This window comes from Cognatundibacterium crateris, from assembly GCF_010078235.1.
Classification (GTDB): domain Bacteria; phylum Pseudomonadota; class Gammaproteobacteria; order Burkholderiales; family Burkholderiaceae_D; genus Undibacterium; species Undibacterium crateris.
The window spans coordinates 1-57,671 of sequence record NZ_JAABOS010000006.1; the positions used below are offsets into that span (position 1 = coordinate 1).

Annotated in this window: 51 protein-coding genes and 1 riboswitch (1 of these 52 running past the window's edge); of the genes, 28 read left to right on the forward strand and 23 right to left on the reverse strand. The window is 52.6% G+C overall.

Features of this window, described 5'->3' with window-relative positions; all coding sequences use genetic code 11:
• Positions 1–110: 110 nt before the first annotated feature.
• The 8 genes from EYB48_RS12045 to EYB48_RS12080 form a co-directional block, all read right to left on the reverse strand.
• Positions 111–1,214, reverse strand: a complete 1,104-nt coding sequence (locus EYB48_RS12045; RefSeq protein WP_162020612.1) for an enoyl-CoA hydratase/isomerase family protein — start codon at positions 1,212–1,214, stop codon at positions 111–113.
• A 135-nt stretch (positions 1,215–1,349) separates the two neighbouring features.
• Positions 1,350–1,694 carry a ribosome hibernation-promoting factor, HPF/YfiA family gene (gene hpf, locus EYB48_RS12050; RefSeq protein ID WP_162020613.1) on the reverse strand — a complete coding sequence of 115 codons (345 nt, stop codon included), beginning with the start codon at positions 1,692–1,694 and terminating at the stop codon, positions 1,350–1,352.
• A gap of 119 nt (positions 1,695–1,813) precedes the next feature.
• A complete protein-coding gene (locus EYB48_RS12055) occupies positions 1,814–3,286 on the reverse strand; it encodes an RNA polymerase factor sigma-54 (RefSeq protein WP_162020614.1) in 1,473 nt (490 codons plus the stop codon).
• A gap of 11 nt (positions 3,287–3,297) precedes the next feature.
• Positions 3,298–4,050, reverse strand: a complete 753-nt coding sequence (gene lptB, locus EYB48_RS12060) for an LPS export ABC transporter ATP-binding protein (protein ID WP_162020827.1) — start codon at positions 4,048–4,050, stop codon at positions 3,298–3,300.
• 1 nt (position 4,051) lies between these two features.
• Positions 4,052–4,624 (reverse strand): lipopolysaccharide transport periplasmic protein LptA, encoded by a 573-nt coding sequence (gene lptA / locus EYB48_RS12065; RefSeq protein WP_162020615.1) that lies wholly within the window; start codon positions 4,622–4,624, stop codon positions 4,052–4,054.
• A 4-nt stretch (positions 4,625–4,628) separates the two neighbouring features.
• Complete coding sequence (gene lptC, locus EYB48_RS12070) at positions 4,629–5,288, reverse strand: LPS export ABC transporter periplasmic protein LptC (protein WP_162020616.1); 660 nt, start codon at positions 5,286–5,288, stop codon at positions 4,629–4,631.
• The gene (locus EYB48_RS12075) at positions 5,285–5,809 is read right to left on the reverse strand and encodes a KdsC family phosphatase (protein ID WP_162020617.1); all 525 of its coding nucleotides are present in this window, start codon (positions 5,807–5,809) and stop codon (positions 5,285–5,287) included. Before EYB48_RS12075 ends, lptC begins: the two co-directional genes overlap by 4 nt.
• Entirely contained in the window at positions 5,809–6,771 is a 963-nt protein-coding gene (locus EYB48_RS12080; RefSeq protein ID WP_235935116.1) for a KpsF/GutQ family sugar-phosphate isomerase, read from the reverse strand. The genes EYB48_RS12075 and EYB48_RS12080 overlap by 1 nt, the downstream gene beginning before the upstream one ends.
• 298 nt (positions 6,772–7,069) lie before the next feature.
• On the opposite strand from EYB48_RS12080, the gene EYB48_RS12085 reads away from it, so the two are divergent.
• The 8 genes from EYB48_RS12085 (at position 7,070) to EYB48_RS12120 (ending at position 15,612) form a co-directional block, all read left to right on the forward strand.
• Positions 7,070–9,052: a monovalent cation:proton antiporter family protein gene (locus EYB48_RS12085; RefSeq protein WP_162020619.1), complete on the forward strand. Its 1,983-nt coding sequence runs from the start codon at positions 7,070–7,072 to the stop codon at positions 9,050–9,052.
• Between the two features lie 34 nt (positions 9,053–9,086).
• The gene (locus EYB48_RS12090; RefSeq protein ID WP_162020620.1) at positions 9,087–9,629 is read left to right on the forward strand and encodes an adenine phosphoribosyltransferase; all 543 of its coding nucleotides are present in this window, start codon (positions 9,087–9,089) and stop codon (positions 9,627–9,629) included.
• Between the two features lie 205 nt (positions 9,630–9,834).
• A riboswitch (S-adenosyl-L-homocysteine riboswitch) is annotated at positions 9,835–9,979 on the forward strand.
• 39 nt (positions 9,980–10,018) lie between these two features.
• On the forward strand, positions 10,019–11,428 hold the full coding sequence (gene ahcY, locus EYB48_RS12095; protein WP_162020621.1) for an adenosylhomocysteinase: 1,410 nt from the start codon (positions 10,019–10,021) through the stop codon (positions 11,426–11,428).
• Positions 11,429–11,488: 60 nt separating this feature from the next.
• Positions 11,489–11,833 carry a phage holin family protein gene (locus EYB48_RS12100; protein WP_162020622.1) on the forward strand — a complete coding sequence of 115 codons (345 nt, stop codon included), beginning with the start codon at positions 11,489–11,491 and terminating at the stop codon, positions 11,831–11,833.
• The gene (gene metF, locus EYB48_RS12105) at positions 11,830–12,657 is read left to right on the forward strand and encodes a methylenetetrahydrofolate reductase [NAD(P)H] (protein ID WP_162020623.1); all 828 of its coding nucleotides are present in this window, start codon (positions 11,830–11,832) and stop codon (positions 12,655–12,657) included. Before EYB48_RS12100 ends, metF begins: the two co-directional genes overlap by 4 nt.
• 283 nt (positions 12,658–12,940) lie before the next feature.
• Positions 12,941–13,351 carry a type 2 periplasmic-binding domain-containing protein gene (locus EYB48_RS12110; RefSeq protein WP_162020624.1) on the forward strand — a complete coding sequence of 137 codons (411 nt, stop codon included), beginning with the start codon at positions 12,941–12,943 and terminating at the stop codon, positions 13,349–13,351.
• 35 nt (positions 13,352–13,386) lie between these two features.
• Positions 13,387–14,547, forward strand: a complete 1,161-nt coding sequence (locus tag EYB48_RS12115) for a porin (protein WP_162020625.1) — start codon at positions 13,387–13,389, stop codon at positions 14,545–14,547.
• Between the two features lie 279 nt (positions 14,548–14,826).
• A complete protein-coding gene (locus EYB48_RS12120; RefSeq protein ID WP_162020626.1) occupies positions 14,827–15,612 on the forward strand; it encodes an oxygen-binding di-iron domain-containing protein in 786 nt (261 codons plus the stop codon).
• Positions 15,613–15,623: 11 nt separating this feature from the next.
• Here EYB48_RS12120 and EYB48_RS12125 read toward each other — a convergent pair whose 3' ends face one another.
• Positions 15,624–16,106 carry an Lrp/AsnC family transcriptional regulator gene (locus EYB48_RS12125; RefSeq protein WP_162020627.1) on the reverse strand — a complete coding sequence of 161 codons (483 nt, stop codon included), beginning with the start codon at positions 16,104–16,106 and terminating at the stop codon, positions 15,624–15,626.
• 147 nt (positions 16,107–16,253) lie between these two features.
• Here EYB48_RS12125 and metC point away from each other — a divergent pair, with 147 nt between their 5' ends.
• The gene (metC, locus tag EYB48_RS12130; protein WP_162020628.1) at positions 16,254–17,468 is read left to right on the forward strand and encodes a cystathionine beta-lyase; all 1,215 of its coding nucleotides are present in this window, start codon (positions 16,254–16,256) and stop codon (positions 17,466–17,468) included.
• A 166-nt stretch (positions 17,469–17,634) separates the two neighbouring features.
• On the opposite strand, the gene EYB48_RS12135 is transcribed toward metC, so the two are convergent.
• The 4 genes from EYB48_RS12135 to EYB48_RS12150 form a co-directional block, all read right to left on the reverse strand.
• Complete coding sequence (locus tag EYB48_RS12135; protein ID WP_162020629.1) at positions 17,635–19,902, reverse strand: penicillin-binding protein 1A; 2,268 nt, start codon at positions 19,900–19,902, stop codon at positions 17,635–17,637.
• Between the two features lie 6 nt (positions 19,903–19,908).
• Positions 19,909–21,675 (reverse strand): ABC transporter ATP-binding protein, encoded by a 1,767-nt coding sequence (locus EYB48_RS12140; RefSeq protein ID WP_162020630.1) that lies wholly within the window; start codon positions 21,673–21,675, stop codon positions 19,909–19,911.
• Positions 21,665–23,416, reverse strand: coding sequence for an ABC transporter ATP-binding protein (locus EYB48_RS12145; RefSeq protein WP_162020631.1), 1,752 nt, complete (start codon positions 23,414–23,416; stop codon positions 21,665–21,667). The genes EYB48_RS12140 and EYB48_RS12145 overlap by 11 nt, the downstream gene beginning before the upstream one ends.
• A 486-nt stretch (positions 23,417–23,902) precedes the next feature.
• Positions 23,903–26,014 (reverse strand): prolyl oligopeptidase family serine peptidase, encoded by a 2,112-nt coding sequence (locus tag EYB48_RS12150; RefSeq protein ID WP_162020632.1) that lies wholly within the window; start codon positions 26,012–26,014, stop codon positions 23,903–23,905.
• 372 nt (positions 26,015–26,386) lie between these two features.
• On the opposite strand from EYB48_RS12150, the gene EYB48_RS12155 reads away from it, so the two are divergent.
• Complete coding sequence (locus EYB48_RS12155; protein ID WP_162020633.1) at positions 26,387–27,127, forward strand: DUF481 domain-containing protein; 741 nt, start codon at positions 26,387–26,389, stop codon at positions 27,125–27,127.
• Positions 27,128–27,257: 130 nt separating this feature from the next.
• Here the strand turns inward: EYB48_RS12155 and EYB48_RS12160 are convergent, their stop codons facing one another.
• Complete coding sequence (locus EYB48_RS12160; RefSeq protein ID WP_162020634.1) at positions 27,258–28,832, reverse strand: M28 family metallopeptidase; 1,575 nt, start codon at positions 28,830–28,832, stop codon at positions 27,258–27,260.
• 111 nt (positions 28,833–28,943) lie between these two features.
• Positions 28,944–30,785, reverse strand: coding sequence for a M4 family metallopeptidase (locus tag EYB48_RS12165; protein ID WP_235935100.1), 1,842 nt, complete (start codon positions 30,783–30,785; stop codon positions 28,944–28,946).
• Between the two features lie 189 nt (positions 30,786–30,974).
• On the opposite strand from EYB48_RS12165, the gene EYB48_RS12170 reads away from it, so the two are divergent.
• Complete coding sequence (locus EYB48_RS12170; RefSeq protein WP_162020635.1) at positions 30,975–31,214, forward strand: hypothetical protein; 240 nt, start codon at positions 30,975–30,977, stop codon at positions 31,212–31,214.
• A 190-nt stretch (positions 31,215–31,404) separates the two neighbouring features.
• Here the strand turns inward: EYB48_RS12170 and EYB48_RS12175 are convergent, their stop codons facing one another.
• Positions 31,405–32,334, reverse strand: a complete 930-nt coding sequence (locus tag EYB48_RS12175; RefSeq protein ID WP_235935101.1) for a M14 family zinc carboxypeptidase — start codon at positions 32,332–32,334, stop codon at positions 31,405–31,407.
• Between the two features lie 45 nt (positions 32,335–32,379).
• Positions 32,380–33,561: a methionine adenosyltransferase gene (metK, locus tag EYB48_RS12180; RefSeq protein ID WP_162020637.1), complete on the reverse strand. Its 1,182-nt coding sequence runs from the start codon at positions 33,559–33,561 to the stop codon at positions 32,380–32,382.
• A 222-nt stretch (positions 33,562–33,783) separates the two neighbouring features.
• Between metK and EYB48_RS12185 the strand changes: the two genes are divergently transcribed.
• The 13 genes from EYB48_RS12185 to EYB48_RS12245 all read left to right on the forward strand — a co-directional run bounded on the left by EYB48_RS12185 (position 33,784) and on the right by EYB48_RS12245 (position 47,640).
• On the forward strand, positions 33,784–34,641 hold the full coding sequence (locus EYB48_RS12185) for a lysophospholipid acyltransferase family protein (protein ID WP_162020638.1): 858 nt from the start codon (positions 33,784–33,786) through the stop codon (positions 34,639–34,641).
• Positions 34,638–35,504 (forward strand): LpxL/LpxP family acyltransferase, encoded by an 867-nt coding sequence (locus EYB48_RS12190; RefSeq protein ID WP_162020639.1) that lies wholly within the window; start codon positions 34,638–34,640, stop codon positions 35,502–35,504. Before EYB48_RS12185 ends, EYB48_RS12190 begins: the two co-directional genes overlap by 4 nt.
• A 488-nt stretch (positions 35,505–35,992) precedes the next feature.
• Positions 35,993–36,634, forward strand: coding sequence for an outer membrane beta-barrel protein (locus EYB48_RS12195; RefSeq protein WP_162020640.1), 642 nt, complete (start codon positions 35,993–35,995; stop codon positions 36,632–36,634).
• 82 nt (positions 36,635–36,716) lie between these two features.
• Positions 36,717–37,637: a GNAT family N-acetyltransferase gene (locus tag EYB48_RS12200; protein ID WP_162020641.1), complete on the forward strand. Its 921-nt coding sequence runs from the start codon at positions 36,717–36,719 to the stop codon at positions 37,635–37,637.
• A 2-nt stretch (positions 37,638–37,639) separates the two neighbouring features.
• Positions 37,640–38,512 (forward strand): class I SAM-dependent methyltransferase, encoded by an 873-nt coding sequence (locus tag EYB48_RS12205; RefSeq protein ID WP_162020642.1) that lies wholly within the window; start codon positions 37,640–37,642, stop codon positions 38,510–38,512.
• Complete coding sequence (locus EYB48_RS12210; protein ID WP_162020643.1) at positions 38,502–40,184, forward strand: FAD-binding oxidoreductase; 1,683 nt, start codon at positions 38,502–38,504, stop codon at positions 40,182–40,184. Before EYB48_RS12205 ends, EYB48_RS12210 begins: the two co-directional genes overlap by 11 nt.
• Positions 40,185–40,187: 3 nt before the next feature.
• Positions 40,188–40,994, forward strand: a complete 807-nt coding sequence (locus EYB48_RS12215; protein WP_162020644.1) for a DNA alkylation repair protein — start codon at positions 40,188–40,190, stop codon at positions 40,992–40,994.
• A 59-nt stretch (positions 40,995–41,053) separates the two neighbouring features.
• A complete protein-coding gene (locus EYB48_RS12220) occupies positions 41,054–41,245 on the forward strand; it encodes a hypothetical protein (RefSeq protein ID WP_162020645.1) in 192 nt (63 codons plus the stop codon).
• Positions 41,242–41,706 (forward strand): peroxiredoxin-like family protein, encoded by a 465-nt coding sequence (locus tag EYB48_RS12225; RefSeq protein WP_162020646.1) that lies wholly within the window; start codon positions 41,242–41,244, stop codon positions 41,704–41,706. The genes EYB48_RS12220 and EYB48_RS12225 overlap by 4 nt, the downstream gene beginning before the upstream one ends.
• Before the next feature lie 161 nt (positions 41,707–41,867).
• Entirely contained in the window at positions 41,868–43,634 is a 1,767-nt protein-coding gene (locus tag EYB48_RS12230; RefSeq protein WP_162020647.1) for an NAD(P)/FAD-dependent oxidoreductase, read from the forward strand.
• Positions 43,635–43,636: 2 nt separating this feature from the next.
• Positions 43,637–45,115, forward strand: coding sequence for an amidase (locus tag EYB48_RS12235; protein WP_162020648.1), 1,479 nt, complete (start codon positions 43,637–43,639; stop codon positions 45,113–45,115).
• Positions 45,116–45,173: 58 nt separating this feature from the next.
• Positions 45,174–46,370 (forward strand): cation:proton antiporter, encoded by a 1,197-nt coding sequence (locus tag EYB48_RS12240; protein WP_162020649.1) that lies wholly within the window; start codon positions 45,174–45,176, stop codon positions 46,368–46,370.
• Positions 46,371–46,797: 427 nt separating this feature from the next.
• On the forward strand, positions 46,798–47,640 hold the full coding sequence (locus EYB48_RS12245; RefSeq protein WP_162020650.1) for a DUF2087 domain-containing protein: 843 nt from the start codon (positions 46,798–46,800) through the stop codon (positions 47,638–47,640).
• 68 nt (positions 47,641–47,708) lie between these two features.
• Here the strand turns inward: EYB48_RS12245 and phhA are convergent, their stop codons facing one another.
• Positions 47,709–48,605, reverse strand: coding sequence for a phenylalanine 4-monooxygenase (gene phhA / locus EYB48_RS12250; RefSeq protein WP_162020651.1), 897 nt, complete (start codon positions 48,603–48,605; stop codon positions 47,709–47,711).
• Between the two features lie 79 nt (positions 48,606–48,684).
• Positions 48,685–49,800: a 4-hydroxyphenylpyruvate dioxygenase gene (gene hppD / locus EYB48_RS12255; protein WP_162020652.1), complete on the reverse strand. Its 1,116-nt coding sequence runs from the start codon at positions 49,798–49,800 to the stop codon at positions 48,685–48,687.
• Between the two features lie 240 nt (positions 49,801–50,040).
• Between hppD and EYB48_RS12260 the strand changes: the two genes are divergently transcribed.
• Together EYB48_RS12260 and lhpI are read left to right on the forward strand one after the other, a co-directional pair.
• Positions 50,041–50,538: an Lrp/AsnC family transcriptional regulator gene (locus EYB48_RS12260; protein WP_162020653.1), complete on the forward strand. Its 498-nt coding sequence runs from the start codon at positions 50,041–50,043 to the stop codon at positions 50,536–50,538.
• Between the two features lie 55 nt (positions 50,539–50,593).
• On the forward strand, positions 50,594–51,553 hold the full coding sequence (gene lhpI / locus EYB48_RS12265; RefSeq protein ID WP_162020654.1) for a bifunctional Delta(1)-pyrroline-2-carboxylate/Delta(1)-piperideine-2-carboxylate reductase: 960 nt from the start codon (positions 50,594–50,596) through the stop codon (positions 51,551–51,553).
• A gap of 15 nt (positions 51,554–51,568) precedes the next feature.
• Here lhpI and EYB48_RS12270 read toward each other — a convergent pair whose 3' ends face one another.
• The 4 genes from EYB48_RS12270 to EYB48_RS12285 all read right to left on the reverse strand — a co-directional run bounded on the left by EYB48_RS12270 (position 51,569) and on the right by EYB48_RS12285 (position 56,445).
• Positions 51,569–52,234, reverse strand: coding sequence for a GNAT family N-acetyltransferase (locus tag EYB48_RS12270; protein WP_162020655.1), 666 nt, complete (start codon positions 52,232–52,234; stop codon positions 51,569–51,571).
• Between the two features lie 248 nt (positions 52,235–52,482).
• Entirely contained in the window at positions 52,483–53,754 is a 1,272-nt protein-coding gene (locus tag EYB48_RS12275) for a multifunctional CCA addition/repair protein (protein WP_162020656.1), read from the reverse strand.
• The gene (locus EYB48_RS12280) at positions 53,754–54,473 is read right to left on the reverse strand and encodes a glutathione S-transferase family protein (RefSeq protein ID WP_162020829.1); all 720 of its coding nucleotides are present in this window, start codon (positions 54,471–54,473) and stop codon (positions 53,754–53,756) included. Before EYB48_RS12280 ends, EYB48_RS12275 begins: the two co-directional genes overlap by 1 nt.
• Positions 54,460–56,445, reverse strand: a complete 1,986-nt coding sequence (locus tag EYB48_RS12285; protein WP_162020657.1) for a lytic transglycosylase domain-containing protein — start codon at positions 56,443–56,445, stop codon at positions 54,460–54,462. Before EYB48_RS12285 ends, EYB48_RS12280 begins: the two co-directional genes overlap by 14 nt.
• Positions 56,446–56,477: 32 nt before the next feature.
• On the opposite strand from EYB48_RS12285, the gene EYB48_RS12290 reads away from it, so the two are divergent.
• On the forward strand, positions 56,478–57,059 hold the full coding sequence (locus EYB48_RS12290) for a 5-formyltetrahydrofolate cyclo-ligase (protein WP_162020658.1): 582 nt from the start codon (positions 56,478–56,480) through the stop codon (positions 57,057–57,059).
• Positions 57,060–57,447: 388 nt separating this feature from the next.
• On the forward strand, positions 57,448–57,671 hold the start of the coding sequence (locus tag EYB48_RS12295; protein WP_162020659.1) for a TonB-dependent receptor. Its footprint extends 2,332 nt past the window's final position; 224 of the gene's 2,556 nt are visible here — the first part of the coding sequence; it begins with the start codon at positions 57,448–57,450; the stop codon falls past the right edge of the window.

Below are 57,671 nucleotides of genomic sequence, written 5' to 3' on the forward strand. Positions count from 1 at the left end.
AAACAAAGGGAGAACGCTCGCGCATTCTCCCTTTGTTGTTTCTAGGGTTTACTCAGTTAGTTCCGAATTATTCAAACGAATAGCCAAGCTTAGATGAGTAGCCAAGCTTCTTAGGATGCGAGTTCCTGAAGCTCTCTTAAAGGATGTGCATAGTCTGGCCACACCTGCGCAAAGAAACCGAGAACCTGGTCACGGCTGACTTCTGCCAGACTGGCCGGTGACCACGCTGGCGTATTGTCTTTATCGACTACCAAGGCGCGTACGCCTTCAATCACTTCGCCATGCTTGAAGCAATGTCTGACCATATCGCGCTCCATGCGCAGGCAATCAGACACTGTCATAGAGGCACTGCGTCGGAGTTGTTCTAATGTGACGCACATCATGAGTGGTGAGCGCTTGGCCATGGTGTTCACAGTTTTTTGTGCAAAATCACTGCCTTCTTCACGCAGTGCTTGCATGATGTCGCTGACAGAGTCCGCACTGAAGACCGCATCAATCAGGCTGCGTTGTTGCGCCAGTTGAGAACCTGCAGGGTCAGCCTGGTTGCGGTAGGTTGCTGCAAACTGATGAATCTGCGCGCGCAGATCCGCTGCATCGCTGGTATGTAACAGCTGTATCAATGCGGGTAACTCGGTCGAAGGAATAAATACGTCAGCAAGGCCTGCATATAAGGCATCGGCAGCACCGATCACTTCACCGCTTAAACCCAGATAGCTGCCGCATTGGCCAGGGGTGCGTGACAGAAAATAACCGCCGCCTACATCAGGGAACAGTCCGATATTCACTTCCGGCATGGCCATCTTGGTACGTTCCGTTACTATCCTGACGCAGGATTGGGGACCTGCCTGGGCGATGCCCATGCCACCGCCCATGACCACACCATTCATCAATGCGATGTAAGGTTTAGGATAGAAATGAATCAGATGATTGAGGGCGTATTCTTCGGTGAAGAAGTCTTCCAGTAATGCGCTGTCGCCTTGTGGACTGGTCGTGCCCACATCGTAAAAGAAGCGGATATCACCACCGGCACATAAGGCTTTCTCGCTACTGCTTTGTAATACTACTGCGCGTATTTCGGGATTATCGCGCCATGCCATCAGCGCCGCGGTAATGCCACGTACCATATCAAGCGAGAGTGAATTCAGTGCCTTTGGTCTATCCAGCGTGATGTAGCCTATGTGATTGTGTACGGAGGTAAGAAGATATGCGCTCATAGAGAATCAGAAAATTCATTAAGGTCAGCAATTCTATGCTGTGATCTGCCTGCAGATCAAACTTTGCTTACATTTTATGCCAACAAAAAAGGACGCAAGCTGCGTCCTTTTGAGTGATCCCCTGGGGGAATGGCTTTATGCCGACGCTGGGTCAGGCATGTGTTTGATCGCTTCGTGGTGATGATCCTGGATCTTGTCTTTGTGTTTAATCACCTGACGGTCCAGTTTGTCTATCAGTGCATCGATCGCTGCATACAGATCGTGCGCCAGACTTTCAACATGAATATCTTTTCCGCTGATATGCAGATTGATGTCAGCCTTATGGCGTTTCTCTTTTTCGCGGAGCTTATCGACCGTCAGGATGACGGCAATATCAATGACTTGATCGAAGTGACGCCGGACGCGTTCCAGCTTGGTTTGTACATATTCACGGATTGCAGGAGTTACTTCGACGTGATGTCCACTGATGGTGAGATTCATACTGTGCTCCTATGGTGACGTTAATGCCAGGTACTCGCTATGATGATGCGCTCATCTCATCTGCTTGATACTGAGCTAAATCATATATAGCAATTAAAGCCGTGATTACAAGAACTGAGTTACAAAGTTTTACGCAAACTGACTGGTGGGATTTTCAGGGCTTCGCGGTATTTGGCAACGGTGCGTCGCGCAATGACCATACCCTGTTCGCCCAGCATGTCTGCGATTTTACTGTCAGAGAGTGGGCTCTTCTGGTCTTCTGCTCCTATTAGCTGCTTGATGAGAGCGCGTATTGCGGTGGACGATGCTTCCCCCCCGGTTTCCGTCGCAACGTGGCTGCCGAAAAAGTACTTCAACTCAAACATTCCATGCGGGGTCAGCATGTATTTTTGGGTCGTTACACGAGAAATCGTACTTTCGTGTAAACCTAGTGTATCAGCAATTTCGCGCAAAACAAGGGGGCGCATGGCGACAGCGCCATGGGTGAAAAAATTCTTTTGTCTTTCTACAATCGCTTGTGCAACGCGCAAAATGGTATCGAAGCGTTGTCGCATATTTTTGATCAGCCAGCGCGCTTCCTGCAGCTGGGTGCCAAGACTGCATTCATTTTTATTATCTTTTGCCATTTGTGCATACATGCTGCTGACACGCAGTTTAGGCATCACATCCTGATTCAGTAATACCTGCCATTGCTGACCGCATTTACGCACGATCACATCGGGAACCACATAGTCTGCAGCTTGCTGCGCAAAGGCGGACCCGGGACGTGGGTCGCACAGGCGAATCACAGCCTGTGCTTCACGCAAATCCTCATCGTCACAGGCAAAGATTTTTTTTAACTTCGTGAAATCACGCTGAGCGAATAAGTTTAACTGCTGCTCAATAATCGCCAGTGCCAGTCTGCGCGTGACGACAGGAATTTTCGGGAGACGGCGTAACTGTAATGCCAGGCATTCAGACAGATTGCGCGCTGCTATGCCAGCGGGTTCAAAACTCTGCACCATATTTAAGGCAAACTGTAACTCTTCCGGTTCCACGCATAATTCCAGTGGCAGACTGGAGTGGATATCGTCCAGGCTCTCAGTCAAATAACCATTATCATCGAGCGCATCGATAATCAGCTCACACAAAGCAAGGTCACGAACACCGCGCAAATTGACACGCATCTGTTCCAGCAAATGTTCACGCAGACTGATGCTGGCCGCTTCCAGCTGAGGACGGCCATCGTCGTCGTCCGCCTGACGCGATCCGGATGGAAGTTCGTCAAAGCTCCAGTCTTCCGCGCTCACACTCTCGCTGGCGGCAAAGTCGGCTTCTGCTGGAACGTCGGCCACAGTCTGTTCGTTCTGGCCATTGCTGTCCTTGTCTGCCGTAGCATTCGGGGTATTCTGTGTCATCGCGCCATCGGCCAGCAGGCGGATGGCATGGTCCAGCGGATCATCCACGCGCTCTAACAAAGGATTTTCGATCAGCAGGGATTCCAGCTCCTGATGCAACTCAAGCGTGGAGAGTTGCAACAGGCGGATAGACTGCTGCAGTTGCGGCGTCAGGGCAAGGTGTTGAGAAGTGCGGAGTTGCAGACTTTGTTTCATGATGCGCCCGGTTACATGCGGAAGTGTTCTCCGAGATAGACCCGGCGCACAGATTCGTTTTGAATAATATCATCTGGCTTGCCGCTGGCCAGTACTGCACCCTGATTGATAATGTAGGCATGATCACAGATGCCCAGGGTTTCGCGCACATTATGGTCGGTAATCAGTACCCCGATGCCACGTTCTTTCAGAAAGCGCACGATGCGTTGTATCTCGATGACGGCAATTGGATCGACACCGGCAAATGGTTCATCAAGCAAAACAAACAAGGGATCGGTCGCGAGTGCACGTGCAATTTCCACCCGGCGGCGCTCACCACCAGACAGAGATAAGGCCGGATTTTCACGTATATGTTCTATCTGCAGATCGGCTAATAACTGATTCAGGCGTTGACTGATTTCGTCCTTGCTCAGATATTTTCCCCGCTTGTCTTTTTTTAACTCCAGCACGGCACGTATATTTTCTTCTACCGTCAGCTTGCGAAATACGGAAGCTTCTTGCGGCAGATAGGATAAGCCGAGTACCGCGCGCTGATGGATAGGCAATGCGGAAACATCGACACCGTTAATGCCTATCTCGCCGCTGTCTGATGGAACCAGCCCGACTATCATATAAAACGAAGTCGTCTTACCGGCACCATTCGGCCCCAGCAAGCCCACTACTTCACCGCTTTTCACCATCAGTGATACATCTCTGACCACCTGGCGCGCGCCATAGCTTTTTTGCAGCCCTTTAACCTGCAATGTGTTATCTGTAGCCAGCATCTTATTGTGCCTGTGTTGTACCTGACGCTGATTTGCTGCGCAGGATAAGTTGAGTCCGGGGCTTCGCTGTGTCATGTTCGCCGCTGACGCTATTGGTACCTGTCAGTACTTCATTGCGGCTGTCATAGGAAAGATATTCGCCGAACTGCTCCTGCATTACCTTGTTACCTTCAATATTGCGTACCTTGGCGCGGGTGGTGAAAACGACGATTTCAGTTTTTTCATTGTAGACAGCTTTTTCCGCTTCACCTTCTAACCAACGCTCATTCGGGCCATCCATTTTTTGGCGGAAGCTAATCAGGCCATGATTTTTTCCCAGCAGGGTGACTATCTGGGTACCGTCTTTTTCTTCCTGTATGGTCGCATTATCTGCCTGAATTAGCAGTGTGCCACGAGTGATGGTGACACCGAGTGACAGCACATTCAGATTTTTTTTCAAATCATAGAAGCTCTTACCTGCTTCAATCACCGCATCTTTCAAAGCGTCAGCTTTTTCCGCGTGAGCAAATGGCGACAGGCTGCAGGACAGCAGCAGGCTGGCAACAGTGATGAGGTGTCGTAGAGAGTGGCGCATACAATTATTTCCTGATATCTGGTTGTGAGGGCGGTGCCGCCAGGTCTGGGCGCCGCTTAATACGCATATTGACTTTACTGAGAAAGCTGACTTGCTGAGTCAGATTGTTCGCTTCAATTCCTATCGCAGTGGCATCTACTTTGTAAGTCTGCATACGTACCGCCTGATCCGTCTTGACGATGTCTGAATCAGGCAGCATCAGCAGGTATTGAGTCGTCAATTGAAAAAAGTTTTTGGGTTCAGCCGAGGTCTGCGCTACCACTACGTCGTCATAAAAATGAACTTGATCATAGCTGCGGTTTAACTGTGGATTAGCTGACTTTTGCTCCACCAAAGCGCGTTTGGCCTGTATCGTGACGGGTTGTCTGCGTTCGTCAAAACTATGTATCAGTGGATTGGTGATTTCATACTGATCGGTCTGCGGCAAATGGATCAGCTTATCGCCCTGGACGTGATAATTGGCCTGACCGTTATTGGACAATTTAATGAAATTAAATTTTTCCACATAATAGTCAGGTTCTTTACGATTCTGCAGACGACCGGCAGCTTCATCACCCTGACGGTGTATGACCTGATGGATCCAGATACTGGCCAGCACCACGATGCCGAGTGCGATCACTCCCATCCAGCTGCGTGCCTGATCGATAGTGACTTGAGGTTTCATGACAGATAGCGGGCCAAAGCCTGATCATACTTACCCTGGGCACGCAGGATGAGGTCACAGATTTCGCGCACTGCACCTTTGCCACCACCCGCAGTCGTGACGAAATCCACGCGCTGCCGGACTTCGGCGTGACCATTTGGTACGCTGACAGAAAATCCGACCCGGCTCAATACCGGTAAGTCAATCACGTCATCTCCGATGAAACCGCAGGCAGTCGCAGGGATTTGTAATTCTTCGATTAAGCTCAGAAAGGCAGACTGCTTATCATGTATACCCTGACGCACATGGGTGATACCGAGATCAGCCGCACGTTTTGACACGATAGCTGACTGGCGGGCGCTGATAATTGCGGTCGCGATGCCTGCATCCTGCAGCAGGCGTATACCCTGGCCATCAAGCACATTGAAGGTTTTTAAAGCTTCGCCCTCAGGACCAAAATGCAAACTGCCATCAGTCAGGATGCCGTCTACATCAAATATCATCAGCCTGAGCTGCGCCGCTTTTTGCAGAGTGTCGCTCATCAGATCACCTTGGCACGGGTTAAGTCGTGGATATGCAGCGCACCGACCAGATGGCCATCAGCATCTGCCACCAGTAACTGGTTAATGCGGTAGGTTTCCATGATCTCCACGGCTTCCACCGCGAGTTGATCCGGACGTATGCGACGCGGATTCGCACGCATCACGTCAGCAATCGAAATCTGCGTGAAATCCTGTACGGTTTCCATCATGCGGCGTAAGTCACCGTCGGTGAACACGCCTATGATCTGATTCTGTGCATTTACCACCGCCGTCATCGCCATGCCTTTTTTGGTGATTTCGAGCAGTGCGCTGGTCAGTTTGGTATCTGGCCTTACACTGGGAATTGCATCCCCGGTACGCATGACATCTCTGACATGGGTCAGCAGGCGGCGACCCAAGGCGCCACCCGGATGAGAACGCGCAAAGTCTTCCTCCCGAAAGCCGCGTGCATCGAGTACGGCAACAGCCAGTGCATCGCCCAGCGCCAGAGTGACGGTAGTACTGGCAGTTGGTGCCAGATTCAATGGGCAAGCTTCTTTTTCGACATGCAGGTTCAGGTGCGCATCAGCGATTTGCGCCAGACTGGATTGCGGCTTACCGGTCATCGCGATCAGTTTTACCCCAAGACGCTTGATGATGGGGACGATAGACATCAGCTCGGACGCTTCGCCGGAATAGGAAATGGCAATAAACACATCCTGCGGAGTGATCATCCCCAGATCGCCATGCGCCGCTTCGGCCGGATGGACAAAAAAGGAGGGGGTGCCGGTAGAGGCGAAAGTCGCCGCGATTTTGCGACCGATATGGCCAGATTTGCCAATGCCGGAAACGACTACACGGCCGTTGCATGAAAGCAACATGTCGACTGCCTGTGCAAAAGCCGCGGCATCTTCTGCCTGCAGGCGCTGACGCAGATGGTTGAGCGCATCAGCTTCAATTTGCAGGGTAGTTGCGGCCAGCATGACCGCCCGCTGTGCTGCACTGGTGCAGCCAGACTTTGACGTGTCGTCAGAGGTTAAGGGAGCAGTGAATTGATTCATGCCCGAAGTATAAACGAAATCCTGTAAGCAAAAACTCTGCCAGATGTAACATAATTTGCTTTGTCGGAATCTGTATGGCATCCGGGTGGCCGCTGGTTCATAGGAGCATATCAGGTGCGCGATAGCATACTCAGCAGATCCAGCGACAGACTTTCTTGAAATCGCGCAATTTATTCAATGGAAACACCGGTTTTCCAGCATTTTCGGCAATAATGTCTTTATGAATGCTCTCGACACCACCTTATCTTTACTGGCCGCCGCTGTTCTGGGGGTGGTGGCTTTTCGCATGCTGCAATTGCCGCCGATACTGGGCTATTTGGTGGTCGGTGTGGTCATCGGCCCCTTTGGCCTGGGTTTTGCTGAAGACAGCGCTGTGACCCATGAAATGGCGGAATTCGGCGTTGTGTTTCTGATGTTTTCAATCGGCCTGGAATTCTCACTGCCTAAGCTGATGGCCATGCGCAAGCAGGTATTCGGGCTAGGGATGGCGCAGGTATTGGTGACCATTCTGGCCAGCCTGTGCAGTGGCTGGCTGGCCAGCTACTGCTTGCCCAAGTTCTTTCAGATAGGCTGGGAAGCCGCATTCGCATTGGGTGGCGCGCTTGCCATGTCGTCCACCGCCATCGTCTCGAAAATGCTCACGGAACGTCTGGAGCTGGAAAGTCTGCATGGCCGTCAGATTATCAGCATCCTGTTATTTCAGGATCTGGCCGTGGTACCGCTGCTGATCCTGGTACCGGCACTGGCTACCCACTCAGACAATATAGTCACCACATTGCTGTGGGCTGGTGGCAAGGCCGTCTTGGTGCTGGTCTTGCTGCTGGTGGTCGGGCAAAGCATGATGCGCAATTGGTTCAAGCTGGTGGTGAAGCGACGATCGCAGGAATTATTCATGCTGAACCTGCTATTGATCACGCTGGGCGCCGCCTGGCTGACCGAAAAAGCCGGTTTGTCGATGGCGCTCGGTGCGTTCGTTGCAGGCATGCTGATTTCCGAAACTGAATACCGGCATCAGGTGGAAGAGGACATTAAGCCCTTCCGTGACGTGTTGCTGGGTCTGTTCTTTATCACCATAGGCATGCTGTTGAATCTGAAGCTGGTGGCACAGAACGTGTGGATGGTGTTGTTCCTGTTTATCGGCCCCTTGATGCTGAAACTGGTGTTGATTGCTGGCTTAGCACGTCTGTTTGGCTCATCCACCAGCGTCGCTTTGCGTACCGGACTGGCCTTGGCGCAGGCAGGTGAATTCGGCTTTGTCTTATTGAATCAGGCCGGTGCGCTGAACCTGATAGACCCGCAACTGCTGCAGCTGATTCTGGCCTCGATGGTGCTGTCTATGTTGGTCTCACCCTTCATCCTGGCCAAGTCGGATGCGATCGTGATGAAGTTCTCTTCGAATGAATGGATGATGCAGTCGCTGGCCCTGACGCAAATCGCTGCGCGCACGATGTCAACCCGCAAACACGTGATCATCGCGGGTTTCGGTCGCAGCGGCCAGAATCTGGCGCGTTTGCTGAGTGAAGAAAAAATCGACTATCACGCATTGGATCTGGACCCGGACCGGGTACGTGAGGCTCAGACGGCCGGTGCCAACGTGTCTTATGGCGATGCCGCACGTAAGGAAAGCCTGGTCGCGGCTGGCATACACCGCGCTGCCGCTTTGGTCATTACTTATACCAGCACCGCATCAGCGCTTAAGATTTTGCACTTTGTGCATGAACTGCAGCCTGGCTTACCGGTGATCGTGCGCAGCCATGATGATGTCGATCTGGAAAAGCTGCGCGACGCCGGTGCCACCGAGGTGGTGCCCGAGCTGATGGAGGGCAGTCTGATGCTGGCTTCGCATGCACTGGTCTTGCTGGGTGTGCCTTTGCGGCGCGTGGTGCATCGGGTTCATGCTGCGCGCGATGAGCGTTATGAATCGCTGCGCGGCTTCTTCCATGGTGCCAGCGATGCGGCTGATAGTCCGGATGCTATGCAAATCCGCTTACACTCAGTCACCTTAAGCGAACGTGCCAGCGCGGTTGGCAAGCGCATTGCCGAGCTGGCGCTGGCTGATCTGGAGGTAGATATTCATACCATACGGCGCGGCAAGGCCAGGCAGGAAGCGGATGATACGCTGGTTTTGCAGAGTGGTGATGTGATCGTGGTGCGCGGAACCTCAGAAGCAGTCGCAAGAGCGGAGCTGAGGCTGTTAAAATAGCGGGTTATTTTTAAAAATTGAAGGACATCTGGCGATGTTAAATCCATCCGAGTACATTAAAGAACATATCCGCACCGTGCCAAACTGGCCACAAGAAGGCGTGATGTTCCGCGATATCACCCCTTTGCTGCAAAACCCCAAGGTGTTTCGTGTGCTGATCGATATGTTCGTACACCGCTATATGGATGAAAAAATTGATGTGATCGCTGGGCTGGACGCGCGCGGTTTCATTATCGGTTCAGTGCTGGCTTATGAGCTGAATCTGGGATTTGTGCCTATCCGTAAAAAAGGTAAGCTGCCTTTCCATACCGTATCCGAAGAATATGTACTGGAATACGGCAGTGCGACTGTGGAATTGCATGCGGATGCCTGCAAAAAAGGCGATCGCGTAGTGCTGATCGATGACCTGATCGCGACTGGCGGTACCATGATGGCTGGTAAAAAACTGCTGGAGCGTCTGGGCGCTACCGTGGTTGAAGGTGCGGTCATCGTCGATTTGCCGGAATTGGGCGGCTCTAAGATCATCAAAGACAGCGGCATGCCTTTGTATACGATTTGCAATTTCGACGGCCATTAAAACTGCGCTTTTGCCAGCGTTGACAAAAACGGATGCCCGCATGGCATCCGTTTTTGTTTTACAGCGATATTGCTGCGGTATGACTGCGGTATGCACCTGATTTGTACGATCAGAAGCAAAACCCCGGCTGGGGTGGCTTAGCAGTAAATACTGTGCGCAGTTCAGCTTGCTATGCAGAAAACCCTGAGCTGCGCTATACTTCCCAGCTTCCAAGGAGCGTTGCGACGGAAATCTGTTTTCCGCCAGGCTTGGAATCACAGGCGTAAGCCGGTAGTTTGACTTTCTTGTTTCTGATGATGCAAAAATGAACAAATTTCCGGCCTTGCTGACCACAACCGCGCTCACGTTACTTTTTTCTTTAGAAAGGAGGGCGTGAGAACGCCGCCATCATGACTACTCAAACAGCACATCAAGACTACCTCGTCGCCGACATCAGCCTGGCTGACTGGGGCCGTAAAGAAATTCAGATCGCTGAAACAGAAATGCCTGGCCTGATGGCGATCCGTGAGGAATTCGCTGCCAGCCAGCCACTCAAAGGCGCACGCATCACCGGTTCGCTGCATATGACGATACAGACTGCAGTTCTGATCGAGACACTCAATGCACTGGGCGCACAGGTACGCTGGGCTTCCTGCAATATCTACTCGACTCAGGATCACGCTGCTGCGGCCATCGCAGCCGGCGGTACACCGGTATTCGCATTCAAAGGCGAAAATCTGGATGAATACTGGGAATTCACGCACCGCATTTTTGAATGGACCGACGGTGGTTATTCCAACATGATTCTGGACGACGGCGGCGATGCGACTTTGTTGCTGCACCTCGGCACCCGTGCAGAAAAAGATATTTCTGTACTCGATAATCCAGGCTCCGAAGAAGAAGTCTGCCTGTTCAATGCGATCAAATCCCATCTGAAAACCGATGCGACCTGGTACTCCAAGCGCCTGGCTGAGATCAAAGGCGTGACCGAAGAAACCACGACCGGTGTGCATCGCCTGTATCAGATGCATAAAGAGGGCAAGCTGGCTTTCCCTGCAATTAACGTCAATGACTCCGTCACCAAATCGAAATTCGATAACCTGTATGGCTGCCGTGAATCGCTGGTTGATGGTATCAAACGCGCCACTGACGTGATGATCGCGGGTAAAGTCGCTGTGATCGCCGGTTATGGTGATGTCGGTAAAGGTTCTGCACAAGCGATGCGCGCTTTGTCTGCTCAGGTATGGGTCACAGAAATCGATCCTATCTGCGCCTTACAGGCAGCGATGGAAGGTTACCGCGTGGTGACTATGGATTATGCAGCGGAACATGGCGATATCTTCGTGACCACCACAGGTAACTATCATGTGATTTCGCACGCACATATGCAGAAGATGAAGGATCAGGCCATCGTCTGCAATATCGGTCACTTTGATAATGAAATCGATGTGGCTTCGCTCAAGCAATACACGTGGGAAAACATCAAACCACAAGTGGATCATGTGATTTTCCCTGACGGTAAGCGCATCATTCTGCTGGCTGAAGGCCGTCTGGTGAATCTGGGTTGCGGTACTGGTCACCCATCTTATGTGATGAGCTCTTCGTTCGCGAATCAGACTATCGCCCAGATCGAACTGTTCCTCAACAATGCACAATACCCGGTTGGCGTGTACACCTTGCCTAAGCATCTGGATGAGAAAGTCGCGCGTCTGCAATTGAAAAAACTCAATGCACAATTGAGCGTGTTGACGGATGAACAGGCTGCCTATATCGGTGTGAAAAAAGAAGGCCCTTACAAGCCGGAACACTACCGTTATTAATATCTGAACCTGTCCCCGCTCTGTCAGCGCAGAACGGGGATTTTTTTTACAGGAGATGCGATGCGTCTGCTTGCTATCTGGCTGGTGAATGCGCTTGCATTACTGGCGATTCCTTATCTGATGCACTCGGTGACTATCGATAGTCTGGGTACCGCGTTGTTAGTCGCGCTGGTGCTGGGCTTTGCCAATACCGTATTGCGTCCAGTTCTGTTGCTGCTGACTTTGCCGGTCACCGTCATCAGCATGGGCTTATTCATTTTTGTGATTAATGGTCTGCTGTTCTGGGGTGTGGCGAGCATGGTGGATGGTTTCCATGTGGCTGGTTTCTGGTCTGCAGTGGGTGGCGCCTTGTTATACAGCGTGATCTCCTGGACTTTGTCGACTTTAATTTTGCAAAAATCATGAATCAACATAACTTCAGCATAGAATTTTTTCCGCCTAAAACCGCTGAAGGGGTGGAGAAACTGCGCGTTACCCGCACTAAACTGGCTGAGCTGCAGCCTAAATATTTTTCCGTGACTTTCGGTGCAGGTGGCACTACCCAGCAAGGTACGCTCGATACCGTGGTCGATATCCGGCGCGAGGGTTTTGACGCGGCTCCGCATTTATCCTGCGTTGGTGGCAGCCGTGACTCGATACGTCAGATTCTGCAGCAATATCAGGCGCATGATATTCGTCGCCTGGTTGCACTGCGCGGTGATTTACCCAGCGGTTATGGCATGGGTGGCGAGTTCCGCTATGCGAATGAGCTGGTTGAGTTTATCCGCGCTGAAACCGGCGACTGGTTTCATATCGAGGTCGCTGCCTATCCGGAAATGCATCCGCAGGCGCGTTCGCCACAGGATGATCTGCAAAACTTTGTACGCAAAGTGAATGCCGGTGCGAATTCCGCAATTACCCAGTATTTTTATAATGCTGATGCTTATTTCCGTTTTGTGGAAGAAGCACGCAAACTGGGTGTGGATATACCTGTGCTGGCCGGTATTATGCCGATCACCAATAGCAGTCAGTTACAGCGCTTCTCAGAAATGTGTGGTGCTGAAATTCCACGCTGGATACGCCTGAAGCTCAATAGCTACGGGGATGACAGCGCATCGATCAAGGCCTTTGGTCTGGATGTGGTCAGCAGTATGTGTGAGCGTCTGCTGGCAGGCGGCGCACCGGGCTTGCATTTTTACTCCCTGAATCAAGCCGCACCCACTACAGCGATTTGGAAAAACCTGACTTAATTTCTCTTATCGTCATGCCAAAAGCAGCAGCGGAACCCGGGTTCCCCTGCTGCTTTTTTATTTCGTTGTGGAAAATCGACGCTCTGCACAAACAAATTGGAAATTTCTGGAAAGCATGACTAGACTGAGTTTAACAATGCGCTTCTGGTACTGACTACTTGTGAGCAGTCCGTAAAATCAGTCCTTGTATCACCTGTAATCTGTTCCCCCACCCGTATTTTCCCTGAAATAGTCTCATTGTCAGTCCTGTTCTGCTGTCGCAGTTTTTACCGGAGGATGAGTTATGAAGTGCCGATACCTGAGTCTGCTTTCTGTAATCGTGGTGGGATGCCTGAGCATGCCAGCCCATGCTGAGATGGTCATCATCGTCAATAAAGAAAATCCCGCCACCAAAATGTTCCTGAATCAGGTCGCACAATTTTATCTGGGCGGCTCTAATTTATTTGCGCCGGTGGAGCTCGCAGAAAACTCACCGATGCGTGCAGAGTTTTATAAAAAAGTGCTGGATAAAGATCCGGCACAGGTGCAGGCCATCTGGTCCAAGCTGCTTTTCACAGGAAAAGCCAAAGCACCGAAAGAGTTCAAATCCAGTGCGGAGGTGAAGAAGTATGTCAGTGAAACCCCGAATGCGATGGGGTATATAGAAAAATCTGCGGTAGACGACAGCGTTAAAGTTGTCGCCATCGTACCGTGATCTGCTGGGCTGACATCAAGATAAGGAGAATAGCGATGAAGAAGTTAGTATGTGCCATGCTCTTGCTGCCAGGTCTGGCTTCAGCGATTGATCTGGATGAAAGCGGCTCGCTCAAACTGAGCGGTTTTTATAATCTCACTGCAGGTAAGGTACTTAGCGGTTCTGCATTAGGCAGCTCCACACCCTGGACTTATCAGCAATATCAATGCCCATGTTCGATACAAAACTGGGAATACACCGGTGTGTATGAGAAATCCAAGGGCTGGCAACTGGATCAGGAATCGCTGCTGGGTCTGCAATTGAAAAAAGAATTTTCACCTACGCTGTCAGCGACCGCGCAAGTGGTGATGCGCGCACAGAATCCGAATAAAGGTTCACGCCCAACCGTAGACTGGGCTTATCTGAGCTGGCAACCGAGTGCAGAATCTGACTGGACTTTCCAGGCTGGGCGCTTCCGCATTCCTTTGTATTACTACAGCGACTATTTGTACATTGGTTACGCTTATCCCTGGTCGCGCCCGGCACCGGATGTGTATGGCTGGCCGATTTATGCCTACGATGGTGGCAATGTCAGTTACCGCCGTCAGCTAGGCGAATCTGACTGGGCGATGACAGCAAGCGCCTGGACCGGCAGCTTTACTTCGGATAACAATCCCTACTACACGCGGCTGTATTACACCACGCCGACCAATGATGCATGGAAAAAAATTCTCGGTGCTTCAGTCAGTGTCAACAATGGGATTTTCGATGTACGTGCGATGATGATGCGGCATGAAGAAACCGTGTCACAAAATGACCCGGTCGCTGGTACTACCTTCCTGCTGAAAGATCAGCCGACCCGGATTATGGGCTTATCCATCAATATGGATTACAAAAACTGGCAGCTTAAATCCGAGTTTGACCGCTTTGAACAAAAGGATGCATCTAAGGGTATCAACAATATCTATAAGTACGCCTTGTTTGGTATTGGCTATAACTTCGGTGCCTGGACACCGATGTATACCTACTCGCAATACACGACGGTGACCGAGCCGACAGAAGGACGTCAGTCGCATTATCTGTCTTTGCGCTGGGACTTCCGTAAAAACATGGCGCTGAAACTGCAATACGATATTTCTAAAGACAAGTCACATTATCCCTATCCTTTCTTTGGTGATTCCAAGTTGCTATCCCTATCACTGCAAGGCACGTTCTGACAAAGTAAACTCTGCTCCTCTTGAGGCCACCTCAGCTGCCGCTGCGGTGGTCTTTTTTTTTCAGGACTTACGCAAAACCGCCCCAGCTGCGTTATGGCTCCTTGTCGTACTATGCGTACTGCCTGCGTCGCCATGCCTTGCTGGGACAATTTTGCGTCAGTCCTATCTGTTTGATTCATTTCTCCTTGAACATCGTTTTGATATAAGTCAACGTTGCCTGTGTAGTAATGGTTACAATCAAATGTCCGATTTTGGATGACAGCGCAGCGGGGAGAAAAATTGGCTATCGAACTTTACAACGACGGAAAACATGTCTGTATCATGTTTAATGATCTGATCAAGGACGATGCAGCAGATCATGCTGTGCAGGCCAATCAGTTTCTGATCGTGTCCGACGGTGAAGGTGCGATGATCGATCCTTCCGGTCACCTGACGTATAACTCGCTGGTACTGGCGATGCATAAATACCTGCCCAAGCAGCAGTTAAAGTATCTGTTTGCTTCGCATCAGGATCCTGACATTATCGGTGCGCTCGATAAGTGGTTATTCAGCACAGAATGTAATTTATACGTGTCTAAACTATGGTCGCGCTTTGTACCGCATTTCTGTAATCTGAACCGGGCAGAAGGCCGTATCATCGGCATTCCCGATGAAGGCATGCCTGTGCATATGCGTGACACCGTGATACATGCGGTACCTGCGCACTTTTTGCATGCCGAAGGAAATTTCCAGTTTTACGACAGCAAGTCGAAAATCCTGTTTTCCGGCGATATGGGTGCCTCCATGGTGGATGCAAAAGATATAGAACGTCCCATCACCAGCAAAGAAGAGCTTTATCAGGAATTGCACTCCATGAGCGGTTTCCACAAGCGCTACATGGTATCGAATAAGGTATGTCGTTACTGGGCCAATATGGTACGCGGTATGGATGTGGACATGCTGGTGCCTCAGCACGGCCGTTACTTCCAGGGTAAAGAAGCCATCCATGCCTTCCTCGACTGGATAGAAAATCTGCAGTGCGGGATAGATTTGTTCACGCAGGAACACTATCGCTTCCGCGGTTAAGCACCAGGATCTTAAGTTTGCCGTGCCGCCTTGATGTTCACATAATCGAGCGGCAGGGCAGTGGTACTCTTAATCACTTCCATTACAAAGCTGGAACTCACATCCTGCAGGTCGACGACGCGTACCAGTTTTTTGTAGACCTGATCAAAACCCGCCATATCCGGCACATGGACTTTTAACAGATAGTCGATATCGCCACTCATACGCAGGATTTCCACGATTTCCGGTATGTCTTTCACGCCGCTGATGAATTGCTGCATCCATTGTTCATTGTGGCGTGCCGCTTTCAAGGTCACCATCACGGTCAGGCCCAGATTCAGGCGCACCGGATCACACAGCACCACATGCTGACGGATCACGCCATCCTCCTGCATTTTTTGCACCCGCCGCCAGCACGGCGTGACAGACAAATGCACGGCCTGGGCCAGTTCTGCCATGCCGATAGATGCATCTTTTTGTAATAAATGCAGAATTTCTAGGTCTTTTTTATCCATATTTATCAAATAATAGAAAATTTTTCTTAATTTAGCATGAAATACATGGAAAATTGGTAAAAAATTTCCTGGCAGGATAGGTAGGATGTGAACCTCTGTGACAGCACGTCATGTGCTGCAGAAAATGATTTAAACCGAGGAGCCCGTATGAATCCGCACGATACCAGCCTGCACACTGCAACCCGCCTGACCCATGCCGGCCGCAAAGGAAAAAAACATCATGGCCCGGTCAATCCGCCGCTGGTGCGTGCGTCTACCATGCTGTTTCCTGACTGTGCGTCCTTGCAGGATGCGTATGGCACCCGCAGTTGCTATGGCCGTCACGCGACCGAGACCACGATGGCTCTGGAGCAAGCCCTGTGCGCAGCGGAAGGTGCTGCGGGCTGCATGCTGACTTCTTCGGGTTTATCGGCGATCACCACCACTTTGCTGGCGCTGCTGGGCCCTGGTGATCATTTGCTGATGGTCGATACGGCTTATGATCCTACCCGCCAGTTCTGTGATGGCTTGCTCAAACAGATAGGTGTGACCACTACTTACTACGATCCGCTGATTGGTACTGGCATCGCCAGCCTGATGCGTGCGGAAACCAAGGTGGTGTTTGTTGAGTCACCAGGCTCGCTGACTTTCGAAGTGCAGGACATTCCTGCGATTGCAGCCGTCGCGCATGCAGCAGGCGCTGTGGTGGTGGCGGATTCAACCTGGGCTACGCCTATAGGCTGGTCTTCATTCGATTTGGGCATTGATGTCTCTATCCATGCCGCGACTAAATACATCGTCGGTCACTCAGATGCCTTGATGGGTGCCATTCTGACTAACGAAGCTTTGCATGCACGTGTCAGAGCTACCTACAAACAGCTGGGTATGTCAGTTGGTGGTGATGATGCAGCGCTGGCTTTGCGTGGCTTACGTACCATGGCAGCCCGTCTGGCGGTACACCGCGAGAGTGCGCAGGTCGTGGCGCGCTGGCTTAGTGAGCAGCCGGAAGTCGCAGAAGTTCTCTATCCACCTATGCCAGGTGCTGCTGGCCACGAATTATGGAAACGCGATTTCCGTGCAGAGTATGCCTGTGGTTTGATGGGTGCCGTATTCCGTGCCGATATCACGCAGCAGCAAGTCGCTGCATTAATCGACCGTACTCAGTTGTTTGGTATTGGTTTCAGCTGGGGTGGATATGAAAGTCTGATCCTGCCAACCAATCCGCAATCCTACCGTACTATCAATGCAGAGAAATGGGCTGCGCCTATGCTGCGTCTGCATGTGGGACTGGAAGCGGTTGAAGATCTGCTGAGTGATCTGGACTCAGGTTTTGCTGCCTTGCGTACACAAGACGAAAAAAATGCTCTTGCTTGTGCAGCCTGAATTCTGACTTGAAGAGGCAGTCGGCATGTCATTGTCCTGTCATGCTGTATCGTTAAACTACGAGCGTCCTACTGCTTCTCCTCCAAAGGTCAGGATATTTACCCACAGCTTGCTGTGGGTTTTTTTTTGCTGCTGATTGTTGAGGATTGTGGACTAAGGCTGAATCCTACTGCGCTGTGCCAGCCTGATTATTCGAGGTGACCGGTGTGGCAGGAGCTGCTTCATCCATGTCCAGGGTACGCACGCCGCCGCCATTCAGAAATTCAGCATACATCCAGTCGCCCTCTGCATTGCTAAGACCTTCCGGTACAGCACGCTGCACTTCCGCTTTCCCAGCCAGCGCAGCACGCATACTGTCTATCCAGATCGGTAAGGCCAGCGTCGCACCGAATTCACGTCCACCCAATGATTTAGGCGTGTCATAACCCATCCAGGCCACAGCCACGACATTCCCTGCATAACCGGCAAACCAGCCGTCGACGGCATCGCTGGTGGTGCCGGTTTTTCCGGCCAGATCATGCCGCCCCAGTCTGACGCTGGCGGCAGCGGCGGTGCCACTGCGCGTTACCTCACGTAACATGGCATCCATGATAAAGGCATTACGGCTATCGATCACCCGGTCTGCATCCTGGGCTATCGCTGGCGCCGGATAGGATTTCAGCACATTGCCTTTGCTATCGGTGATTTTGGTGATCAGATTCGGCTGTACCTGATAGCCGCCATTGGCGAATACCGCATAGGCTGCCGCCAGTTGTACCGGTGTGACTGAACCCGTTCCTAAGGCCAGCGTCAGATTATCCGGATGTTTATCCTTGCTGAAACCGAAATGGCTGATCCAGTTTTGCGCATTGCTGACACCGACCGCTTTGAGGATACGTACCGACACCACATTCTTTGATTTCGCCAATGCTGTGCGCATCGTGATCGGGCCATCGTATTTGCCATCATCATTGCGCGGGTCCCAGCGCAGCGCTTCTTCTGAGGTGGCGGACAACTGCACATCATTGATCAGCGTCGCTGGCGAAAAGCCTTTTTCCAGCGCTGCGGAATAGACGAAGGGCTTCATGCTGGAGCCGGGCTGACGCCAGCCGCTGGTGACATGATTAAATTTCTTACGGTTGAAATCAAAGCCACCTACCAGCGCCCGGTAAGCACCAGTTTCCGCATTCAGCGCCACATACGAGCCTTCGACTTCCGGCAACTGCGTGATGCTCCAGCGTTTTTTCTGATCCTGTAGCACACGGATCAGCGCACCTGGTGTGATCTTCAGGTCAGACTTAGCCTTCGCCTGCAATCCGGCTGCAGCAAACTTTAAGCCATCACCATCGATCACGATGGTGTCGCCATTGGCCAGCTCGGCTTTGACCACTTTCGTACTGACTTCAGTCACAACGGCGGCCAGTAACTTATCGCTGGACGGATGCTTGCGTAAAGCGTCATCGATTGCATCATCGCGTTCATCTTCATCGGCGGGTAGCTGGATAAAGGCTTCCGGCCCACGGTAACCATGGCGCTGATCATAGGCCATCACATTGTTACGTACCGCTTCATACGCCGCTTCCTGATCCGTTTTCAGCAGCGTGGTATAGACCTTGATGCCACTGGTGTAGGCTTGCTCCTTGTATTCCTCAACCACAGTCTGTCTGACCATCTCTGCGACATAGTCGGCATGGGTGTCATAAATCTGTTTGCCGGTCACTGTGATTTTTTCATGTAAAGCCTGGTCGTACTGTGCTTCGGTAATCACGCCTCGGTTGAGCATGAGTTTAAGCACCACTTCCTGTCTTTGTTTGGCTTTCTGAAAATTGCTGACCGGATTGTGCCGCACCGGATTTTTCGGTATCCCGACCAGCATTGCTGCTTCCGCCAGACTCAGATCATTCAGGGATTTATTAAAGTAAGTACGTGCTGCACCGGCAAAGCCGTGGGTGCGCTGTCCCAGATAAATCTGGTTCATATACAACTCCAGAATCTGGTCTTTGCTGAGCGCGGCTTCGATGCGGGTAGTGAGTAATATTTCCTTGAGTTTGCGGTTCACGGTTTTTTCCTGCGACAGGAAAAAATTTCTGGCAACCTGCATGGTGATGGTGGAAGCTCCCTGATGAAAACCACCGCGCAAATCCGCCAGCACGGCGCGACCGGCACCGATAAAGTCGATACCACTGTGATCGTAAAAGCGTGCATCTTCGGTCGACAGCAGCGCGGTTTTCAGTTTTTCGGGAATATCTTTAATCGGCACAAATTCCCGGTGTTCTTCGCCGAATTCACCGATCAGTGCATTGTCGGCGGTATAGATACGCAGCGGTATCTTAGGGCGGTAATCCGTCACCGCATCGAGCGCAGGCAGATTCGGGGCTAGCACCAGAAACACATAGGCCAGCACGGCCCCTGCAACTACGCCCAGCGCTGCCAGTACGACGGCGATCCATTTCATCTTGGTTTATTCCTCTAAAGTTTGCAGCAGATACAGCTTCTGGTAAATACCTTGCTCTATCTGCATTAATGCCGCATGGCTGCCTTGTTCGCTGATACGGCCATGATTCAGGACCACGATATTATCGGCATCACGGATGGTGGACAAGCGATGCGCGATGGCGATGATGGTAACGCTACCTCTGAGCGCATTGAGTGCTACCTGGACGATTTGCTCAGTTTCGCTGTCTATATGCGAGGTTGCCTCGTCCAGAAACAGAATGCGCGGCTTGCCAGCCAATGCGCGCGCAATCGCGATCAACTGTTTCTGACCGGTCGATAAGCGTGCGCCGCCTTCGCCTAGCTGGGTATCGTAGCCGTGTTCCAGCTGCAGGATAAAGTCATGTACATGTGCAGCTTTGGCCGCAGCAATCAATTCTGCTTCGGGAATGTCACGGCCCATGGCGATATTCTCGCGTGCGCTGGCCGCCAGCAGAAACGGTTCCTGTGGCACCAGCCCGACTGCAGCTCGGAAGTCGGCTTCGGAAAATCCGGCGATGTCCTTGCCATCCATAAGTATGCTGCCAGCCTGTGCGTTATAAAAGCGCAACAGCAGACTCATCAGGCTGGACTTGCCACTGCCAGTGTGACCGACGATGCCGAAAAACTGACCGGATGGAATGTGCAGATGGATGTCATGCAGTACCGGATGGGCCGCATCATAGCCAAATCGCAGCCCATCGATATCGACCCGGCCGCTATGCATCTGTGCCTGGCAACTGTGATCTGCAGTCAGTGTTTCAGTCAATAGCGTGTTAACGCGCGCAGCCGACACAACGGCTTGCTGTATCTGTCCAAACTGCAAAGTAATCTGTATCAGCGGCTCCACCACACGGGCGATATAACTGACAAACGCATACAAGATGCCTATCTCTATGCCGGAAAAACTGCGCTGGCTGAAACTGTAAATCACAATCACCAGTAAGCCGGTATTCATCAGATCGAGTGCCGGTCTCAACAGCCAGGCATTGGCCCGCAACTCATCGAGTCTGGCCTGATAATGCAATTGATTGGTGCGCCCGAAGCGCTCACCAAAACGCTGTTCTGCATTGCTGGCCTGTAGCGCTGCCATGCCCTGTATGCTTTCCGCGACCTGGGCATTGATTTCACTACGCAACTGCCTTGCACGTGTGACGGCGGGCGCACTCCAGCGTTGATAAAACCAGACGATCAGCACCACTGCAGGAATTAACATCAGTACGATCAGCATCAGACGCCATTCCAGCCAGGCCATGGCCAGCAGCGCACCAAGCACCACGATAGAGCTGTCCAGCATTACGAATAAAACCTGTACATACAGATTCTTTACCGCCTCGGTATCGTTGGTCACACGGCTGACCAGCTGCCCTGTCATGGCTTTATCGAAGAAGGCCATAGGCAGACGCAGCACATGCTGATAGACCTGTTCACGTAAGCGCCGTACCGAGCGCATCGCGACACCTGCCAGCCGTGTCAGTTGCAGATAGCGTAACCAGGTCGCGCCCCAGCCAGTCAGCAAATAAGCTGCCAGCAGCATTGCAATCATGCCCCAGTCCATCTGGCGTGGTAACAGATAATGATCGATAAATGCCTTGCCCAGCAAAGGGCCTAAGGCTTCCAGCCCAGCCGCGGCGAGCAGGAAGAATACACCGGCCACCACCTGACGCCGTTCCGGCTGGGCGGCATTGACCAACAGTTGTACCGCGAGTTTTTTTTCAGACTTTGCTGACATAGGGGTAATGTGTTCAGATTGCATTCAGGCTGGCCTCCAGTTGCTGGTAGCGCCACTGCGAGGCATACCAATGCGGCTGCGCGAGTAATTCAGCATGTGTGCCTTGTTCCAGAATTTGCCCGTTTTTGAGCACGATGATGTGGTCGGCATCGGCCACAGCGCTGAGGCGATGACTGACGATCACGGCCGCGCGCTGGTGATGGGTTTTTCTGAGCGTGGCCAGATGTTGCAGGATACGGGTTTCAGTATCGGTATCCACTGCCGACAGCGCATCATCGAGTAACAGCAGGGGGCTGTCAGTCAGCAGCGCGCGCGCAATTGCCACGCGCTGGCGCTGGCCGCCGGACAAGGTGACACCTCGCTCACCGACCGGTGTGTCATAGCCTTGAGGGAAGCGCATGATATCGTCGTGTACCGATGCCAGCGTCGCTGCATGCATGATTTGCTCACGCGTGGCATCCGGTCTGGACAGCGCGATATTGTCAGCGATTGAAGCAGAAAACAGAAAAGGCTCCTGCGCCACCCAGTTAATGGCAGTACGCAGCGTGTGCAAGCGGTAGTCAGCGATGTTCTGATCGCCCCACACTATCTGACCTTGGCTGCTTTCTATCTGACGCTGTAATAAACGAATCAGGGTGGACTTGCCCGCCCCGGTTGGGCCGACGATACCTATCGTCTGACCAGGTGCAATGTGCAGGCTGACATTGTCCAGTGCAGCAAGTGTCTGGCCCGGATAGCGGTAGCTGAGTTGCTGTACGCGGATGCTACCTTGTGGTGTGGTGCTCAGCTGGCCACGATCTGTGACAGCGATCTCCATGTTTAATACCGGCTCCAGCCTGGCCCAGGCTGCTTTACCGCGCTCCAGTAAGGCCAGCACCCAGCCAGCAGCAAACATAGGCCAGATCAGCTGGCCCAGATACATGCTGAAACTGGTCAGCGAGCCTATCGTCATTTCACCATGCCACACCAGATAGCCACCGACACCCAGCGTCAGCGCACCAGCCGAAGTCAGGGCCAGACCTACTGCCGGTTCATACGCGGCTTCCCAGCGCTGTGCGGTCAGGCTGGCTTGCGCCGCCTGTTCTGCCAGCAGCGCAAATTGCTGTGCACTGCGCTGTTCCAGCCCGAGTGCACGTACTGTGCGCACACCGGCCAGTGTTTCCTGAACCTGATCATTCAAATGGCTGAAACGCTGCAAGGCATCACGCGATGCCTCGTGAATATGATGCGTGATACGGCGGAACGCCAGCGCCATCAAGGGGAAGGGCAGCAGCGCTGCGAGCGCCAGTCGCCAATCCACGCCGATCAGCATCATGCCTATCACCAGTGCGAAGGTCAGGCTGCCATCAAAGCCTGCCAGTGCCGCTTCACCGGCCGCCAGCTCAATCGCATCGGCATCATTGGTACCTAAGGCCATCAGATCGCCGGTACGCTGTTTCTGAAAAAAGTCTTGCCCTTGCAGGCTCAGACGCTGGTACAGCCTGGTGCGTAATTCCGCACCCAGCTGATAGGAAGCAGTGAATAGCTGCATGCGCCAGCCTACCCGTAAGAAGTAAATTGCCAGCCCCATCAGCAGCAGATAACTGAGTTCCAGCAGCAGCGCCTTACCCTGCAACTGATGGCTGACCAAGCCGTCTATCACGACACCGACACGGCGCGGTATCCAGACCGACAGCAGCGCTACCGCCCCCAGCATGGCTGCCGCCAGCCAGTATTGACGCCAGTGACGGCGTATAAATTGAAATAAGAGTTGATTCAGTGTCATGCGAATAGTTGAAAAGCGATTGTCAGACGACCATCATGCGACCGTTTTGTCATGAACAGAAGATGAAAAGCAAACTGGAAGTAGCGTACCGCGCTGCATCAGCAGGGCTTAGGTCGCCGCGATGGTTTTGCTCAGGGCCTGTTAACATTTAAATTACGTGTGCGAAAGGGGTGAAACAGTTGCAGGGCTAGGCGCAGCCCGCGCAGCAGTGTGATCACTGTCAGCGGGATGCAACAACGCCATGCGGCTGTTTCCCCCCTTTCCCTCCGGGTTCAAGCCAAAACGCACGCTGGACTGCGTTGCGTGTCTTGTCAGGGGCACCAGCCCTGACGGCGACACACGCCTTGCCAGCCCACGTTTTGGCTTGAACGCATCTCGCAATTTAAATGTTAACAGGCCCTAGCCCAAATAAAAAATCCGTTACCCCTGACAGGATAACGGATTGTGCTGCTTAGCGGGTTACCCGGCTAACAGGCGGAACTGCTATCAGTGGATGCGGTACTCTGCATTATCCCATTTCAGCATATTCCATAAGAAGGTATAGGTGATCGCACTCATATCAGCACGTTGCGCATTATTGGCCGCACCGCCATGACCACCTTCGATATTCTCATAGTACCAGACGTTTTTGTGACCTTGTGCCAGCATCTTGGCCGCCATTTTACGGGCGTGACCAGGATGGACGCGGTCGTCCCGGGTGGAGGTAATGAACAATACATTCGGATACTTCACTTCAGCTTTCACATTCTGATAAGGTGAGTAACGCTGAATAAATGCCCATTCTTCAGCCACATCCGGATTGCCGTATTCACCCATCCAGGAAGCGCCTGCCAGCAATTGGTTGAAACGCTTCATATCGAGCAAAGGGACCTGGCTGACGACCGCATTGAACAAGTCAGGACGCTGGGTCAGCGCCACACCGGCCAGCAGGCCGCCATTGCTGCCACCCATCGCACCCAGATGTTGCGGGCTGGTGATTTTGCTGCTGATCAGATGTTCGGCGACTGCTGCAAAATCATCATAGGCACGCTGGCGATTGCCTTTCAGCGCAGCCTGATGCCAGCTCGGGCCATATTCACCGCCACCACGGATATTGGCGACCACATAGACCCCGCCTTTTTCCAGCCAGTTCTTGCCTAAAGCACCGGAGTAGGAAGGCGTCAGCGATACCTGGAAGCCGCCGTAGCCATACAACAGAGTAGGGTTGTTGCTATCCAGTTTCAGGTCTTTGCGTTTCACCATAAAGTAAGGCACTTTGGTGCCATCTTTGGAGGTGGCAAACTGCTGCACTGTTTCATACGGACTCGCATCAAAGAAGGCTGGCGCAGACTTCAGTTTTTCACGCTCATCGCTGCCGGCCTTAGCCATCAGGTAGACGCTGGGGGTCAGATAATCGGAATAGCTGAGCAGGTATTCGTCGCTGTGATCCGGGTCCCAGGCCATGACGCCCACGCTGCCCAGAGTCGGCAGGCTGACTTCGCGTTGTGTCCAGCTGCCGTCTTTGAAGCTCCATTCCACCAGCTTGCTTTTCACGTCGTTCAGGGATTGCAGCAGCAAAGTATTGCGCGTCGCTGCCATGCCTGTGAATGAGGTGCTGCTGCTTGGTGTGAACAGCGCCGTGAATTGACGCTCACCTTTCATGAAGGCGTCGAAATCCATCGCCAGCACACTGCCTGCGGCAAAAGTCTGACCACCCGTGGTCCAGTTTTCTCTCGGGGTGACGATGATTTGCGTACTGAAGAAGGACACATCGGATTGGGCCGGGACATCCAGACGCGTCAGTTTGTCGCCATTGCGCAGGAATTGTTCCGAGGTGTAGAAGGTGATTTGTCGGTGTACCAGTTCGTGCCGCACACCACCGTGCTCGCTGTTTTGTGCCGCCACGCTCATATCGGTTTTCTGTGCTTCCAACAAGGTGCGTGCCTTGCTCAGCGGCGTGCCACGCTTCCATTCTTTGACGATGCGTGCATAGCCAGAGTCAGTCAGCGAACCTTTGCCGAAATCCGTCGCCACATATAGCGTATCTTTATCTCGCCAATCTACATTCATCTTGGCTTCTGGCAGGGTAAAGCCGCCTTTGACAAAGCTTTTGGATTTCAGATCAAACTCACGCAGTGTGACTGCATCGGCACCGCCACGCGATAACTCGATCAGGCAGCGATCGTATTCCGGTTCGCGGCAATTAGCGCGTTTATAGACCCAGTTTTCATTTTCCTGCTTAGCAAGTGCATCCACATCCAGCACTACTTCCCAGACTGGCTGCGGCTTACGATATTCGTCCAGTGTGGTTTTGCGCCACAGGCCGCGCGGATGTTCGGCATCGGTCCAGAAGTTATAGACCGCATCGCCCATTTTATAGATGCCAGGAATCCGGTCTTTGGAATTCAGGATCACACCCAGATCGTCGCGCAGTTTGATAAAACCCGCATCTTTGTCGAGTTTGCTGCGGGTTTCTGCATTGCGTGCCTTGACCCAGTTCAGCGCCTTATCGCCGCTGACATCTTCCAGCCATTGATGCGCATCTTGTGTTTGAGCGTAGCTGACGCTGGCCGCAGCCAGCAGTGTCAGCGCCGCCAGAAATTGACGTTGTGGTTTCATGTGTCTTCAGTCTCGTTTAGTGTTGTGATCATCGTATAGAACATGGGCAAAGGCGGAGGGCTTAATCCGGACAAACGGATATCACGGATCGCTTGATTACATCGCCTGAGCTGCCAGCCTGCCACGAAAGTTTCATGCAGACAAGCCGCTTTTTCGACCGCGGACCTGGGGGATTAGTTCAAATTCCGATCGTTATTGAATTTTTTTGCTTAACATTGCTTTACATTGGCAGCCATGCATTTTGACGGTATTTATCATTTTGACTTGCTAGCTCTCCTTATAATCCGGCCTGGCTATTTTCCCGGGGCGCACTTTGAGGCGGCCGTGTAATTTTATTGATGAGGTCATACGATGCAATTTTCTGGTAAGTACATGCTTAAGTCCGTATTCATGATCAGTGCTTTAGCGGCAGGTGCAGTGCAGGCGCAAACCGTTACGGATGGACAGTGGCATGGTGCTCTTTCTGTTGGTGGTTCATTTGCCAATAATAATTCGACGACACAGAATTTGAATCTGAATGCAGACGGCAGCAAGGCAACTCTGCAAGATAAAGTATCTTTGTACAGCCTGGCAAACTATGGCAGCAGTACTGTGAACGATGTCAAAACCCGCACTGCGCAATTATTGCGTGCCGGTGGACGCTATGATTACAACCTGTCGCCGGATGCGTTTGCATTTGGTGGCGCGGAACTGGAAACCAATAAGCCGCAAAATATCAACTCCCGCTATGCATTGAATGCGGGTGCCGGTTATCACGTGATCCGCAGCAAAGAAACCGCATTCGATGTATTCGCTGGTATCGGCTATTCCGGTAAACGTTTTACCGATGCCGTGGCTCCGGCACCATCCAGTGTGAACGGTGCAGAATTATTGTTGGGTGAAGAATACAGCCATCAATTGAGCGCCACCTCGGCGTTTAAACAAAAACTGGTGATTTATCCGGGGCAGTCTGATATGGGCCTGCGCAGTACACTGGACATGTCACTGGCTACCGTGGTTGCCAATGCCTGGACGCTGAATCTGGGGGCGAACATCAACTACAACAGCAAACCCGGAGCAGGATTTAAAACGACATCCAGTCTGCTGACCGTGGGCTTTGGATACAAATACTGATAGCGTCCAGTTTGCCCGTCTTCACGACGGTGTTTACTGTGAAAAAAAGCAGACCAGGACAGATCCCGGTCTGCTTTTTTCTTTACTAAAGCAGCGCATGACGCTGCATTGAACATACAGTCAAATACGCTTATTGCGGTGTATAAGTGACTTTCAGGCTATAGGTGGAAGCGGTATAACCCTTGAGTAAAACATACACATCACCGTTGGCGCTCTGGTTCAGGCTGCAGCTTTCCGTCGCAGTTGAACCATCGGATTTACAGTCATAGGTCGTGGTGGTTGGCACGCTGGATTTACGTGCATACAGATCCACATCTCCGGTACCTGTGGTCGCTACTGTCACGCTGCCTGAGGCGGTTTTGAAGGGGCCAAAGCTCTTGGTCTGATTTTGTGTCAGGCTGCCGCTATAGCTGTCCGTGACGGGTGGCTTTCCCGGTGTGGCCGGTCCATCGCTACCCAGTTCGACGGCAAACGATAAACCCAGACGTGCAAATTTCAATGAGTGATTAGCCTGCCCGCCGCTGTTGGCGAACGTATCGTTTTCAGTGTGAATGTAAGGATTATCCTGATTGAATGCAGTTTCAAAAGGCATGGATGCTGCATAGCCCTGGGCATTCCAGGAGGCATGATCCGAGCAGCCATAGCCGCATTTATCGTAGCCTATGGTCAGGCTGGGCTGATAGGTGGTGATCAGATTGGCGACAAACTGATTTTGTGCTGCATTGGTATAGTCGGTGTACAGATAGATGTCTTGTGGCGAGCCCTTGTAATTCGTCATATCCAGCTGCATCACACCAACCACATTGGTATTGGCCGCTTTATAGCTCTTGGCGATATCCTGCGAACCGCGCAAACCGACTTCTTCTGCTGAATAACCCATGAGTTTAATCGTGCGGCGTGGCTTGTAATTATTCGCCACCATCACACGCAGGATTTCCGTCAGGCTGGCGATGCCGGATGCATCATCATCTGCGCCAGGGGCCTTGGTGGTTTCTGTGGTTCCCTTGGTATTGATGGAGTCCAGATGCGCACCCAGAACCACGACTTCAGCGCTGTTGTCGCTGCCTTTAATGGTGACGATGACAGATTTTTGCGCCCAGCCTGCGTGGGTGAATTGTTCGACCGTGATATCGCTGCGGCCGCTACTCATGCTGCTCCATTTTTGCTTGAGCCAGTTGGAGGCATTCACGCCATTATTGGTGGTGTAGTAGCGGTTGGCAAAGGCAGAGAAATCGACGATGGTTTGTCCGATATTGGTAGCCTGCATTTGCGTCAGCATCGGTGTCACGGTGGACTGATTATCGATGGTGTACGAGGGGGCGGCGAGTGTAGCCAGCCCCGCTTTATTTTGAGCTGAGAGTTTGCTGAGGCTGGTTTTTGCGCTGTTCAGATCGCGGTGAAACATGAAGCCGCCGCAGCGTTTCAGTTCATGATGTATGGCATCGGACAAACGCAGCATCTGATCCTGACTGACTTGCACCAGATGGACTTGCTCTTCTTGCGCAGCTTGTTTGCTCAGGCTGTTGGCCGGGGTGGCCAGCACCATGCTGGATTGCTGGATGACGGTGGCAGGGGCAAGTTTTTGTAATTGCTGAAAGGCTTTGTCGCCGATAGAGATCCAGACTTTATCTTCTGCAGCACTAGCCTGGTGACTGAGTAGGGCAAACAGACTGGAAATCAACAGGGATGACATTCGTTTTTGCATGATCAACTCCTTGAAAGGTGTGAGGACAGCTGAAACAGAGACGAAACAGAGGCGAAAAAAATCCCGCTCCGGTCGGAGCGGGAAAATTGTAAGTGTGACTTGAGGAAGGAATTACTGGTAAGTCGCGACCAGAGAAGCACCGCTGACTGCTGCGTAACCATTCACCAGAATGTAGTAAGTTGTCACAGTAGGTGTCGCGACTGTGACAGTTTCTGCATTGGTGGAACCATCCGACTTGAACGTGTAAGACGTGGTAGTCGGTGCAGAACCGGCTTTCACGTAGATATCGCCATCGCCTGTGCCGCCAGACAGTTTGATGCTCAGGTTTTTCGCGCCGCCAGGAACTGCGATTGCGTACAATTTGCTTGCGCCAGCTGCCAGGCTGATCCCGGATACCGGTACACCTTTAGTCAAAGAGGTTACTGGAACTGGTGTTGTAGAGCAGCTTACACCTACGCCTTTGAATGCGTTGGTGACGTCAGCTACTACATAGCCACGGTTAGCCGCTGCTTTTTCTACACCGCAGGCACCTTCATTGAATGTGCTGCTGGCTGTCCAATAGAGACGGTTCGCATCGGCCATGACCTGGAATGCTTTTTTGGTATCCCAGCCTGCAGTCGTTGCCAGCAGATAGAAGGCTTTGTTGTATACGCCACTGGAATAATGCACATCTAAGGTACTGGTGTATTTGGAGGCGTTATCAATCGAACGGCCATCCAGTGGCGGGTTGTACATATAACGCAGCGCGCCTGAACCTTTGAAAATGTCAGTACCGACTTTGAAGTCATTCGTGCCCTTGACATAGAATTTCGCTGCTTCACCGGCCATGTCAGAGAAAGCTTCATTCATACCGCCAGACATGCCCTGATATTTCAGGCCAGAGTTTTGTTCAGTAAAGCCGTGCGATACTTCATGGCTGGTGACGTCCAGCGAGACCAATGGATAGAAAGTGGTCGCGCCATCGCCATAGCTCATTGCAGAGCCATCCCAGAATGCATTTTCGTAGTTGCTGCCGTAATGCACTTTCATGACCAGTTTCTGGCTGATAGGACGTACGCCTACATAGGCCAGGTACATGTTGAAGACCTGATTGCCGAAGTAATGCGCATCATTCATTGGCGAGTAAGCGCCGTTGATGGCTTTCACGGTATTGCGTGGGCAGGTGTAAGAATGCAGGGTGCCGGAACCGGAAGTCGCACCGTTCATGTTGTACGTGTCGACATTGGTGCTGCTCAGCTTACAGGTGGAACCGCTCACAGCAACGTCAAGGAAGCCATAGCCTGCAGTTGTGCCAAACTCATACTGACCAGTTTTTGCATTACCGCCAGGACCAGTGCCGGACAGGGCGTGGGTAATACCGTCCCATTGTTCCAGTACCTTACCGGTGTTGGCATCGATGATGAAATGTGGACGGCTAGGCTTGGCCGGATCGCGTGTGTCCACGAAGGACACGGCATACACCAGACGGCCGATGTTATTGCTGTCGAGTTTAACGTACAGTTTGGACTGTTCGTTTTCGGTTTGCTGGGTACGTGCCTGGGTTTTCGCCAGATTCAGTGCCTGCGCAGCGGAATAGGTGGTTTTTGTGCTAGGCACATCTTTGTCCAGGCCACGCACGAAGCCGCCTGCCAGAGATGGCTGGCTGGAGCCGGTATGCTCAACCACTGCTTCACCCCATACTGGGATCCCTTTGTGCAGTTGCTGGTGACGTGTCACGACTTTGCCATTGGCATAGGTGTGGCTGCGCACTGCCTGCAGTTCATCGCTGGCCAGACCCAGCACTTCATGGGCGCGCTTTGCGCCGGTTTTTGCCAGGGAAGCAGCAACTGCCTGCTCAGCACCTGCCTGATTCAGATTGATTCTTTCTGCTGCCTGCGCATCCCATGCACATGCCAGCATCAGGGCAATCGCAGTTGGACGGAAGACCTGTTTCATTTTCAAAGCTCGTGTCATTTTTTCTCCAATGATTGTTTATTTTTACTGTCAGCTGACCAGCGTGCCGGTACAGCCAGAGTTGAACTTCTTCAATCAGACCGAAACAGAGCAGACCTCAGGCAGGTGTCCGGCTCTCAGCAATACGCTGCTTACACAGTGTTGACTTCGGTGCTACGCCTGTTTAGCTGAGTATTAGTAAATCAGACAATGGAAAAAACGAAAACGGGGATTGTTGTTTATTGTTTCTTGAGGAAAAGTGTAAAAATATATTTTCAAAAGAAAATTTCTTTGCAATCGACTTTGAGCAAACTTGCTTCATTGTTTGATTGTGGAAACTACGTAAAGGTGAATTCTATATTGATAAAAATCAAAGCTGTTTTAACTGGAATGCTGATAAAAGTGGCAGTGCACCAAAAAAAACAGCTTGACGGTATGCGTTTTTTCTGAAATTGAGAGTGATTTCAGGGCGGGGAAGTAAGAAAATTCTCAGCTTTGAGAGGGAAAAGCAGGAAAAGTTCCAGCAGATGCTGGATTCTTGAAAATTTCTTGCCATGTAAAAAGAATTGCAAAAAGTAAGTCTGACGGGGTTTCGTGCAATTTTGATCTGATTTTGCCCAAAAAAAGGGCAGAACTGGCTTCAGGATTTGCCAGCAGTTTTGAGTGGCGCAGCGATATGCTGGCGTATCCATTTCTGCATATCGGTCCAGATACGCTGAACGTCTGCATCCGGCGGCATGGCCGATGCATGTGGCAGCTCTATGGTCACGACAGGAATATCTTTGTGTATGCCGCTGTAATTTCCCAGTGAGCCTGGGTAAATGCCGACGCGGTTGTAGACCAGGCGGCCAAAGCGGGTAGGCGGATCAGTCGGGCCATCAAAATCGAGCACACCGAAGGGTGCGTGCACCGAAATAATCACATCGGGTTTGTAGCGTTCTATGGTGTCATAGACCCAGCGGCTTTCCGGCTCGGAGACTGGCTTCTTGCCGGGGAAGCGGCGCGGATCTTTACGCGTCACGCGGGCCCAGTAAGCAGGCGCTTCTTTTTCCCAGTTCGGAGTCGGGAAGTTGCGGTTCAGATCAATGCCACGTGCATTCACGCGTTTAGGCTTAGCCGCCAGCAATCCGTCCGGGTTCACCACCGGTGCAATGCGCCAGTTAAATTCTGCCGCGCCGGGACGCTGTAACAGCTCCATCCATTTGAAGACGATAGAAGATGCGGTTTGTTCATCACCATGTATGCCGCCTAATAACAGTACGCGTATTGCGCCGGGATGGCGCGCGTCGGCCTGCATATCGCGGAACAACACCGGAAAACCATTGAGCGAATTGACGCCTGTCGGTTTGAGCTGTGCATTGCGGCAGTCAGCTACAGATACTTTGGGGAGTCTGGCAGTTAAAGCCGGACACCAGTCAGTGATTGGTTTCGCTGCTTTAGTGACAGCGGGTGTGGCATTTGCTGCTGGCGCTGCCGCATAGACATGCGTAGCGGCCAGGGCCGCCTGGATGGCTGCAGCAGCCAGCAGGCGTAAGCAAAAAGCGGAGCGCGTCAGCGATACTGTGTTCAAACGATACTGCACAAGCATTGTGACGCTGGCTCCTTCATGACGTAATTACAGACCGGCTGCAGCGCGCAGGATAGCCGCTTTGTCGGTACGTTCCCAGCTGAATTCCGGCTCTTCGCGACCAAAGTGACCATAGGCCGCAGTCTTGGAGTAAATCGGACGTAACAGATCCAGCATCTGGATGATGCCTTTCGGGCGCAGGTCAAAATGTTCATTGACCAGTGCTGCGATCTGATCATCCGGGATCACGCCGGTACCTTCGGTATAGACCGTGACATTCATAGGACGTGCCACGCCAATCGCATATGCCACCTGAATCTGGCATTGACGTGCCAGACCCGCTGCTACGATATTTTTTGCCACATAACGCGCAGCATAGGCAGCGGAACGATCCACTTTTGTCGGATCTTTACCGGAGAACGCGCCGCCGCCATGCGGGCAGGCACCGCCGTAAGTATCAACGATGATTTTACGGCCAGTCAGACCGCAATCGCCTTGCGGACCGCCGATCACAAAGCGACCGGTAGGATTAATCAGGTACTTGGTATCCTGCAGCCATTCTTTAGGCAGCACAGGTTTAATGATTTCTTCGATCACCGCATCGATGAAGGATTGCTTCATCTTGGTGGAAGTTTCGCTTTGGTCCGGGCTATGCTGTGTCGACAGCACGACGGTGTCTATGCTGTGTGGCTTGCCATCGACATAGCGCATGGTGACCTGGGATTTCGCATCCGGACGCAGGAAAGGCAGGCGGCCATCTTTACGCAATTGTGCCTGACGCTCAACCAGACGGTGTGCATAGTAAATCGGCGCTGGCATCAGCTCAGGTGTTTCATCGCAAGCGTAACCAAACATCAGACCCTGATCACCCGCGCCGATGTTCAGGTAGTCATCACTGGCGCGATCCACGCCCTGGGCGATGTCATTCGATTGTTTGTCATACGCGACCAGCACCGCGCAGCCTTTGTGATCAATACCGTATTCTGTATTGTCGTAGCCTATGCGCTTGATGGTATCGCGTGCCACCTGGATGTAATCCACATTGGCTTGCGTCGTGATCTCACCGGCCAGCACCACCAGACCGGTATTGGTCAGGGTTTCAGCTGCAACGCGGGAGTAAGGATCTTGTTCGAGGATTGCATCCAGAATCGCATCGGAAATCTGATCTGCAACCTTATCCGGATGTCCTTCGGACACGGATTCAGAGGTAAAAAGGAAGTCATTCGCCATCGCAGGCTCCTATAAAAATTGACCGAAAAAATGTGCCGCAGTCGAAAATTAGAACCTGCGACGCTTTAGCGGAACTTATATACCGCCTCGCAAGTTGTCTGTTAACTCGGCGGTCGGCTTGCTGAGGATCGTTCATCAGCCAGCCAATGTATGATATTTTACGCCTTTCGGCGCATCTATGTCGAATACCCCTCCATTTTTCATTGATTCTTGCGCGGCGTCATGCTTGTCCATCTATTCCGATTTCTATCCCGTTTCCCTTTACCTGTGCTGCATGCAGGCGGCGCAGTGCTTGGCTGTCTGGTGTATTTGCTGTCTGGTTCTTATCGTCGTCGCCTGCAGGAAAACCTGCAGCGGGCCGGTTTTTCTGATCAACGCTGGCATGCCGTGCGCGAAGCCGGTAAGAACATCGCCGAACTGCCATTTATCTGGTGCGCGCGTCCTGAGCGGGTGCTGAAAACCGCTACGCTGGAAAACTGGGAACTGGTGCAGCAGGCGCTGGATGCAAAAAAAGGCGTGATTTTTTTAACGCCACATCTGGGCTGCTTTGAAATCGTGGCGCAAATGATTGCAGAGCGTACCCGTCTGACCGTGATGTACCGGCCACCGCGTAAAGCAGCGCTGAAGCCGCTGATCGAGGATGCGCGCGCGCGTGACAATCTGCTACTCGCTCCGGCCAATTTGTCCGGCGTGCGCATCATGGCCAAAGCGCTCAAAAAAGGCGAAGCGATAGGCCTGTTGCCGGATCAGGTGCCGCAGGAAGGTGAGGGCGTATGGGCACGCTTTTTCGGTAAGCCCGCTTACACCATGACCTTGTCGGCCAAATTGCATAGCATGAATGGCGCGCCGATTATCCTGACCTATGCCGAACGGCTGCCAGCCGGTAAAGGCTATATCGTGCGCTTTGTACCGTTTGAAGAAAATCTGGACGGCGATACTGCAGCGCAGGCAGCAGCGATTAACCGCGCCATGGAAAAACTGATCGCACGTTCACCGGCGCAGTACTTCTGGAGTTATAACCGCTATAAGCAGCCTGATGGCGTGGCAGCACCGGACGCAGAGAATAAGGAGTCTGCATGAGAGCCGTGCTGGTGCTGATGTGGTTGTTGCACTGGTTGCCGCTGCCGGTTTTAGGAAGATTAGGGGAAGCTGTCGGCAGTTTGCTGTTTGGACTGCTGCGCAAACGGCGTCATATCGCGCTGACCAATTTACGCTTATGTCTGCCGCACTTGAGTGAGCAGGAGCGTCATCAGATCGCTAAGCAGCATTTTCAAATGTATGCACGCAGCGTGTTCGAGCGCGGTATTTTGTGGTGGGGCTCTGAAGCCCGTCTGAAGCGCCTGATTCAGGTTGAGCCTGCAGTTCCGCTGGATGTGATACAGTCCGGCCCGACCATACTGATGTGTCCGCATTTTGTGTGTCTGGATGTAGCCGGTGTCGCCGTGATGCTGGAGTCTTCACTGTGTTCGATTTATACCGAGCAGCGCAATAAAGTGTTTGATCAGGCTTTGCGCAAAGGCCGCTCGCGCTTCCGTCCGGTCAAACTGTTTTCGCGCGCTGAAGGCGTCAAGCCGATTATCCGTGCCATGAGCAATGAAGGGCTGCCTTACTTTATGTTGCCGGATATGGATTTTGGTGTGAAGAATGCTGACTTCATTCCCTTCTTCGGCATCCCCGCCGCAACCCTGACTGCACTGCCGCGCCTGGCTGCGTCTACCAACGCCAAAGTCGTGCCTGTGATCGCCACCATGCTGCCTGATTATCAGGGATGGAAAGTCACTTTCCATCCCCCCTGGGACAATTATCCCTCCGGTGATCTGGCATCCGCCACCCGTGAAATGAATGCGTTTATCGAACAGGAAGTATTGAAAGCCCCCTCCGAATACTTCTGGGCACACAAGCGTTTCAAGACCCGTCCCGAAGGTGAGCCCGGCGTGTACTAAACACGATCGGTCAGCACACTCAGAAGCTGCATGCCTAACAGGCATGCAGTTTTTTTTTGTTTTTTTGTTTTTTTTGTTTTGTTTTAATTGGAATCGTTGATTCCGTAATTCAACAATACCACTATAGGTTTTATTTATAGATTTACCTGTTTTAAATAGGTGTTTGGATATCGTTTTGTTTGAGTTTGTTAATACCAGTTAATAAATCGTATTTTGCAAACAACAATCCAAAAAAATAAATAAATTACTGTAATTTTATAAAAGTTTGCGTGTTAAATTAAAAAAAATGAAACATTTTTATGGTTAAAAAAAACGATTTGGGACGCCATAAACACCCTCCCCGATTTGTCTGGCAACACAACTTAAAACTGAGTGATGTTGATGAGTAAATAGCTATACCGCACATTTTTGTAAGCAAAATTTTTCGGGCAATGATTATGAAAACTCAAGATTTTATTTCTAACCCATCTAACGCAGGAAGCACTCAAATGAAGACCAGGATTTCTATTTCAATTTGTGTCGCAACGCTGGCACTTGTTTCTTTCCCTTGTCTGGCTGCGTCGGAAACCGGTTTTTACACTGGGCTCAGTTTGGGGAAGTCGTACAATAAATTTGATTCCGAAGATACGGGCAAGATCATGGGCCCAACTACCTTGAATACGGTCGTAGAAAGCGATACTGCGATCGCCTTGATGGGCGGATATCAGTTCACGCCGATGTTTGGGCTGGAAGCGGAATATCTGAAATTAGGTCAATTCAAAATTCACGTGACCATGCCAAATGGTGTCGGCATTGCCGAAGACTATAAGGTCGATGCGTTGACTGCTGCGGCAACGGTCAAATTTCCTATCAATGCCAAATTCAGCGCATTTGGCAAAATCGGTGTTGCGGCGACTAGCGTGAATGACAATTATAAATTCTCAAATTCGCCGACTTTATATTCTTTCTCTAAGAGCCGGACATCCGCGTTATTTGGCGCTGGCGTGAGCTATGCAATGACACCGCAAGTCGATTTGCGTGCTCAGTATCAGTATCTGGGTGAGGTGGGTAGCGCAATTAATGCCAATGGTGAAGGGACTGCACGTGCGCAAGCCAGTCTGTTTTCCTTCGCTCTCGTCTACCGCTTTTAAGCATGCATAGCTGCTCGTCGCGAGCTCACCAGCTTCAGCGAGCCAGCTTGTTTAGCTGTTGAATCCATACGGAGAAGACCCTATGCTGCCGATTTTCTCATCACTGCTAACCCCGGTGTTGCGTCCATTGATGATACGCCGTATGCGCTTTAATCAGTCAGAGATTGAAGGCGTCGTTTTCAAAATTGCAGACACACTGGAAGAAAAAACCGCAGCATTCAAACTGGTACACGAGATGTACGTACGCCGTGGAATTATTCCTGCTTCGGAAAAAAACTGGCGCTTATCGGTGTTTCATTTGCTTCCGACTACCACCATCTTCGTCGCCAAGAGCGGCGACCGGATAATTGGCTCAGTGTCGCTGATTGAGGATTCACCACTAGGCGTCCCTATGGAAGAGACGCATCCGAAAGAGATACTTTCGCTACGGCTGGCCGGCTTGCGTTTTGCCGAAGTAGGGGCACTTGCGGTCACGCAGGAAAGACGCGGCAAAGGCGTGTCTCTCATGCTGTATAACATCCTGTTGCGCTGGGCCAGGCAGTATCGCCTGATCCGCAATCTGGCCATCGCTGTACACCCTCGTATTGAAAAATTTTTCAGTGTGATTTTTCTCTTCAAACGTATGGGGCCGGTTCACTCATACAAGAAGCTCAATTGCGCTCCGTCAGTGCCGCTGTGCGTTGATTTATCGACCGGATTGAAGCAATTCCGCGCTATCTATGATCGCCCTGACATGCATATAGGCCTCAGTCGCCATTCGGCCAATGTATATCGTTTTTTTTGTGAGGAGTGGGAAGCAAATCTCTGCTTGCCTCAGCGCTCGCCTTTTATGCCGTGCTTACAGTCGCCACCGATATGGGGGCCGGACGAGCTCATGTGGATTTTACGAAAAGGCGGCGTACGTCCTGCTGATTTGCCGCGTCAGCAAAGACGTGTGCTGACAAAGTACTACAGTAGTCTGCCCGATCCCTCCATGCACACACTGCGACAAGAGGTATGCTAATTATGTTATTCGACTTCGGCTTACTGAAAACGATTTGGCGTGAGACCGGTACTCATCCACCCTTTACCCGGACTCCGGAAACAGATCTGGTCATGAACGATGAAGGATCGGTACTCGCCTATGAAAAAGGTGGGCGTCCGACCGGCGCGCTGGCGGGCGCATATTTGTATCATTTGGCTCAGATGTGTGCATTGATCAAATCTGGGGATCTGGTGCTGGATCTGGGCTGTGGTCCGGGTAACTTGCTGGCGCAGGTTGCTAAACTGAATCCACGCGCAGAATTTATCGGCGTTGATTTGTCCGAATCTATGCTGGCTCTGGCCGATTTACGCTTCAGGCAAGCTGAGATTCCCAACGTCGAATTGCAGCTTGCCGATATGACCAGGCTCAGCCAGTTCGGTGATGCGAGTTTTGACACCATCATCTCTTCTATGGCGCTGCATCATCTGCCAGACATATCTGCTTTGGAGTGCTGCTTTGCCGAAATGGGACGGGTGCTGCGACCAAATGGTCGCATCTATCTGAATGATTTCGGGCGTCTGAAATGCCGTGAATCAGTCGGCTACTTTGTCGGGCGTGCAGCGGCCGGTGAAGAGCAGGCACTGGCCGATGATTACACGCAATCGCTGCACGCCGCATTTTCGAAAGAAGAATTCGAAGCGCTTGTCGCACGTTATTTGCAAGGAAGGGCCAGGGTATTTAGCACGATAATCAGCCCATTGACCGTGGTCATCAAAGGCGGCAGTTCCTCTCCTTCATTGGTGCCGAAGCGGGAACTGGACATGATCTATCGTGCTCTGCCTGCGCCACGCAAAAACGATGTGCAGCAACTGAAATTATTTCTGCGTCTGGGAGGGCTGCCAAGTGCACTCTGATTCCGGCGTCTGCTCCTCTGTAGCTGATTGCGGCAGCTTACATGCTGCCATACTCGAATGGCGTCTGGCGCTGGGTGAGCATGCAGTGCAGGATGCTCATGCGGCGATGCTCAGATTTGGTATGGATACATGCTCGCAATTGCGACAGATCGATGCGGTCATCACACCGGATAGGCAGGAGCAGCTAAGCGTATTAGTGAAGATCGCACGTTACCATGAAATTACGCTGTACCCAATCAGCACCGGACACAATTGGGGCTATGGTAGCGCTAAGCCAGCTGTCGATCATTGTGTGATCGTCGATCTCGCGAAATTGAAGCGCATCATTGCGATGGATGTGGAATTGGGCCTGATCACTATTGAGCCTGGTGTTACCCAGGCTGATTTGAGGGCTTACCTCGATCAGCATAAGCTGCCTTTCCTGGTTCCCGTGACCGGGGCGGGGCCAAGCTGCAGTCTGATCGGTAATGCGCTTGAACGCGGCTATGGCGTCACTCCTGTCGCGGACCATTTTCAGGCTGTCACCTCGCTTGAAGCGATACTGCCTAACGGTGATTTGTACCGTTCTCCACTGACAGCCACGAGCAAGGCAGGTGCGCCATCCCAGGTATTCAAATGGGGCATAGGCCCTTATCTTGACGGCTTATTTGCACAGGGTAATTTCGGTATCGTGACTCAGATGACGATTGCACTTGCGCGGCGCCCGCAGCAGGTCAAGGCTTTTTACTTCTGGGTCGAACATGATGCGGATTTGGAGCGCGTGGTCGTCGCTGTACGGGAAGTGCTACAGATCGTGGGTTCAAATGTCGGCGGTATCAACCTCATGAGCAGTGCACGTGTGCTTGCGATGTCTGTTCCTTATCCTGAAGAACTGGCAGAGAAAAATGCTGCACTGTCAGCCGCCACGATAGACGCACTCGCTAAACAACACGGAATCACAGCCTGGACCGGTGTGGGATCTGTTTATGGTAGCCGTGAACATGTCAAGGCGAGCTGTGCAGTCATCAGGCGCCTGCTCGCGCCCCACGTCAAACGTATCGTGTTCGCAGACCGTGCCCGTGTGCAGCTGTTGCAAAAGTTAGTCAGACTCTTGCCTGCAAAGTTCTCGGCAAATCTGCCCGCGATGATAAATAAGATGGCTGGTGGCCTTGATTTGATGGAAGGCATACCCAATGAAGTCGCGTTGCCGCTGGCTTACTGGAAATCCGGTGTTACGCCGCCGTCATCGAAGCTGGATCCAGCGCGCGATGCCTGTGGATTGCTATGGTATGCACCAATAATTCCTATGCGCGCGCAAGCGGTACGTGATTACCTCACGATGGTACGCAGTGAGTGTGCACGCTTTGGAATCGAGCCAGCGGTCACGCTCACTTCGCTATCCGAACGCGGCTTCGACAGCACCCTGCCTATCCTGTTCAAGCGTGACCATTCTTGCCAGGAAGCCCGTGCTTTACAGGGATACCGTGCTCTTTTTGCTGCTGGTAAGGCGCTCGGCTTTGTTCCATATCGTGTCGCCAGCCAATTCATGGATCTGGTTGTTGATGCAGAGCAGACTTGCTGGCGCATGGCGCAAACTATGCAGCAATCCATAGATCCCGGTGGCGTAATGGCAAATGGCCGCTATTCGCTGTGTGGCGTTAAAGAGCAGCGTGCAACTGAAAATAAGGATTAGCGCATGGCGACGATAAATACCAGCCGCTTGGCTGCATTGAATAATGGCACTGTGGCTGCGAGCACCTTAGGCGAGTGTCTGGCGGTCGACCAGATTGTACTGCTTAGACATATTTTGACTGCACTCAATTTGACTGTGGATAACAGTGCGCTCGCGACATTGGATGAGCGCTGCGCAGGTATGGGTATCAGCATTCAGGTCGCGATCATCGGGGAATTTCTTGGCGAGGTGACCGCGCGCATGCCAAAGGCGAAACGTGATGCCACATTGGCGCAACTGAGCACCCATCCGTCAGACACCGTTCGCAGTTGGGCTGCCTTTGCTGTCGGCCGTACCAGTGCCGTACATAGTCTTACACAAAGGCTGGATTACATGAGGCCGTTCGCCGCAGATTCCCATTTTGGCGTTCGTGAGTGGGCGTGGATCGCAGTACGGCCCTATATTGCGGCTGATCTTGATCTCGCCTTGCATTGTTTGTTGCCATGGACTGCAGATTCCGATCCCAATATCCGTCGTTTTGCCTGTGAAAGTACGCGTCCACGCGGTGTCTGGTGCGAACACATAAAGCAACTCAAAGAACGCCCGGCTCAGGGTGAGGCTTTGCTTGAATGTCTGAAGGCTGACACTGAACGCTATGTCCAGAATTCCGTCGCCAACTGGATCAATGATGCCAGCAAGAGTGCGCCGGACTGGGCCATCCAGCTTTGTACGCGTTGGAAAAAAGAAGCCAATCCCGATACCAATAAAATCATTACGCGCGCCTTGCGCACCTTGAGTAAGAAAGATACATCGTTATTGAATATGTCTTAACGGACATTCGTCGGGACACGTGCGGGTGTCTTTTTCATTGATGTTCAAAGGAGAAGTCTATGTTATTGCAACAGGAATTGGATCAACTCAGCGCTGGGCTGGCACAACAGGTACCGGCGCAAGTCTTGGCTACGTTTGGACGCGCGATACAGGAAATGAAGGTGTCGGGTATTGAGCAGAACAGTCTGCGCGTCGGTGACAGTGCGCCTTTTTTTCGTTGCCAGCTGCTGATGGTGAAACGGTCACTTTGAGCGGTTTGCTCGCACAGGGACCGTTGGTGCTGAATTTCTATCGCGGACTTTGGTGCCCATATTGCAATCTTGAGCTGGCAGCGCTGCAAAAAAGCCTGGCGACAATAGAGGGGCTGAATGCGACTCTGGTTGCGGTATCGCCGCAGACGCCGGAAGCGAGTGCCGCAACAGCGAGCAAGCTTGGCTTGTCATTCAAAGTATTGGTCGACCAGGGAAATCAGTTGGCCTGGGAGTTCGGTCTGGTCTTTACCTTGTCCGAATCCTTGCGCCCGATCTACGCAGCAATAGGCATAGATCTGCCAGCAGCTAATGGTGACAACAGCTTTATGCTGCCTATGCCAGCCACTTACATCATCGCCCGTGACGGCACGATCGCGTATGCATTTGTCGATGCCGACTACACGCATCGTATGGAACCAAGCGACATGTGTGCTGTGCTTGAGCGCTTGAAGTCTGCCTGATTGTCCAAACCCGGCGCGCTGCTGCGTTTCAGGGGAAAGCTCAGCTACGCGCGATTGCGCACGATTGCACACGAATACATGACTACGCACGACCAGGTATAACCAGGTACGAATGCGTACGTTTGTGCAGATTGATGAAATTGCCGGAGACTGGAATTGTTATGAAAAAACTCGTCATTATCGGTGCCGGAATCGCTGGCAATCTGACAGCCATGTATTTTCGCAAGCTGCTTCCGGAGATTGATATTACCTTGGTTGGGAGGTTAGACCGCAAGCGTCCGATAGTCGGTGAGTCGACGGTGGAATTGACCACACACTTTCTTGAAGCCTTGGGACTCGGCACTCTCCTTGAGGAAAGTCATTACCATAAATATGGGCTGACCTATTACTTCAAATTGCAGCCTGATCCCAGCTGTCGCCGTTATGTAATTCACGAAGCGCCGGGCGTACTGCGTATGCCAGCCTATAACATTAACCGCAACAGGTTTGATCGCGATATAGCAGGCATCAATCAGCAGTTGGGTATCCGTATTCTGCGTGCAGATATCGCTGAGGTGTCACTGGCTGAAAAACGGCCAGACCGTCACGTCCTGACTGTACGTCACAGCGAAGGTGAGCAGAGTACTCTGGAAGCTGACTGGATAGTCGATGCGAGCGGACGTAACCGTTTTCTCGCGAGAAAATTACAGCTGAACAAACCCGTCCCTTATCAACGCAGCAGTTTCTGGTTTCGCCTGACGAAATTCGATCGTACCCGCCTGCGAGAAATAGACGACACGCGGACCGAGCACCGTTGCTACGACCCCTACTATGTGACCCACCATTTTTACGGCAAAGGATATTGGATCTGGCTGATTCCTATGCGGTCGGAAAATGGTGATGACCTGATCAGCATAGGCGTGACTTACCGTGCCGAGCTGATGTACGGAGAGGTCACATCGATAGAACAATTCATCGCCCTGATGCAACGTGACCACCCGGTGATTGCCGGGCTGATCCACACTGGCGTGATCGTTGATACGAATTTGTACAAAAATTATATGTACGAGTCGTCTCAGTATTATTCGGAAAACGGCTGGTTCCTGGTGGGTGATTCTGGCTTTACCTTTGATCCTGCCAATAGTGCAGGTCTGGCCTATTTGGCGCATCAGATTCCGCAAGTTGCGGCCATGATCAAGAAGGATATGGCTGGAACCCTGACACCAGCCTACGTCGCCTCACTGGAGCGGCATTTGGTGGCGCAATTGGCACTGCAGGATGCCTGGAGCAAATGGTATGAGATCATGCATGAGCCGCTCAAAATGGCGTGGACGCTGCTGGTTGCCAATCTGGGTTATTTTCATATCAGCCTGCCCAATTACGTGAATGGCGGATTCCTTGACGGGCACCAGGCGCGGCATTTTGCCGATCTGGTACCGCGCTACATGCCCGACAAACAGCCGGCAGCATATCCTTTTCCCTGCCTGATTGATGCCGTGCTGGCTTCCGATGGTAACAAGTTGGCCGACTGCATTCCCAATCTCTATCCAAAAACAGTTAACTGGGATTTGTACCGGCCGGATGAGGCGGCGCGGCCGCGCTATGCGGCTCGGTATTTCCGTATGCTGGTTCGCATGCGTCTGAAGTTGATGGGGATGGTGAAGTGGCAGTTCAAGCTCTCCCATTTCATATTATTACAAAAGCATATACGTGGTCTGATAGCAGATGCTGGACAAAGCGTTGCGCTGACGCTGTTTCCCAGTCTGTTTTATAAATATGGAACTCCGCCTGAATCACTGGCTTCACCATTTGAGCCGCATGCTGCTTTCCTCCGTCTGGCGTCTCATGACGCGGCAGCATGTGCGCCTTTGCTACAAAAAAATGGACGCCAGTTGTCTGCTATTGCTGCCGGGAGCATGCAAGCGAGCTCAGCCGAGATGCACGTTTGAGCATGAATCGCCCCGATTTTTTACACATGGGAGCAATGGAAATTGCGCAGCGTATACGACGCCGTGAGGTGTCAGCGCTGGAAGTGATGCTAGCCCACATCGCGCGTGCCGAGGCGCTCAATCCTGGCTTGAATGCGATTGTCGTACCACGCTATGAACTGGCACTCGCGGAAGCGCGGCAGGCAGATATCGCCTTGGATACAGAGCTTGTAATCGGTCCGCTTCATGGTGTGCCATGCAGCATCAAGGAAGGGCTGGGCATGGCGGGTTTACCACACACCAGCGGATCGGTCCTGCGCATGGGCAAGCTGGCAAAGAGCGATGGAAGCATCGTTGCGCGGGTGCGTCAGGCCGGGGCAATTCCTATAGGCCTGACGAATATGTCTGAGATGGCACTGTGGCCGGAATCGGACAATCATGTTTATGGACGTACCAGCAATCCATATGACCTGCGTCGCACCTCGGGCGGCAGCAGTGGCGGGGAGGCGGCGAGCGTCGCTGCCGGTGCTGCCGCCTTCGGACTTGGTACCGATGGTGGTGGGTCTATCCGTATTCCGGCTGCCTATTGCGGTGTTTTTGGGCATAAGCCCAGCAGCGGTCTGGTACCCCTGAGTGGCCATCTACCTTTGGATGATATGTTCGCAGCTGAACCTGGCGCACAAGCCATGGCCAGATATTTTGCCGCCGGTCCGATTGCCAGGTCTGCTGCAGATTTGATGCCGCTGCTGCGCATCATCGCAGGTCCCGATGGAATCGATAGCAATATGTGTCAGTCCGTTCTGCGAGACCCGGCTAGCGTCGATTTCGCTGGCAAGACCGTGCTGGTATGCGAAGCACCGTCGGTTCGCGGAGTCGGGAAGATTAGCTCTGCCGCACAACAAGCGGTGGCACGGGCTGCACATGCTTTCGAATTACGTGGTGCCAGAGTCCGTTCGTGGGAGCATCCCTTATTGCGCGATTCGTTTGACATCTGGCTGGCAACGACGATGGCAGCTGCGGGGCCATCGCTCAATCGACTTGTGGGCAATGGCAGTCCTGTTGCCTTGCTCTCTGCTGCAATGGCAGCTTTGCTGGGTAAGCCTCGCCACACGCCAGGCCCGCTGCTCGCCTGCGTGGTGGAACGCTACGCTTCGCCGGGGCCGGCGCGCGTTGCCAAACTGCTGGCGGCGGGAAGATCGCTGCGTGAGGACTTGAGTAAGGCGCTTGGCCCTGACGGCTTGTTGCTGTTGCCGGTGACGCCAGGCCCGGCACCTTTGCACGGTGGTTCGCTCTGGCATCCATTCGATGTGGCCTATTGCGCACTGTTCAATGCTCTGGAATTGCCTGCGACAGTTGCGCCCGTGGGGTTGGCGGAGTCAGGGTTACCCGCTTCGGTGCAACTGGTCGCTTGTCACAACGCGGACCATATCACGATCGCCGGTGCTTTATTGCTCGAGGATGCATTGGGGGGCTGGTTTCCACCGCCAATAGCAGAGCCTTGAATTCACCAGTCCTTCTCTTTGTTGTCAACTTTCAGGTGAATCAAATATGTATCCATCTATGAGTGTCACTGAAATATTTCTGATCGCAATGCTAATGATATTTGCGATTCCTTATACCATTTGGCGCGTGTGCAATACCGACTATTACGCACCTTTGGTTGTGGTACAGATCATTGCCGGCATTGTGCTTGGTCCTGGCGTGCTTGGCGCGCTGTATCCGGAATATTACAAGTTTGTTTTCAGCGCGCCGGTGATTCAATCGTTGAACGGGATTGCACTCTGGGCCGTCATGATTTTCGTCATGATCGCCGGTATAGAACTCGACTTTCGCAAAGTCTGGGAATACAGAAAAGAAAGCACGATCACTGCACTCTTGGCACTAGGTACGCCGATGTTGTTTGGCTGTGTCACCGCCCTTGGCATCTTGATGTACGACGGTTGGAAAGGACCACTTGCATCGGACTGGCAGTTCGTGATCGGGATAGGCATGGCGTGCGCAGTGACGGCATTACCTATTTTGATTTTGCTGATGGAAAAACTGGACATCTTGCGCCAACCGATAGGGCAACGCATACTGCGCTACGCCAGTCTGGACGATGTTGCTATCTGGGGCGTACTGGCGATACTCCTGCTTGACTGGACGCGTGTGGGGCGGCAGTTGGGGTTTTTACTGGTTTATACCGTAGTCACTATCCTGTTTCGCGCAGTGATGGTGCGGCTGCAGGAACGTGACCGTTGGTATGTCGCCCTGATCTGGCTTGCCAGCTGCGCATTGGCTGCGGATTGGGCAGGTCTGCACTACATGGTTGGCGCATTCCTGGCGGGTGTGGTGATGGATGCGGATTGGTATGATCAGGAAAAAATGGACCAACTCCGGCATCACGTACTACTCGTCATCATGCCGGTATTCTTTCTCAGCACCGGATTAAAAACGAACTGGGCGATGGGGGGCACGATGGTGTTTGTCGTTGCTGCCTTTCTGTTGCTGGCTTCGGTCAGTGGTAAGCTGGCTGGTGTCCACCTCGCTGGAAGGATACTCAAATGGGGCGAAGGCGAAGCCTCGGTGATCGGATGGCTGCTACAGACTAAGGCCTTAATTATGATTATTTTTGTCAATATTCTGCTCGAAAAAGGTATTATCGCCAGTGAGACATTTACCGCACTGCTACTGATGGCCATAGGCAGCACCATGCTTACCGTACCCGTGGTACATCCCAAACTGGCACGCTTCCGGGCACTCATTTTCAAACACTGAGTTCCACTTCGTGCATCCATTATTTACTCTTGTTCGGAGGCGCTTTCGCCTGAGCCATGATGGCGAGTGGCTCTCGATATGGATCTTTGCAAGATGGGGGGCAAAGGCTGGAGCTGATTGGCGATTTCGCGCAACAGCGCCAACAGTCTGATTGACAGCGACTTCAGCCTGACTTTACAATCGCGGCTCAGGTGCTCAGGGGCGCCTGCCCGCAAAAGAGGCTCTCACCCTGTGTTATCGCATCCTTACCGGCCAGCCGGTTTGGCCATCATCAGATGTGATCAGCGATTATTCGTTTGACGTAGCGGGTCGTCAGATAACGAATTGGAGCGATCATGTTGTCTTTAGTTTTATTTCAGTTTTACCCCTGTCCGGTTTCCTGTTCCATGTATGCACGGCCTGTCTTCAGTTACAGCGAGGTGCAGGTATGAATCCGCTGATACAGGAAATGAAAACGCGCGCACGTTTGTTGTTGAAGCTGTTGCAGCAGGGACATGCACCTGCATGCAAACATGCGCTGGTGCTCAGTCGTCAGCAGCACTGGACTTTGCCAGAGTGCTGGCAGTTACGCCATAGTCTGAACCTGTGCGCCGCTGAGCTGGGCTTTCAACATTGGGAGCATGCCTTGCAGGTCTTATCCGGTAAAGCGGCGCCCGGCAGCGATATGGCGACTTTATGGCATGGCGCTGAAGTCGCAGGCCTGACCAATCTGTGGTTCAGTGAGTATGCAGAAGCGCGTCAGTGCGCTGAGCAGGATGCGAGTCTGTTCCTGCTCCCTTACCGCAAGCAGTTTATGTTGGTCAGAAGCGAGTATCTGCAAGCGCTGGGGCTGACTGCTGATGCCGGTGTCTGGGATGGCATACAGCGCGATCTGGTACAGGCCTATGCGACGCCAGCCTGGCAACAACTGGTGTTACAGCGTTTACGCCATACCAGAACCGAACGTCTGCATCAGCGCTGGAATGTGCAGCTGGCGAATCTGGATTTGCACAGTAACGCGCAGGAAGCGGCGCGTGTCATGGCCAGTTTTGTACGTGATGACCGTTTACTGAAAATACCTGAGCAAAGAAAAAAACGGCTGGTGATATTGCACTGGCTGCTGGCGCAGCTGGATCAGCACAGGCGATATCCGGAAGCGGAGCTGAATCAATTCCTGCTACAGTTTCACGAAGATTGCGCGACGCTGCGAAGAGAAATGATCATGCACGGTTTGATGCAGCGTGAGAATGCAGTGTATTGGTGTGTGACGGCAGCGAACAAGGAAAGCTGAGCCAGCTGAGGTGGCGCGTGGAACGGCTGCGATCGCGTTGATCGCAGCCGTCGTAACTGGTTGGTGGATTACTGTGCAGGCAGTAATTCCACTTCATGCGGCAACAGGGTATTTGCTGGCAATGGATTACCTGATCTGAGCTTATCGTAGTAAGGCGTAAAGTCAGGCGCGGTACCGTCAAACAATTCCTGGAAACTGTCGATCACAAAATAGGTTTCCTGATAGCTGTCTATCTTGTACAAGGTATTCAGGCAGCGTTCTATCTCCAGATGGATGTGACGCGAACTGGTGCCCGGTGTCAGGCAGTATTCGACTTCACCGCCGGAAGACAGGATGCCCGCGCCGTAGATGCGTAAACCTTGCGGCGTATTGATCAGGCCGAATTCCACGGTGTACCAGTACAGGCGCGCCAGCTGATCGAGTCCACCCAGCTTCATCGCCTTGAGGCCGCCTTTGCCGTACAGCTGAATGAAATCGGCAAACACAGGATTGAACAGCATGGGCACATGCCCGAAGAAATCGTGGAATACATCCGGCTCGACGATGTAGTTGAATTCTTCCGGTGTGCGCAGCCAGACTGTGACCGGGAAGCGGCGATTGGCCAGATGTTCAAAGAAAGTCAGTTCAGGAATCAGACCCGGTACCGCAACGATAGTCCAGCCAGTCGCAGCAAATAATTGTTGCGAGGTTTTTTCAAATTCCGGGATGCCATCGGCCGCATTCATCGCCTGTAGTGCCTCGATGAATTCATCACACGCACGTCCTGGCAGCAAGGCCATCTGACGCTGATACAGACGTCGCCACAGCGCATGTTCTTCTTCGGTATAGGCAGCCCAATCCTGGCTGACTACATAGTGCGCATCCGCCTTGCTATAGTCGCCGCGCAGCGCGGCACCATCTGATTTTTCAGCAACGGTGGCGAGAAAATCCGCATTGCTGACGGTGGTAACTGTATTCGTATCCATTGTTTTAATCTTTTTTAGACAAAAGGCCGACATACAAAGTGTCGGCCTTTTGTTGGAGTCTCACATTAGTGCAGCAAGCTTATACGCTTGCTTTCTCATCTTTCAGTACACCGCGGCGTATCTGATCCAGTTCTATGGATTCAAACAGCGCGCGGAAGTTACCTTCGCCAAAGCCCTGATCGCCTTTGCGCTGGATGATTTCAAAGAAGATAGGGCCGATCACGGTGGTCGTGAAAATCTGCAGCAGCAATTCACGTGAAGTTTCTGTGCTCTTACCGTCGATCAGAATGCGCAGTTTGCGCAATTCTTCCAGATTTTCGCCATGGCCAGGCAGGCGGCGGTCGACCAGGTCGTAATAGGTTTCTATCGTATCCTGGAAAGAAACGCCGGCTGCCTTCATATCGGCCACGGTTTTGTACACATTGTCGGTACCCATCGCGATATGCTGCACACCTTCGCCGTGATACAGGTCCAGATATTCTGCGATCTGGGACTTGTCGTCGGACGATTCGTTGATAGGAATACGGATTTTTCCGCAAGGGGAAGTCATGGCTTTGGACTTCAGACCTGTATGCTTACCGGCGATATCGAAGTAACGGATTTCGCGGAAGTTGAACAGGCTTTCATAGAAGTCTGCCCATTCCTTCATGCGGCCACGATACACATTGTGGGTCAGGTGGTCGATATAGGTCAGGCCATTGCCGACTGGATTAGGGGCTACGCCAGGAATAGCAACGAAGTCCGCATCATAAATGCTGATGTTGCCGATGGAACCAGGCTCAGCGCCATCTTTGCCATGCCAGCGGTCGACGAAATAAATCAGGGAATCACCGATACCTTTGATGGCAGGAATATTCAGTTCCATAGGACCGGTTTTGTTATCAAAGCCCCATGCGCCCAGATCGAGTGCGCGTTTGTAAGCGGCATTCGCATCTTTCACGCGGAACGCGAAGGCGCATACGCAAGAACCATGTTTGCGTGCGAATTTTTGTGCAAAAGAGTCAGGTTCTGCATTGATGATGAAGTTCACATCGCCTTGACGATACAGCGTTACATCCTTGGTGCGGTGTTTAGCGATAGCGGTAAAGCCCATGCTGATAAACAGTTCGCCCATGGCTTTTGGGTCCGGTGCGGCGTACTCTACGAATTCAAACCCATCGGTCCCCATCGGGTTGTCCCAAGTCTGGAAGGTCATGCTTGTCTCCTGTGTCAAATCATCGAATGTAGAACCGATGTCGCCTGCGTCCAGTCTGCCGGATAATTGCAGGCTTGCATCAGTCTTTATGGCTGTATCAATGTCCGTTTCCGGATACTTTTTGATGCAGATCAAACTCACAGTATAGTCCGCAAAACGCGCCATAAAATTCCAAATTTATCCAAAGCTGACTAAAATTGCGCAATAATATTGCTCATATCAATCAATCCTTGGCAAATCATGACAGAGTTAGTGCTGGATAAAATCGACAGGAAAATTCTGGCGATACTGCAGGCAGACGGTCGTCTGACCAATCAGGAAGTGGCAGAGCGGATTAACTTATCGCCATCCCCTTGCCTGCGCCGTATCAAGCGGCTGGAAGACAGTGGCGTGATACGCAAATACGTGGCTTTGCTGGAACCGGCCAAAATCGGTCTCGGCCTGCTCGCCTATGTGAATGTTCGGTTGGAAAAACATAGCGATCAGCCGGGCAAGGGTGCTTCGCGTTCGCCGCGCGAGGATTTTTCAGCATCGGTCGCGCAATGGCCGGAGGTGGTCGCCTGTTATGCGATGACCGGTGAAATGGATTATCTGCTACGTGTGCATGTCGAAGACATGGATCACTTTTCCCGCTTTATGATGGAGACCCTGTTGCGCCATCCGGCCGTGCTGGATGTGAAGTCCAGCTTCGCGCTGCAACAGATTAAAGAAACCACGGCCTTACCGGTGGCAGGATAAAGAACCACTCGCCCTTATTCCTTATCACTCAACACAGAGCAGAGAGAGAGCAGCTATGCAGATTATCGATGCAGCACAAGTCGGGCAGGCGCTGGATTTCCCGCGTTTGATCGATGCGCTGGCGCAGGGTTTCAGCCAGGATTTCAGCATGCCACCACGCCAGGTCTATCGCCTGTCAGAGCAAGCTGGCAACCATGAAGGCTTTGCATTGCTGCCAGCCTGGAATGAGGAGCTGATCGGGATGAAGGCCTTCACCTATTTTCCGGATAATGCAGAAAATCAGTTGCCCACTGTGTTTGCCAAAATCCTGCTGTTCCGGCGTGCAGATGGTGTTCCGCTGGCGATGATCGATGGTACCAGCGTGACCTACTGGCGCACCGCTGCGGTATCGGCGCTGGCGGCGCGCTATTTGGCCCGGCCTGATGCACAGCATTTGCTATTGCTGGGTACCGGTCGGCTTGCCTTGCCTTTGCTGCGCGCGCATCTGAGCCAGCATGCGCTGAGCCGCATATCGGTGTGGGGAAGGGATAGCGCGAAGGCACAGGCGGTGGTCGATCAGTTTTATGCTGAATCAGGCAGCGCTTATCCTGAATTGCAAGTGCAGGCAGTCAGTGAGCTGTCCCAGGTGACGGCAGGCGCCGACATCATCGTGGCCGCCACCGGTTCCGCCACGCCCTTGCTGGCGGGCGCACACATCGCGCCTGGCTGTCATGTGGATATGCTGGGCAATCACAGTCCGGACCGGCGCGAATGTGATACCGCCCTGATTACCCGTGCGCGGGTGTGCGTTGATTCGCGGGAAAACGTACTCAGGGAAGCCGGGGAATTACTAATCCCTATTGCAGAAGGTCAGTTTCAGGCATCGGCCATCGCCGCAGATTTAGCGCAATTATGCCGCGGGGAGGGCAGACGGAAAAATGCAGAAGAAATCACCGTGTTCAAATCGGTCGGTACCGCGCTGGCGGATTTACTCTGCGCCAGTCTGGTATTGAAAACCGTGAATGGCGCTGGCTAAAGCACGCACCGCGTTTTATTTCCAGCCCGGTAAATGGCGCAGCCACTTGGCCGCGGCGCGCGCATTGGCCTTGAAACTGTAATCGAGAGCTGCCACCTGTTCCTGCATCGCTTCCATCAAGACGCTGGCCGGACTGGCTGGCAGCAGCTTCAGATAGGCATCGGCCTCACCATATTCGCGGTGAATTTCCATGCCGGCTTTTTTAGCGATATGGATCATGGTCGCATTCGATGACAGGCAATGCATGTACAGGGTATCGACATCGGCATTGCGGCAATGGATGGCGCCACGTTCAAACAGTCTGGCGCCGACGCCTTTGCCACGTGCGTTTTGCGACACCGATACGCCGAATTCCGCGACCCTGGCTTTGTCGGTGGCTTCATCTTTTTCGGTACGCGGTGCAAATGCCAGATGACCGACACCGATCAGACGGAAACTGTGACTCATCACGCCGAATACTTTGTCCTGTTCAAAATTAATGCCATCTACATATTTTTCTATCATGGCATCCGGCAGATAGGTACCGAAGCGCAGCAGGCGGTCGCTTTCTTCGAGTGCCAGGAAATGGTGCAAGATGCGGTGACGGTCACGTTCCGATAATTCCTTGACATGAATGATGGGACGCGACTTAGACTCCGGCGCGCCGGATGAGGGATCGGAATAGAGGTCGGAGGGCTGCATAACAACTCCTTACTGCATGAATGGTGCAGTGCACAATCAATTGTAGAGCAATAACTGGCTGAACTCCAGCTATTCCGCATGATAGCTGGACTCGCTGAGTAGCTGGCTGTTTTTTTGCTGTAGAGCAAGCGCACTGCCATCCGCTGCGTAGCTGCTGGCAAGCGAAAATTCAGCAGACCTATATTTGCTGCGGCTTCTGGCTCGAAAAACGGCTACGCGCCTTATTTCATGCGGACTTTGGTTTCGGCTTATTTGTTCTCATTAGCTGCAGCAGCTTCGGCTCCTTCAGCAAGCTCAGCACGCAAGGCACGCACAGCGGCAATGCGCGCGCTGCGTACCGCTTCCGGTATCCGCGCCGGGTTGTCTGCACATTGTGCGGCAATGGCACCGGCATTAACCTGGCGCGCTGCCTGCAGCACTGCACGCAGGAAGTCGGTTTGCGGGAAAGGCACTTGTTCAAAGCCAGTACGGCCAAAATGGTCGCATTCCGCCGCCAGCAGAAATTCCAGAAAACGTTCAGGCTTGCGGAAAGCATCATTACGCATCAGCAGGTCGACCAGACTGGCGCTGCGCATTTCCAGCGCTCTGCCCACATTGCCATGGTCGCGCGCCGTCATCACAGCCAGATCGCGGCAATCCCCCGGAACCCGCAAGCGCTGACAAATCGCCTGTACCAGTTCCACGCTGCGCGCTTCGTGGCCGTGGTGACGTGGCCATAATGCAGGATCAGTCTGGCCTTTGCCCAGATCATGTAGTAAAGCCGCCAGTCTGACCGGCAGTGTATAGCCTTGTTGTGCGGCGTAATCGACCACCAGCATCACATGCACACCAGTATCGATTTCGGGATGATGTTGTGGCGGTTGCGGCACGCCCCACAGCGCATCGAGTTCTGGCAGCAGACGTTGCAAGGCACCGCACTCACGTAATACCGCAAACATGCGCGAAGGGACGGCTTCCATGAGGCCGCGTGCAATTTCCTGCCACACCCGTTCCGGCACCAGTGCATCGACTTCACCCGCGTCCGCCATAGTGCGCATCAGCGTATTCGTTTCTGCTGCCACCTGAAATACACGAGGTGGTTGCGAAAAGCGCGCCGCGAAACGTGCTACCCGCAGTATGCGTACCGGGTCTTCAGCAAACGCCGCCGATACATGGCGGAACACGCCGGCCTGTAAATCCTGCTGGCCGCCAAACGGATCGATGATGTGGCCGTCGCTGTCGCGCGCCATCGCATTCACCGTCAGGTCGCGCCGTATCAGATCCTGTTCCAGCGTGACTTCGGCATCGGTATGAAAAACAAAGCCTTTATAGCCCGCTGCAGTTTTTCTTTCGGTGCGGGCCAGCGCATATTCTTCATGGGTTTTCGGATGCAAAAACACCGGAAAATCCTTGCCTACCGGCTGAAAACCGGCAGCCAGCATTTGTTCCGGCGTGCTGCCTACCACTACATAATCATGGTCTTGCACTGCCAGACCAAGCAAACGGTCGCGCACCGCGCCACCCACTTCATAAATCTTCATCAGGGCGACTTCTCTAAACGTGCATCATGGGCAGGAAAGACTTCGGGTTCGGCTTCCGCTTCACGTATCCACTGCGCCACAGCCGGATGCTGAATCACGCGTTCTACATAGGCTTGCAAGGCCGGAGCCAGCGACACTTCATAGGTACGGAAGCGCATCACGACGGGTGCGAAATAGGCATCGGCAATCGAAAAGCTGCCGAATAAATAGCCATGTGCGCCATAGCGTGCCAGACAGTCTTCCCAGATTTCACAGATACGTCCTATATCAGCCTGCGCACCCATGGTGCGGCCTTTACCCGGCAGTGCGGCACGGATATTCATAGGCATATCAAAACGCAATGCAGAAAAACCGGAATGCATTTCAGCACAGATGCTGCGTGCATGCGCACGTGCTGCCACATCCTGCGGCCACAGATGCAGGCTGCTGTACTGGTCGGCCAGGAATTCACAGATAGACAGTGAATCCCATACGGTGATGTCTTTGCTGGTCAGCACCGGTACTTTGCCAGCCAGCGAGTATTCACTGATCAATGACGTGGTATCCGGACGCCCGAGCAAAATACGGATTTCTTCAAACGGAATGCCAAAGGCTTTCAACACCAGCCAGGGGCGCATAGACCAGGAAGAATAATTTTTATTTCCTATCACCAGTGTCAGCGGCGAACGCTGATCGTGCATGATGGCTGCGAGGGCAGGATGAATTTCAGTCTCTTGCATTGCGTTGGCTTTCATCAGGTAATTCGGCATCACTGGCGGACATGCCTTTTGGCACCACCACACCCAGACGGGCTTTCAGCGATTGCGGTTTTTTCTCGAACAGCGCAGCATAATAGGTCGCATTCGACAATACGTTTTTGACATAGCCACGGGTTTCATTGAACGGAATGGTCTCGGCAAAAATGGCACCCTCGACCGGGTGGCTGAGCTTGGCGCGCCAGGCACGCGGACGGCCAGGGCCAGCGTTGTAAGCGGCTGAAGCCAGTGCCTGCGAACCACCCAGATCGGTCAGTACCATGTTCAGATAATTGGTGCCGAGCGCGATATTGGTCTCTATATCATTGACCTGCTCAGGCACGAAATTGCCCAGTCCTATTTTCTTCGCCACATAGCGTGCGGTGGATGGCATTACCTGCATCAGGCCGGAGGCACCGACATGCGATTTGGCCTGCATCACAAAGCGCGATTCCTGACGTATCAGGCCATACACCCAGGCCATGTCCAGCCCGAGCGCCTGCGTCATTTTGTACATGCTGTCGTTGAATGGTGTCGGATAGCGCTGGCTGAAATCGAGCTCGCCACGGGTACGGTCTGAGGTATTTACCATGCGGTCAAGCAGATTGTTTTTACGCGCCAGTTCAGCTGCGGCCAGGGTCTGGCGCTCATTCATTTTGCGCAATTCCCAATTCCATTCGCGCGTGCCTTCCAGTCGCAGATTCATCGCATAAAAGCGCAACGCTCTTTGCAGGTTAGGATTTTTTTCCATCGGCGCCACTTCCTCGGCGCTGACAGGTTTATTGCCAGGTGGGATACCGATTTTGCGGCCATTTTCTTCGCTCGCTAACTGACCGTAAAAATGTATCTGATCGGCGATACCATTAAACAGCTGGCGCGCTTCTTCCTGCTTGCCTTCGGCTTTCAGCGCGCGGCCCAGCCAGTAAATCCAGGCGGGTTCATTGCGCAGATTGGCGGGCATCGCCAGAATCGCATTCTTGACCAGCTTCCAGTCGCCTTCACGCAGCGCGGTGCGTACACGCCACTGATAGGCTTCCTGGCTAAAACGGGCCGCTTCTGCGCGCACCCAATAACCGAGTGCTTCGGGTTCCAGTTTCAACGCTGATTGCAAGGCGATTTGTGCCCAGCCGTTTGCGCGTTCTGTCTCATTCAGTTTGGCGCTGTAGCGTGACAATTTTTCAGCCGCATCTTCGGGGTCGGATTTGGCTGCACGCCCGAGTGCGATGATAAATAATTCTTTACCGGCTTTCGTCCCGTCTGGGCCTTTTTTGAGCAGTGCAGCGGGTTTTTCCAGTGCTTCGCTGATTTTCTTTTCCGGCAGTTCCAGTAATTTTCCCAGGCGTTGAGCTAAGGGCATGGCGCCATATTCACCGGCCATTCTTAACTGATCCCACAGATCGGACTGGCTGAACTGGCCATTCGCGGCCAGCGCATTGACCAGGCTGTAGCAGCCTTCGCCGTAGTCTTTGGGCGAGTTCAATAAGGCCTTGGCTTCAGCCGCGACTTTTTGCTGGCGGCTGGCGCGTGACAGCTGTGCATAGCAGCGCAGCTGGTTATCATCCGCCACCACAAATTGTGGATACTGCTGATCGAACAGCTCCCATTCGCCACGTCGTCCCAATACCAGCAGCCAGTCATTGCGCAGCCGGTCGGCAATCGCACTGCCTTCGTACTTACTCAGGAATTCGCGGAATTCAGCATTGCTGGTTTTACTCAGACGCGAGCGCAGACGGTAGTAATCAACGTAAGAGGGAATATCGTAATTGCTGAGCAAAGCGGCATGCTGATCGGCGCCGCTGGCATCATCATGAAAGGCGGCATCGCGCAGCGCCATGAAGCGGTCATCATCGGTGACCAGGGTTTTTTTGGGTGCATTCGCCGCATGTGACAGCGGGCCCAACAAACCTGCTAAGATCGTCAGGCTTAGCCCGGCTAATTTTCTTTTGAAAGACATCATTCGTTTATCTTTTGAGCATGATTGCTGACAGTATGACACAGCCAGACAAGGGCGCGCATGCGCCAGAACAGTTTCTTTCCAACTCAAGACTGAGCCTGCGCCGCCAGTTATTAGCGCAGCGCAGCGCCGTGCCTGCCGCGCAGCGCGCAGCCTGGGATCGCAGCCTGCAACAACAACTGCTGGAGAAAATGCAGACGCTGCGACCAGCCAGTCTGGCGCTGTATTGGCCTATTCGCGCCGAGCCGGATTTGCGTGCGGTGTATGCAGAACTGCATGCGCTGGGCATACAGCTGGCCTTACCCTGGGTGGTGCAGGCGCAGGCGCCGCTGCGTTTTCTGGCCTGGCAGCCGGGTGATGCGATGGAGGCTGACAGTTACGGCATTCCTTTGCCTGCTCAGCGTAGTCATTTGCTGGATCCTGTGGCGATCCTGATTCCCTGTGTAGGCTTTAATGCTGCTGCTTACCGGTTAGGCTATGGCGGTGGTTTTTATGACAGAACACTGGCGCAGTTACCGCAAGCATTGGCGTTGGGTATTGCGTATCCCGTTGCGGCCTGTGAGTTCGAGCCGGACCACTTTGACTTGCCCATGCATGAGATGCTGGTCGCGCGTTGAGGCTCTGTTACGCTGTCAGGACTGACGCCATACCCGCGCAGCGGTGTTTTTGCTTCAGCTCTGTCTTTATGTGTTATTTCATATATGCAACTCACTTTTAATTCGTTCTCAATCTGAAGCGTGCTGATTACACTGGGCGCATTGTTGATTATGTAAAGTGTTTCATGTCTTACTTAGTTGTATCCCGCTTTTGTTGCATCCCCGTTCTGAACACACTCTATTCACTGTGCATGGCGCAGTGCATGTGATTGTGCCCCCACGCTGAGCCGCTCTGTCGCTCAGCTTCCGTGTTACCCCCATCGATTTTTTTTCATCACCTGACCCATCAGGCTGGTGTGGTGAGCTTCATCGTTTGTGATCGCAAACGCATATATTTAAAGAGGAAATTATGATACGACCCTTAAGTCTGGTGCTGGCGCTGGCCGCCATTTACCCTTCCCACAGTTTTGCTCAAGAGGCAGAACGCGTGGTGATTACCGGTTCTAACCTGCGTGTGACGCAAAAAGAAGGTGCTGCTGCGGTGCAGGTGATCAGCGCCAAGGATATCCGTGACAGTGGCAAGACCAGCGTCGCTGATGTCTTACGCTCGATTTCTGCGAATAGCGGTAACAG

Coding starts and splice junctions, on each gene's coding strand:
- lhpI (WP_162020654.1), top strand. CDS start 50,594: ATGCAGATTATCGATGCAGCACAAGTCGGGCAGGCGCTGGATTTCCCG.
- EYB48_RS12160 (WP_162020634.1), bottom strand. CDS start 28,832: ATGCAAAAACGAATGTCATCCCTGTTGATTTCCAGTCTGTTTGCCCTA.
- EYB48_RS12115 (WP_162020625.1), top strand. CDS start 13,387: ATGAAGAAGTTAGTATGTGCCATGCTCTTGCTGCCAGGTCTGGCTTCA.
- EYB48_RS12145 (WP_162020631.1), bottom strand. CDS start 23,416: ATGACACTGAATCAACTCTTATTTCAATTTATACGCCGTCACTGGCGT.
- EYB48_RS12235 (WP_162020648.1), top strand. CDS start 43,637: ATGAATCGCCCCGATTTTTTACACATGGGAGCAATGGAAATTGCGCAG.
- EYB48_RS12290 (WP_162020658.1), top strand. CDS start 56,478: ATGACACAGCCAGACAAGGGCGCGCATGCGCCAGAACAGTTTCTTTCC.
- EYB48_RS12285 (WP_162020657.1), bottom strand. CDS start 56,445: ATGATGTCTTTCAAAAGAAAATTAGCCGGGCTAAGCCTGACGATCTTA.
- EYB48_RS12100 (WP_162020622.1), top strand. CDS start 11,489: ATGCGTCTGCTTGCTATCTGGCTGGTGAATGCGCTTGCATTACTGGCG.
- lptA (WP_162020615.1), bottom strand. CDS start 4,624: ATGCGCCACTCTCTACGACACCTCATCACTGTTGCCAGCCTGCTGCTG.
- EYB48_RS12205 (WP_162020642.1), top strand. CDS start 37,640: ATGTTATTCGACTTCGGCTTACTGAAAACGATTTGGCGTGAGACCGGT.
- EYB48_RS12150 (WP_162020632.1), bottom strand. CDS start 26,014: ATGAAACCACAACGTCAATTTCTGGCGGCGCTGACACTGCTGGCTGCG.
- lptB (WP_162020827.1), bottom strand. CDS start 4,050: ATGCTGGCTACAGATAACACATTGCAGGTTAAAGGGCTGCAAAAAAGC.
- EYB48_RS12230 (WP_162020647.1), top strand. CDS start 41,868: ATGAAAAAACTCGTCATTATCGGTGCCGGAATCGCTGGCAATCTGACA.
- ahcY (WP_162020621.1), top strand. CDS start 10,019: ATGACTACTCAAACAGCACATCAAGACTACCTCGTCGCCGACATCAGC.
- EYB48_RS12270 (WP_162020655.1), bottom strand. CDS start 52,234: ATGCAGCCCTCCGACCTCTATTCCGATCCCTCATCCGGCGCGCCGGAG.
- EYB48_RS12140 (WP_162020630.1), bottom strand. CDS start 21,675: ATGCAATCTGAACACATTACCCCTATGTCAGCAAAGTCTGAAAAAAAA.
- EYB48_RS12080 (WP_235935116.1), bottom strand. CDS start 6,771: ATGCTGGCCGCAACTACCCTGCAAATTGAAGCTGATGCGCTCAACCAT.
- hpf (WP_162020613.1), bottom strand. CDS start 1,694: ATGAATCTCACCATCAGTGGACATCACGTCGAAGTAACTCCTGCAATC.
- EYB48_RS12075 (WP_162020617.1), bottom strand. CDS start 5,809: ATGAGCGACACTCTGCAAAAAGCGGCGCAGCTCAGGCTGATGATATTT.
- EYB48_RS12170 (WP_162020635.1), top strand. CDS start 30,975: ATGGAAAAAACGAAAACGGGGATTGTTGTTTATTGTTTCTTGAGGAAA.
- EYB48_RS12215 (WP_162020644.1), top strand. CDS start 40,188: ATGGCGACGATAAATACCAGCCGCTTGGCTGCATTGAATAATGGCACT.
- metC (WP_162020628.1), top strand. CDS start 16,254: ATGAATCCGCACGATACCAGCCTGCACACTGCAACCCGCCTGACCCAT.
- EYB48_RS12275 (WP_162020656.1), bottom strand. CDS start 53,754: ATGAAGATTTATGAAGTGGGTGGCGCGGTGCGCGACCGTTTGCTTGGT.
- EYB48_RS12165 (WP_235935100.1), bottom strand. CDS start 30,785: ATGACACGAGCTTTGAAAATGAAACAGGTCTTCCGTCCAACTGCGATT.
- hppD (WP_162020652.1), bottom strand. CDS start 49,800: ATGACCTTCCAGACTTGGGACAACCCGATGGGGACCGATGGGTTTGAA.
- EYB48_RS12110 (WP_162020624.1), top strand. CDS start 12,941: ATGAAGTGCCGATACCTGAGTCTGCTTTCTGTAATCGTGGTGGGATGC.
- EYB48_RS12185 (WP_162020638.1), top strand. CDS start 33,784: ATGCTTGTCCATCTATTCCGATTTCTATCCCGTTTCCCTTTACCTGTG.
- EYB48_RS12195 (WP_162020640.1), top strand. CDS start 35,993: ATGAAGACCAGGATTTCTATTTCAATTTGTGTCGCAACGCTGGCACTT.
- metK (WP_162020637.1), bottom strand. CDS start 33,561: ATGGCGAATGACTTCCTTTTTACCTCTGAATCCGTGTCCGAAGGACAT.
- lptC (WP_162020616.1), bottom strand. CDS start 5,288: ATGAAACCTCAAGTCACTATCGATCAGGCACGCAGCTGGATGGGAGTG.
- phhA (WP_162020651.1), bottom strand. CDS start 48,605: ATGGATACGAATACAGTTACCACCGTCAGCAATGCGGATTTTCTCGCC.
- EYB48_RS12135 (WP_162020629.1), bottom strand. CDS start 19,902: ATGAAATGGATCGCCGTCGTACTGGCAGCGCTGGGCGTAGTTGCAGGG.
- EYB48_RS12200 (WP_162020641.1), top strand. CDS start 36,717: ATGCTGCCGATTTTCTCATCACTGCTAACCCCGGTGTTGCGTCCATTG.
- EYB48_RS12220 (WP_162020645.1), top strand. CDS start 41,054: ATGTTATTGCAACAGGAATTGGATCAACTCAGCGCTGGGCTGGCACAA.
- EYB48_RS12260 (WP_162020653.1), top strand. CDS start 50,041: ATGACAGAGTTAGTGCTGGATAAAATCGACAGGAAAATTCTGGCGATA.
- EYB48_RS12190 (WP_162020639.1), top strand. CDS start 34,638: ATGAGAGCCGTGCTGGTGCTGATGTGGTTGTTGCACTGGTTGCCGCTG.
- EYB48_RS12125 (WP_162020627.1), bottom strand. CDS start 16,106: ATGGATAAAAAAGACCTAGAAATTCTGCATTTATTACAAAAAGATGCA.
- EYB48_RS12240 (WP_162020649.1), top strand. CDS start 45,174: ATGAGTGTCACTGAAATATTTCTGATCGCAATGCTAATGATATTTGCG.
- EYB48_RS12280 (WP_162020829.1), bottom strand. CDS start 54,473: ATGCAAGAGACTGAAATTCATCCTGCCCTCGCAGCCATCATGCACGAT.
- EYB48_RS12045 (WP_162020612.1), bottom strand. CDS start 1,214: ATGAGCGCATATCTTCTTACCTCCGTACACAATCACATAGGCTACATC.
- EYB48_RS12085 (WP_162020619.1), top strand. CDS start 7,070: ATGAATGCTCTCGACACCACCTTATCTTTACTGGCCGCCGCTGTTCTG.
- EYB48_RS12055 (WP_162020614.1), bottom strand. CDS start 3,286: ATGAAACAAAGTCTGCAACTCCGCACTTCTCAACACCTTGCCCTGACG.
- metF (WP_162020623.1), top strand. CDS start 11,830: ATGAATCAACATAACTTCAGCATAGAATTTTTTCCGCCTAAAACCGCT.
- EYB48_RS12090 (WP_162020620.1), top strand. CDS start 9,087: ATGTTAAATCCATCCGAGTACATTAAAGAACATATCCGCACCGTGCCA.
- EYB48_RS12245 (WP_162020650.1), top strand. CDS start 46,798: ATGAATCCGCTGATACAGGAAATGAAAACGCGCGCACGTTTGTTGTTG.
- EYB48_RS12155 (WP_162020633.1), top strand. CDS start 26,387: ATGCTTAAGTCCGTATTCATGATCAGTGCTTTAGCGGCAGGTGCAGTG.